Below are 46,134 nucleotides of genomic sequence, written 5' to 3' on the forward strand. Positions count from 1 at the left end.
TAAATGAATTCAGAAAAAATGCTTTAAATCCAAATCATCCTGTAACTAGAGGAACAGCTCAAAATCCAGATATCTACTTCCAAACTAGAGAAGCAGTTAATAAATATTATGAGTCTATTCCAGATGTTGTAGAAGGATATATGTCAGAAATAACTAAATTAACTGGAAGAGAGTATCATTGTTTTGATTATTATGGAGCAAAGGATGCTGATAGAATAGTAATTGCAATGGGATCTGCAACAGATTTATGTGAAGAAACTATTGATTACTTAATGGCTAGAGGCGAAAAAGTTGGTGTAGTTAAAGTAAGATTATTTAGACCATTTGATGCAAATAGATTAAGAGCAGCAGTTCCAGCAACTGTTAAGAAAATTGCTGTTTTAGATAAAACTAAAGAACCAGGATCAATTGGAGAGCCATTATACTTAGATGTTAGAAGTGCATTCTATGGAGAAGAAAATGCTCCAATAATTGTTGGAGGAAGATTTGGTTTAGGATCAAAAGACCCTAATCCAGAAGATCTTGCTGCAGTATACAAAAACTTAGAAAGTGAAAATCCTAAAAATGGATTCACAATCGGTATTGTTGATGATGTAACTAATACTTCATTAGAAGCAATGAAAGAAGTTGATGCAACACCAGAAGGAACTACAGCTTGTAAATTCTGGGGACTTGGATCAGACGGAACAGTAAGTGCTAACAAAAGTGCTATAAAAATCATCGGTGATCATACTGATATGTATGCTCAAGGATATTTTGCATACGATTCAAAAAAATCAGGTGGTATAACAGTATCACACTTAAGATTTGGTAAAAAACCAATAAAATCACCTTATTTAATAGATAAAGCAGATTTTATTGCTTGTCACAATCAAGCTTATGTAGGAATTTATAATGTTTTAGATGGATTAAAGAAAAATGGAACATTCTTATTAAATACTATATGGACACCAGAGCAATTAGAAGAGCATTTACCAGGATCATATAAAAGATATATTGCTGAAAATAACATTAAGTTTTATACTTTAAATGCTATTGGTATAGCTCAAGAAATTGGTTTAGGCGGAAGAATCAACATGATAATGCAATCAGCTTTCTTTAAGCTTGCAAATATTATTCCAGTTGAAGATGCAGTTAAATATTTAAAAGAAGCTGTTGTTACTTCATATGGTAAAAAAGGTCAAAAAGTAGTTGATATGAATAATGCTGCAATTGATAAAGGAATTGGAATGATTCAAGAAATAAATATTCCAGAATCATGGAAAAATGCAGAAGTTGAAGAAGTTAGAAGTGCTAAAAATGCAACAGAATTCGTTAAGAAAATAGTTGAACCAATGAACAGACAAGAAGGATTTGATTTAAAAGTTTCAGATTTAATGGATGTAGTTGATGGTACTTTTGAAGCAGGAACTGCTGCCTATGAAAAAAGAGGAGTTGCGGTTAACTTACCTGAGTGGGATGCTGATAAGTGTATTCAATGTAATCAATGTGCTGTTGTATGTCCACATGCTGCAATTAGACCAGTGCTATTTAATGAATCAGAAAAAGCTAATGCACCAGAAGGAATGACTATAATTCCAGCTAAAGGAATTAAAGCAGATGAAGAGTTAGGATATAGAATTCAAGTTTCTGCTCTTGACTGTACAGGATGTAGCAGTTGTGCTGTAGCTTGTCCAGCACCAGGAAAAGCTTTAGTTATGAAACCAGCTCATACTCAAGATGCTGAAATAGAAAACTGGGATTACGTAGTAGAAAAAGTTTCACCAAAAGCTAATCCAATGAAGAAAACAACATTAAAAGGAAGTCAATTCGAGCAACCATTACTTGAGTTCTCAGGAGCTTGTGCTGGATGTGGAGAAACTCCTTATGCTAAACTTATAACTCAATTATTTGGTGATAGAATGATGATTGCTAATGCAACAGGATGTTCATCAATCTGGGGTGGATCAGCACCAGCAACACCATATACAACTAACCATAAAGGATTCGGACCTGCTTGGGCAAACTCATTATTTGAAGATAATGCTGAGTTTGGATTAGGAATGTTCTTAGGAGCAAAAGCTATAAGAGAAAGATTAGTTCAAAAAGCTAACAAAGGAATCGAAACTTTAACTGGAGAAGCTAAAGAAGCTTTAGAAGCTTGGGTAGCTGAAGTAGAAGTTGGTGAAGGAACTAGAGAAAGAGCTGATAGAGTTATAGCTGCTTTAGAAGGTTCAAATGAAGAAATCGCTAAAGAAATTTTAGCAGAAAAAGATTTCTTAATTAAACCATCACAATGGATATTCGGAGGAGATGGATGGGCTTATGACATCGGATACGGTGGAGTTGACCATGTACTTGCTTCAGGAGACGACGTAAATGTATTTGTATTTGATACAGAAATGTACTCAAATACAGGAGGTCAATCTTCAAAAGCTACTCCAACTGCTGCAATAGCTAAATTTGCTGCATCAGGTAAGAGAACTAAGAAGAAAGATCTTGGTATGATGGCAATGTCATACGGATATGTATATGTTGCACAAGTTTCAATGGGAGCTGATAAGAACCAAGTTCTTAAAGCAATTGCTGAAGCTGAAGCATATCCAGGACCATCATTAATCATAGGTTATGCACCATGTATTAGCCAAGGAATTAAAGTTGGTATGGGTAATAGTTTAGTTGAAGCTAAGAGAGCTGTTGATTGCGGATACTGGCAATTATATAGATTCAATCCTACTTTAAAAGAAGAAGGAAAAAATCCATTTACTCTTGATTCAAAAGAGCCAAATGGAGACTTTAGAGAATTCTTAATGGGAGAAGTTAGATACGCTTCACTTGCTAAGGCATTCCCAGAAGCTGCAGAAGCATTATTTGAAAAAACTCAAAGAGATGCAATGGAAAGATTAGAAAATTACAAAAGATTAGCTGGAAAATAATCTTTTAAATATAGAGGCTTAAGTTTACTTAAGCCTCTTTTTATATAAAAAATAAAACTACATATAAAGGAATTAAAACCTATATTTAGTTAATAGCTATAAATATAATAAAAAAACTTGTAGAAAAGCGGAAAATTTGAATAAATAGCTTTTAATTTTAATTAAATAAGGGTAGAATGATAACATAAAGAAATTTTAGGAGGAATGAAATATGGATAAAGATTTAAATAAATGTGGATGTCACGATGGTGAAAGTGAAGGATGTGGATGTAAATCAGGAGAAGGGTGTGGATGTGGTGAGCACGAACATGAACATGAACATGAAAGCTTTGTAGTTGATCTAGTAGATGATGAAGGGAAAGAAATTTCATGTCCAATTATAGATGCATTTGAATTTGAAGGAAATGAGTATGTTTTAGCTCAAAATCCAGATGATGATTCTGTATTCATGTTTAGAGCAGAAGATGAGGAATTAGTAGTTCCCGAAGAAGAAGAGTTTGATAGAGTTGCTAAATACTATAACGAGAGTTTAGCAGAAGCTTAAAACATATAAGAGAGTAGCTTTGGCTACTCTCTTTTTGTGAAAAAATGTAAGAGAGATAATTTACAACAAAGAGTAATAATGGTATATTCTATATAGAGAAAAGGAAGGTGGTAACTTATGAAGTATGCAGATTTACATATTCATTCTTCCTATTCAGATGGCAAGCTTACACCGGAAGAAATTATAAAAATAGCAATAGATAAAGGTGTTAAATATATATCAATAACAGACCATGATTCCATAGATTCTCAATATATAATTAAAGAAGGTAAAAAGGATATAGAAATCATATCAGGAATTGAACTTAGCACAGAGATTGATGACTTAGAAATTCATATGCTTGGGTATTTTATTGATTATACTAACGAAAATCTTATTAGCAAAATAAATGAGATAAAAGAGGAACGAATAAAACGAGCAAAGAAAATATGTAAAAAATTAGAAAAAATAAATATTAAGTTAGATGTTGAAAAACTTCTGTTGGAAAATCCAACTATAGGAAGAGCACATATTGCAAATGAAATAGTAACTATGGGATATGAAGAAAATTTTAAGGCAGCATTTAATAAATATTTAGTAAAAGGAAAGCAAGCTTATGAACAGGGAAGAAAGCTAACTTATAAGGAAGCTATTAAATTAATAAAATCTAGTGGAGGTATTCCGATTATTGCCCATCCGGGGAAAATATATAGATCTATGGATATTGAAAAAATTATTAAAGAACTAAAGTGCTATGGACTTGAAGGGGTAGAGGTTTATCATCCAAGTCATAGTAAAGAACAGATAAATTTTTTATACAATATATGTAAGAAATATAAGCTTATGATAACTGGTGGAAGTGATTTTCATAATATCATAGAGAATGATATAATAATAGGAAGTCAAGGCATTAATGAAATGCTATTAAATAAACTATTAAATTGGAAGTAGGTAAGGGGGAAAAACTATGAAATTTTCAAAGAAAGCAATGGATATAGCACCATCAATAACTTTAAATATTACAGCTAAAGCAAAAAAACTTAAAGGTGAAGGGAAAAATATAATAAGTTTTGGTGCTGGTGAACCAGATTTTAATACACCACAAAATATAATAGATAAAGCAATAAATGCAATGAATGAAGGTAAGACAAAGTATACTCAAACTTCAGGAATTGAAGAGCTTAGAGAAGCTATATGCAAAAAGCTTAAAGAGGAAAATGATTTAGAATATAAAGCCTCACAAATTATTGTAAGTACAGGCGCAAAGCAATGTCTTGCTAATGTATTTTTAGCAATATTAAATCCAATGGACGAGGTGATAGTTTCAGTTCCTTATTGGGTTAGTTATCCAGAACTTATAAAGATGGCAGATGGTATACCAAGATTTGTGAATAGTGGAGAAGAAAATGATTTTAAAATTACGATAGATATTTTAAAAGAAAATGTAAATGAAAAAACAAAGGCAATAATTATAAATAGTCCGAATAATCCAACAGGTACAATTTATAGTAGAGAAGAATTATTAGAAATTGCAAAATTTGCTGAAGAAAAAGAGTTGATAATTATATCAGATGAAATATATGAGAAACTTATATATGATAATAATGAACATACCAGTATTGCAGCACTTACACAATATGCATATGAGAATACGATAGTTATTAATGGAGTATCAAAATCAAGTGCAATGACAGGATGGAGAGTTGGATATGCAGCTGGAAGTGACGAGTGTATTAAACTTATGGTGTCTATTCAAAGTCACATGACATCAAACACTAATTCTATAGCGCAATATGCAGCATTAGAAGCCTTAGAAGGTCCTAAAGAGGAACTATATCATATGAGAGAAGAATTTGCTAAAAGAAGAAGTTTTATGATTGAAAAATTAGAAAAAATAAAAAATATTAGTTTTATAAAACCAGAAGGTGCATTTTATGTAATGGTAGATGTGAGTAAGTATTATGGGAAGAAGTATAAAAATAGAGAAATAAAAGATTCTTTAATTTTTTCAGAAGTACTATTAGATGAAAAAGAAACGGCAGTAATTCCAGGGATAGGATTTGGATTAGATAATTTTATAAGATTATCTTATGCTATCTCTATGAAAAATATAAGAGAAGGTTTAAATAGAATAGAAGAATTTTTAAATAATATAAAATAATAAAAATAAAAATGCATTAGAGGGTGAAACTTTTAATGCATTTTTATTTAATAAAGAGAATATTACATATATAATATTTAAGAGATTAAAAATAAAAAGGATGGATTTTAAAGATGATAAAATTAGGAATATTTGATGTTGATTTTACAATAACTAGTAAGGAGACATTAATGCAATTTTTTAGATATATGATAAAAAAAGATAAAAAGAATTTGAAGTTTTTACCTAGAGCATTAGGTTCAGGAATACTTTATGGTCTTAAAATATTTGATGAAAGAAGGGTAAAGGAAAGTTTTTTAAAGTTTATTGATGGAATAGAGGAAAAAGATTTAATTGTTTTAGTAAAAGGTTTTTATAAAGATGTATTAGAAAAAATATTATATAAGGATGCTATAGATATGATAAAAAAATTAAAAAGTGAAGGGTATGAAATATATTTAATTTCTGCATCTCCAGAATTTTATTTGAATGAATTTTATAAGATAAAGGAAGTAGATCATATTATAGGTACTAGATTTGAATTTGATAGAGGGAAATTTAAGCGAGTGATGGAAGGAAGGAATTGTAAAGGGGAAGAGAAAGTTAGAAGATTGAAAGCATATTTAAAAGAAAATAATATAGAAGTAGATTTTAAAAACTCATATATGTTTTCAGATTCATTGAGTGATAAACCTTTATTAGATTTAGTAGGAAAGCCTTATTTGATAAATTTTAAAAAGAAAAGTAAAATTGAAATACTTCATTGGCAATAATATTAATTATCAATGAATAAAAGATGAATAAAAAACAACTGAAAAGGTATAAATATGATATAATAAAAGAAATAAATTAGAAATTTAATATAAATTATAGAAAAATATAATAAAAATTATTTTAGATATAGGAAGTGAAAGTTGTTTAATGAGGGGGAGATACAATTGGAAGCATCTCAATATATGATGATGTTTTTAGAAGAAGCTATAGAGAATTTACAACGATTGAATGAAGCTGTATTAGAGTTAGAAAAGAATCCAAAAGATAGTGATATAATGAATAAGATATTTAGATGGGTTCACACTATAAAAGGTATGTCTGCAACTATGGGATTTATTGATATTGCAGAACTTACACATAAGATGGAAGATTTAGTATCTGATTTTAGAGAGGGAAAAACGAAGGTTAATCAAACTGCAATAACAAGTCTTTTTGAATGTTTAGATACCTTAGAAAAAATGCTTGAAAATATTAGAGATAAGTCAAATCTAAATATAGATATAAGTGAAATTATGAAAAAACTTGAGAAAATAAAAAAGTCTAAGTATCTATGTGAAAATATAAAGGTGATTAATAGAAACAACTTAATATTAGAAGAGAATGATTTAAATAAAATAAAAGAGGGATTAGAAAAAGGATATAACTCATTAGAAGTTAAGATAATTTTAAATAAAAATACAGTATTAAAATCAGTAAGAGCATTTTTAATTTATCAAGATTTAGAGGGGAAATGTGAGTTTATAAAGATTAACCCATCAATTGAACAAATTGAAAAAGATGAATTTGATTTTATGTTAGAAGCAATTATTTTAACAAGTAAAAGTATAGAAGAAATTAGAGAAAGTATAGAAAAAAATGTAGATATAGCTAATGTGGATATTATTAAATTTAATTTATATGAAAAAAACATAATTAAAAAAAGTAATCAATCGGTAAAGGTAGATTTAGATAAAGTAGATAATTTTATGAATATGGTATCAGAATTAACGATATATAGAACAAGACTTGAATCCATATCAAGAAAACATAGGATAAATGAATTAAGTGAGGTAGTAGAGCAAATAGGAAAAGCAACATCTGATTTACAAGAATTAGTAATGGATATAAGAATGTTGCCATTAGAAGTTGTATTTAAGCGATTTCCAAGGATGATAAGAGACGTATCAATAGAGCTTGGGAAAAATATTAACTTTATGATTGAAGGAAGTCATATAGAGCTTGACAGAACAGTTATAGATGAAATTGGGGAGCTGCTTATTCATCTTTTAAGAAATGCAATTGATCATGGTATTGAAGAGAAGAGTGAAAGATTAAAAATTAAAAAGAATCCAATAGGAATAATAAAACTTCAAGCATGGCAAGAAGGAACTAAAGTAATAATAAAGGTTACAGATGATGGAGCTGGGATAAATTTAGATAAGATAAAGAAAAAAGCTGAAAATATGGGGATTTCAATTAAAGGTATGAGTATAGAGGAGATAAATAATATAATATTCATTCAAGGTTTTAGTACTAATGATAGGGTGACAGAAATTTCAGGAAGAGGAATTGGAATGGATATAGTTAAGACAAAGGTTACATCCCTTGGGGGGAGTATTGAATTAAGGAGTAAAGAGGGAATAGGCTCTGAATTTACTATAGTATTACCACTAACATTACAAATAATACAAGCATTATTAATAAAAGTAGAAAATGAAAGATTTGCAATTTCACTTGGAGTTATTGAAAGAATTATACCTTATAATAAAAAAAAAGTGATAAGTAGTGATAGAGAAAAGAAAATTATTTATAAAGAGAAAGAAGTTCCAATAATTAAACTGAGTGAAAAGTTAAATATAGAATCAGAGAATGAAAAATTTATAATTATAGTGAATACTAGAGATAAAAGATTTGGAATAGTCGTAAGTTCATTAATAGGTGAGCAAGAAATTGTTATTAAACCTTTAGGAAAAACATTAAAAAGGTTAAATCAGTATAGTGGAGCAACAATTTTAGGGGATGGTTTAGTAACTTTAATTCTAGATGTAGGTGCTTTATATTAGTAAGTGGGGGGAACTTATGAAGCAAGAAAATATGTTTTTTAATTTATTAGAGGTAGACACATTAAGAGAATTATCTAATATAGGGGCTGGAAATGCAGCGACATCTTTATCTGTTTTTTTAGGCTGCAGGATAGATATAAATGTACCATTAATTAATACAATAAAACTTTCAGATATATGCAGTTTAAATAAAGGAAGAGATGTATATGGAATAATAGTTAAAGTTACAGGCGAAATATTAGGAAATATATTAATTGTTTTTGAAAAAAGACTAGCTGAGAGTACTATAGAAAAACTAACAGGAGAAATGGGAGAGGAGTTAACAGAAGTTGGAATATCAGTTTTAAGTGAACTTGGAAATGTTATATCTACTGGATATATGAATTCTATAGCAGAAACTGTAGGAATAAAAATAAATTCATCAGTCCCAGGAGTATTTTATAATAAATTGAATATATTATTAAAGTCTGCAATTTTAGAGATAAGACAAGAAAAAGAATATATCTTACTTATAAAAACTATATTTAAAAGAGATGAGAAAGGTGAAGTTGGAGTAGATTTTTATTATATTCCAATGCTAGAATCCTTAGAAAAAATTTTTAAAAAAATAATTATTAATTAGGGGGAAAAGAATGGCAAAAGTGTTGATTGTTGATGATGCAGCATTTATGAGAATGATGATAAGAAATATTTTAGAAAAAAATGGTTTTGAAGTAGTTGGAGAAGCAGCGAGTGGACAAGCAGCTATAGATATGTATACAGAGAAATTACCAGATATAGTAACCATGGATATAACAATGCCAGAAATGGATGGAATAGAGGCTTTGAAAAAAATAAAAGAAATTTCTCCAGAAGCAAAAGTAATAATGTGTTCCGCATTAGGACAACAATCAAGAGTAATGGATGCAATAAAAGCAGGGGCAAAAGATTTTATTATTAAACCATTTCAAGCAGATAGAGTGTTAGAAGCTGTAAAAAAAGTTCTAGGGTAATAAAAATGCAGGTAGTTGTATTTAAAGCTGGAGAGAAATGGTTTGGAATAGATGCTAAAAATGTTAAGAGTATAAATAAAGTTATAAGTGTAACAAAAATACCTAATGCACCTAAATATATTAAAGGATTAATAAATATAAAGGGAAGTATTAAAACATTAGTAGATATAAATGTGCTATTAGAAATAGATTATGTAGAGTGTAAAGAAAATATAATTATATTAGATATAAAAGATGAAGAAATTGGGATTTTAGTTAGTAAGGTAGAGGAAATAATACCTTTTACGAGTAAAGAATTAAAGACTATAGAAGTTAGAGAATCGTATATAAAAGAATTTATAGGGTATAAAGAAGATAAATTAATATTAATTGAAGTTAAAGAATTGTTAGAATGGTTTAATTTGAGGAAAATTCTTAAATAAAATATTAAATTAGTATATAAGCAAAGATAAGGATATAAAAATGAAGTGGGGCTTATAGATAAAAATAAAATTGAAGAATATATTCCATTAGTAAAGTATATATCAGGAAAATTGAAATAGAAAAAGATGTGGATATAGAGAAGGAAGATTTAATTGGATATGGAATACTGGGTTTAATTGATACAATTAGGAAGTATGACAAAAGTAAAGGGGCAAAATTTTCATCATATGATTCTATTTGAATTAGAGGTACAATTATAGATGAACTATGAAAAAATAGCGCTATTTAAAAGTGCAATGAATAAACTTAGAAAATATAATATGGGAGTAGAAGAATTAAGAAATAAATTATTAAGAGAACCTAAAATTAAGGAGATTATGGAGTATTTAGGATTTAAAATAGATGGATATAGAAATATTATAAGTATTGTAGAAGACAAGAGTATAGATACTCCAGAAAAAATATATATAGATTTTGAAATAAAAAAATTTTAAACGAATCAGTAAATGAATTAAAAGAAGTATATAGAATAATATTGAAATTTTACTATTATGATGAATTGATATTGAAAGGCATAGGAGAAGTTTTGAATGTATCAGAATCAAGGATTTATTAAATAGATAGTAGAGCATTAAAAAATTTAAAAGTAGTTTTAAAAAAAATTAGAAAGAAAATAAGAAAAAGGTGCTAAAATTTAGCACCTTTTTAATTTTTAGCTAATGGCAGTATTTGTTAATGGTGGAACTACTTGTTTCTTTCTTGAAAGAACTCCAGGTAAGAAAGTAGTTGAAGATTCAAGTTTAGTATTAAATGCTTTTTCAACTAGATCAGATCTTTCCCCAGCAACAAGTATTTGTGATCCTTCATTTAAAACATCTGTTAATAATAACATTGTAACATCAAGACCATCTATACCAACTTTTTTATTCATATAAGTTAACATTTCATCTTTTAAAGGCATAAATCCATCAATATCCATTGTGTTAACTTGTGCGATTCCAACTTTAAGATCTCCCATAGTAAATGGTTTATAATCTTGGTTGAAAATTTGTGCTACAGTTTTTCCTTTAAGTGAAGTTCCAGCTTTAAGTAAAGCCTTACCAAACTCTTCAACTTGAACACCAGCTATATCAGCTAATTTTAAGCATAATTGCTTATCTTGAGGTGTGCATGTTGGGCTTTTAAATAAAAGTGTATCTGAAATGATAGCTCCACATAAAAGTCCTGCAACTTCTCTCGATGGTCTAATGCCATTTTCAAAGAAACATTTAGCAACAATTGATGATGTACTTCCAATTGGCTCATTTCTGAAGTAAATAGGATTATTAGTTAATACATCAGCAACTCTGTGGTGATCTATTATTTCAAGAACTTCTGCTTCATCAAGACCATCAACTGATTGTCCTCTTTCATTATGGTCAACTTGAATAACTTTTTTCTTAAAGTTAGAAATTAAGTGGTATCTTGAAATAGTTCCTACAACTCTTCCATCTGGATCAGTTACAGGATAGCTACTATATCTTGTTTCAAGCATAGTTTCTTTAACTTCTTCTACTAAATCATCTGTAGTAAATGAAACTAAATTTTCCTTAGCCATTACAAAACCTACAGGAATACTTTGTATTATAAGTCTTGATGCAGTAAATGAATCATGAGGAGTTGAAATTACGGTAACTCCTTTAGATTTAGCTTTTTCAGTTAAATCTGCAGATAATGTATTTGAACCTGTAATAATCATTAAAGAAACTCCAGTATTTATAAGACTTTCTTGAATGTCAGGTCTATCTCCAACTATAGCAATATCTTCAGCACTTATATGCTCTTTCATAGAATCAGGTTGCATAGCAGCAACACAGATTTTACCTTTGAAGATTTTTACAGCTTCATTTATGTAGACAGGTTTTGCAGAAAGTGTATCTAAGATATTATCTATTGAAGTTTCACTTTTAGCTAGGATTTGATTATCCCAAATATCCATATATGAAGAAGTTAAGTTAGATAAAGATATAACACCTACTAAATGTTCATTGCAATCTGCAACAGGCATAGATTTTATATTTTTATCTCTCATGATATTCCAAGCCATTTTTAATGAAATTTCAGGTGAAACTGGGCTTATATTATCAATTTTTAAATCTTCAACCTTTAATTTCACTGTAGTTAATAATTGAGGTGCATTAACACCAAAATAATCTAATATAAATTGAGTTTCTGGATTCACATTTCCAAGTCTAACAGGAATTGCAGGGATTTCGCCAATTCTATTTTTTAAATCAGCGTATGAGTAAGCTGCACAAATTGAGTCAGAATCTGGATTTTTGTGACCAGTTACATAAATAACGTTTCTCATAATATTGTCCTCCTTAAATATAAAAATTCTATTATAATTGTAAAACCTAAATAGAATTTTGTAAAGAAAACTTCTATAGAAATTCTTCATAACTTTTCTTATTTTAAATATATATAGATAAGAGAGAATTTATGAGGAGGAGAAGACTTGTCAGAAAGTAGAAGTAAAATAATTGGTTTATCAACTAATGAAGCAGAGAAAAGACAAAAAAAATTTGGATTTAATATACTAGAAGAGAAAAGAAAAATTTCATTAATAAGAGTATTTTTAGCTCAATTTAATGATTTTATGGTATGGGTACTTATAGGAGCAACAATTATTTCAGGAGTTATGGGAGATGTAGCAGATGCTATAACAATTTTTATTATTATTTTTGTAAATGCTCTTCTAGGATTTTTTCAAGAGTTTAAAACAGAAAAATCTTTAGAGGCATTGAAGAATTTAGCAGCACCAACATGTAAAGCATATAGGGATGGAAGAATAAAAATTATTAAGTCAAATGAATTAACTATTGGTGATGTAGTGATTTTAGAAGCAGGAGATAGAGTTCCAGCAGATGGCGAGTTTTTAGAGTGTTCTGGAATTGTTGTAGATGAATCTCTTTTAACAGGAGAATCAGTTGGAGTTTCAAAGGAAGAGGGGAGAGGGAGAAACTTAGGATTTATGGGGACTAATATATTAAAAGGAAAGTCCTTGTTTAAAGTTTTGAATATAGGCATGGAAACTGAAATGGGGAAGATTGCTAATTTACTTCAAAATATTGAAGAGGAAAAATCACCATTAAAGATTAAATTAGATTCATTAGGAAAAATATTAGTAGTTATTTGTTTAATAATATGCTCATTAGTAACTATTTTAGGAGTATTTCGTGGAAATGAACTTAAAGATATGTTTATGCTTGGAGTATCTCTTGCAGTAGCAGCTATTCCAGAAGGGCTTGCAGCTATTGTTACAGTTGCACTTGCACTTGGAGTTTCAAGAATGCTTAAAAAAAATGCATTAGTTAGAAAGCTTCCAGCAGTAGAAACATTAGGATGTACATCTGTTATTTGCTCAGATAAAACAGGAACATTAACTCAAAATAAGATGACAGTAAAAGAAATATTTATAAATGGAAAAGTAATAGCACTTGAAAAAGAAAATTTAGAAAATATAAAAGGTATAGAAAAATTAAAGGAGGTATTTGTTAATTGTAACGATTGTACTATTGATGGAAAAGTTAAAAATTTAGAAAAAGCACTGCATGGTGATCCAACAGAGACAGCATTAATAAGAGCTTTTTTTAAAGAATCTAAAGAAGCAATAGATTTCAATAAAGATAAAAAGAGAATTTTTGATTTACCATTTGATTCAATAAGAAAAATGATGTCTGTTATTATAAAGGATGGAGATAAAGAGATTTGCTATGCTAAGGGTGCACCAGAAAAGATTTTGAAAAGGTGTAAGTACATCTATGAAGATGGAAGAGTTAAAGAGTTAACTTTTCAAAAAAAACAAAGTATTGAAAAGGCTTTAGATTTAATGTCATCTAGAGCATTAAGATGTTTAGCAGGGGCATATAGAGAAAATAACCTAAGACATGATGATAAGTTAGAGGAAGAATTGATTTTTGTAGGTTTTTCTGGAAGTATAGATCCACCAAGAAAAGAGGCTCATGAAGCAGTACTGAAATGTAAGCTTGCAGGAATAACTCCAATCATGATTACAGGAGATCATAGAAATACAGCATTTTCAATTGCTAAGTCTCTTAATATATGTAAAAGTGGAGAACAAGTCATTGAGGGAAATGAAATAGAGAGTCTTACAGACTTAGAGCTTAGAAGAAAAATAAAAGTTATAAGAGTTTTTGCAAGAGTATCACCAAGTCATAAGCTTAGAATAGTTAGGGCATTTAAGTCTCTTGGAAATATAGTGGCTATGACTGGAGATGGGGTGAATGATGCACCAGCTATAAAAGAAGCTGATATTGGAATTTCAATGGGGATTTCAGGAACTGATGTTACAAAGGAAGCTTCATCAATGATTTTAATGGATGATAATTTTAGTACTATTGTAGATGCAGTAGAAGAAGGAAGAAATATTTATGATAATATAAGAAAATTTATACGATATCTTTTATCATGTAATTTAGGAGAGGTTTTAACTATGTTTCTAGCATCATTAGTTATGTTACCGAATCCAATGACTCCAATACAAATTTTATTCGTAAATTTAGCAACAGATGGACTTCCAGCAATAGCACTTGGAGTTGATCCAGCAGATAAGGATATAATGAGACAATTACCTAGAGAGAAAAAGGAAGGTATTTTTTCAAGAGGTTTAACAGAAAAAATATTAGTTAGAGGAAGTTTAATTGGAATATGTACACTACTTTCTTTTATGGTATCAAGATACTATAGAATGGATTTAGAAACATGTAGGACTATAGCACTTTCTACCCTTGTTATGTCACAACTTTTTCATGTATTTGAATGTAGATCAGAGAGACACTCAATATTTGAAGTGAAAATATTTTCAAATCCATACTTAGTTTTGGCAGTAGCAATTTCAATAGGTATGTTAATGGCAGTATTATATATACCATTTCTTCAAGGTGTATTTCACACAGTTCCATTATTATTTAAACATTGGACAATTGTTTTAAGCTTTTCAGGAAGTATTGCTTTAATTAATAGTATATATTTATTTATTAAAAAATAATTAAGTAAACTCCTATGAATTAATAAAATTTTATAGGGGTTTTTATTATTCTATAAAAAGTAAAATTAAGCTTAAATTAAATTTCTAATGAGAATTATTTTTATTTAGAAATATTATGATATAATGTGTAATATAATAAGTGAGAGATTAATATTAAGTGATAAATAGAAATGTAACTGTAATTTAAGGAAGGAAAATTAGAATGAATAAAATATTAGATAAAATAATTAATAGTGGATTAAAAAAGGGACTAATTAATTGTAATTATGGGTTAGAAAAAGAAAATATTAGAGTAGATAAAAATGGTGAAATTTCACTAAAAGGTCATCCAAAAATATTTGAAGAAGATAATCCATTTATAAAGAGAGATTTTGCAGAAAGTCAGATGGAAATGGTAACTCCAGTTTGTGAATCAATAGACTTAGCATATAGTTTTATGGAGAATTTAAATAATATAGTAAACTTAGAATTAAAAGATGAATACTTGTGGCCACAAAGTAATCCACCAAAACTTCCATCAGAAGATAAAATAAAGGTAGCTGACTTAAAGGATAAGAAAGCAAAAATTTATAGAGAAAATTTAGTTAAAAAGTATGGGAAGAAGAGGCAGCTTGTTAGTGGAGTACACTACAATTTTTCTTTTAAAGATGAATTTATAGAAGAGCTTTATAATTTAGAAGAAATAGATATTGATTTAAGAGAGTTTAAAAATAAATTATATTTTAAAATAGGAAGAAACTTTTTAAAATACAAATGGTTTTTAAATTATTTAACGGGTGCAAGTCCAGTATTTCATAGTAGTTATGTTAAAAAGTGTACTGAAAAAGGAGAGGCTTTAAATAAGGAAGATTACTATTTTAAAGGGGTAGGCTCATTAAGAAATAGTAGATGTGGATATAGAAATGAAGAAGATTTTTATGTTTCATATAATAGTTTAGGGGAATACATACATGATGTGAAAAATTTAATTAATGATAAATGTATTCAAGAAGCAAAAGAATACTATAGTGCTATAAGATTTAAATCTAAAGAAGAAGGAGATATGCTTGAAAATTTAGAGAAGAATGGTGTTAGATATATTGAAATTAGATTATTAGATTTAGATCCTACAACAAAGTTTGGAATATCTAAAAACTCTCTTTATCTAATTCATTTATATGTATTATTCTGTCTTTTTAAGGAAGATGAGAAATATACAGTTGAGGTTCATAAAGAGTGTATAGAAAATGATAATAGAGCTATAAAAAATAGTAAAGAGAGTACATTGATTATAAATGGAAGAGAAACAACAGTAGAAAAAGCAGGAATAGAGATATTAAAATCTATTGAAGAAATAAAAGAAAAAGTCTTTAAAAATACTTCTTACGAGAAAGAATTTACGAAAATAATTGAAAAATCAAAATTAAGATTCAAGGATAGCAATTTAACTATTGCAAGTAGATTAATAGAAGGAATAAAAGAAACTAGCTATTTAAAATATTATATGGGAATTGCTAAAGAAAATAAAAAAGAAAGTACAAAAAGTGCATTTAAGCTATTAGGATATGAAGATTTAGAATTATCAACACAAATTCTTATAATAGAAGCTTTAAAACATGGTGTGTCTTTTAAAATTTTAGATAGAGAAGAAAATTTTATAGAACTAGAATTTAGAGGACATAAGGAGTATGTGAAGCAAGCTACAAAGACTAGTAAAGATAATTATATAACAGCATTAATAATGGAAAATAAACTTGTATCTAAAGAAATTTTAGGTGAGAATAATATAAAGGTTCCTATGGGAGGACATTATAGTTCAATAGATGAAGCAATAGAAGATTTTAATAAGTATAGGGGAAAGAAAATAGTTATAAAACCTAAAACAACTAACTTTGGAATAGGAATAACAATATTTAAAGAAGATTGGACAAAAGAAGAATATAGTAGAGCTTTAGAAATAGCATTTAAAGAAGATAAGTCTATCTTAATTGAAGAGTTTATAAAGGGAAAAGAATATAGATTCCTTATTATAAATGATGAAGTTGTTGGAATACTTCATAGAGTTCCAGCTAATGTTATTGGAGATGGAATTCACAATATTAGAACATTAATAGAGAAAAAAAATAAAGACCCATTAAGAGGTAGAGGATACAAAACACCATTAGAAAAGATAAGAATTTCAGAAGCAGAAGAAATGTTTTTAAAAAATATAGGATTAGATTTTTCATATATTCCTAAAAGAGAGCAAGTTGTGTATTTACGTGAGAACTCAAATATAAGCACAGGTGGAGATAGCATTGATTTTACAGATGATATTCATAATAGCTATAAAAAGATTGCTATAAGTGCAGCAAAGGCAGTTAATGCTAAAATAATTGGTGTAGATATGATGATAGAAGATATACATGAAGAAAAGAATGAGAATAACTATGGAATAATAGAAATTAATTTTAATCCAGCAATTCATATACATTGCTTCCCATACAAAGGGGAGAATAGAAAAGCTGGTGAAAAAGTATTAAAACTATTGTTTAAAGAGATAAAGTAGGTGTAGAAAGATGAAAATAAGTAACCCTTATGGATATGAAGGAACCTTTTTAAAAGGTAACCTTCATACTCATACAAATAACAGTCCATGTGGACACTATCCACTTGAAGAAGTAATAAAAATGTATACAAGTTATAAAATGGAGTATGATTTTTTAAGTATTACAGATCATTTATTAATTACTAATTTAGAAAAATTTAAAAATAGAGAAGATATAATATTAATAGAGGGTGTAGAATTTAAAAAAGGTAAAAAGCAAAGTTTAGGAATAAATATTTTAGAATATGAAGATGATGGTGAAAATTATAGTAATCATAATAAGCTTTTTAAAAGAGTAAGAGAAAGCGGGGGAATTAATATAATTTGCCATCCTCATTTAGGTGTATTGGATTACTGGGCTTTTGAAGAGGTAATAAATTTAGAAAATTATACTGGTATTGAAATTTTTAATAATAATGTAAGAATGGATTGTAAAGGGATTGCTTTAGCGACAGATTTATGGGATAAGCTTTTATCTAGTGGAAAGAAGGTTTTTGGATTTGCAAATGATGATATGCATATATTTTCAAGAGCAGGTGGAGCTTGTAACTATGTTTTAGCAAAAGAAAAAAATAAAGAAAATATTATAAATGGTTTAAAAAATGGAAATTTTTACGCTTCTTTTGGTGTACAGATTAAAGATATAAAAGTAATGGGGAATACAATATCTTTAAAAAAAGGAGATGATAGAGTTCCATATGTATATTTTAAGTTTATTGGAAAAAATGGACAGGTTTTAAAAGAAGATAAAGGAATAGAATCAAGCTATACTGTAAATGGAAATGAAGAATATGTTAGAATAGAAGTATATAGAGAAGATGGAGCAAAGGCATGGACGCAACCATTTTTTATAGAAAAGTAAATGAGGTGTAGAAAAATGATAAAACATATTGTAAGTTGGAATTTAAAAAAAGAAAATAAGGTTGAAAATGGTCTTGAAATGAAAAGAAAGTTAGAAAGTCTTAAAGAGTTAATTAGAGAGATTAAAGTTATTGAAGTTGGAATTAATATAAATAAAACGGGATTTGCAAAGGATATTGTATTATATTCAGAGTTTGAAAGCTTAGAAGATTTAGAAAAATATCAAATAAATCCATATCATAAAAAGGCAGGAGAATTTGTAAGAAGTGTAACTGAAAAGAGAATTGTTATAGATTATGAAGTTTAAAAAAGAGCCACATGAAAATGTGGCTCTTAGAATTATCTTCTTTGAACTCTAGTTGCTTGTTGACGTGCTTTTTTAATTTCAGAATGATCTATGGGAACCAAGTCTCTCTTAGTTGTTAAGTTTAAAAGGTTTTGAATCTGAATTACAGAAGCATCATCTTTACCTTTAACACCGTTTAATCCCATAATCATAACTTTATTTCCTTTGTTTATAGGAATAAATTCAGGTTTTTTAAACCATTTTCCTTTATTATATCTGCACTTTGCAACACCTTTTCCTGAATCAGGTTTAACAATTATGTCAACAATAATTTTCTTGAAGATAATATAATTTTTCTCTTCTATTTTAAAAGAAATAATAGTACCAGCAGTACTAGTTATTCTATCTCCGTATTTTTTGAAATATGAATCCTTAAAATAATCATTAAATTTATCTTTAAATCCCATAATTAATTCTCCTTTATAAAATAATTGATATAAGTCCGCTAGTTTATTAAATAAAACATAACAAACTTATTATAACATAAAAGGTGTATCAGTAAAATACAAAATTTTTCTTTATATAATGAAACATAAATAGAGTAAAGTTTAATAAAATATTATATATATAAATAGAAATTATAGTATAATTAAAGAGTGGATAAATTTTATGGGAAAAGGAAGATAATTAAAATGAAGATGGGTATAATAGATATTTGTAACAATGTTATTGAAAATTATAAAGAAATACGTGATGAATTAAGATTTGATGGAGAGTATATAAATCACTTTACATCATTAGTTTTTGGTGGAATAAATAGAAAACCAGATATAGAAAAAATAAAGAAAATAAGGAAAGAGATAAAAAAAGAGACAAGCCAATTATCAAGTTTTAGAGGAGATATTTTATATATTTTATCAATACTTATTAGTAAAGAAGGCAACTATAAAGTATTCTCTGAAAATTTAATAAAAATTAACGATGATATGCAAGATATAGGGTTTAAAGAATCAGATTGTCTAGCTTTAGCATCATATGCTATTTGTAAACATGGGCAAAAAGAAAATTATCATAAAATATATAATAATACAAAACTTATATATGATTTATTAAGAAAAGAGTTTAAAGATATAACAGATGAAAATGATTACTTAATTTGTGCACTTTTAGGTATAAAATGTGCAAAAGAAAATGAGGATATAAAAGAAACAGGAGAATTTGTTGAATATATGTTTAACTATCTACTAAATCTTAAAGAGTATTCAAGAAATCATCTTCAACTTTTAGCAACGAGTGCGCTTCTAAATGAAAATATAAATGCACAGGTAAAATTAAAGGAACTTATAAATTCTTTTAAAGAAGAAGATATGATGATAGGTGAAGAATTTTTAGGGATTATAGGAATTGCAAATAAAACTAGTAATATAGGTGAATATATAGAAAAAGTGAAAATTGCAATTGAATATCTTTGTGAGGAAGAAGGTGCATATTCATTTTATATGGATAAAACATTTAGAGTAATGATAGGAATAACTATAATTGAATATTATAATATGAGTAGAAATAAAAGTAATAACGAATATTTAGAAGAACTTCTAGCTTTTTCGATTATAACTTTTTTAAGTAAGAAAAAACAAGGAGTTTTAATTAGAAAAAAAGAAGAAGAGGAAGTTTATATATAGAATAAGGAGTAGTATGGAAAGAATTATTTTACATGTAGATATGGATGCTTTTTTTGCATCAGTTGAGCAAGTAGATAATAAGGAATTAAGAGGAAAGCCAGTAATTGTTGGTGGTGTTAGTGAAAGAGGTGTTGTATCAACTTGCTCCTATGAAGCTAGAAAGTATGGGATTTCATCAGCTATGCCAGCATTTATAGCAAGACAAAAATGTCCAAATGGAATATTTGTACCAGTAAGGCATAATAGATATAAAGAAGTTTCAGAAAAAATTTTTAAGGTTTTTAAAGAAGTAACAAATTTAATAGAGCCTTTATCTATAGATGAGGCATATTTAGATATAACAGATACTTCTTTTAAAGATGGAATGGAAGCAGCACTTTATATAAAGAAAAGAGTGTATAAGGAACTAGGATTAACTTTATCTATTGGAATTTCATATAATAAGTTTTTAGCAAAACTTGCTTCAGATTGGAATAAACCAAATGGAATAAAAGAAATAAATAGAGATATGGTTCCTAAAATATTATTTGATTTACCAATAAAAAGAATTCATGGACTTGGAAAAAAATCCTGTGAGAAGTTAAATAATATGGGAATATTTAAAGTAGAAGATTTATATAAGATGGAAAAAGAATTTTATGTTGAATATTTAGGAAAACAAGGATTAGAAATTTATGATAGAATACGTGGAAATGATAATAGAGAAGTTAAAGTAAGTCGGGATAGAAAATCGATAGGAAAAGAGAAAACTTTAAAAAATAATACAAAAAATATAGATGAACTTAAAATATATCTTGAAAATTTTTCGGAAGATATAAGTGAAAAATTAAAAGAGAAAAATAAAAAAGGAAGAACTATTACACTAAAATATAAAACAGGAGAATTTCAAAATCATACAAAGAGTAAAACACTTACAAAATATATAAATGATGAAAATGAAATATATGATGTAGCATTAGAATTGCTTTTAGAAAAAGAAATTTTAGAAGAGTTAAGATTAATAGGGCTTAGTATATCTTCGTTTAACGAAGAAAAAGAAGTTCAAATGAAACTTTTTTAAACTAGATAAATTTTTATCTAGTTTTTTTCTTTTTCTAAAATAAAATTATCCCTAAAACAAATCATTAGAATACTAATATAATATAGAAAATTTTTAAGGAGGAAAGGCAAAAGAAAGCCTATGAAAAATATGAAAAATAAATTAAATTCTAGTGAAATAATATTTTCTTTAAATTCAAGTGAGAATGAGAGTGATAAGAATATTGATTTAATAAATGTAGAAGAATTTAAAACTCCTTATAATAAAATAAAGCGAATTTTAAAAATAAAAAAAGAAAATTATAATCTTTATCTTGTTGATTCATTTTTAAAGGAAAAAGTAGATAATTTAATATCGATAATAGAAAAAGAATACGAAAATTTAGAACCACCAAGTGATATTTGTTATGCAAGTATTGGTGCAAGGGAAAAGCCATTCCCAATTATATTAAGTAATGGAAGAGGAAATGGATTAAAAGAGGATATAAAAACGTTAAAAGAAAGTTATAAAAATACGATTTTAGACTTTAATAGTGTAGAATATACTGAAGAAAAAGAAGAACTTTTAGAAGATTTAAAAACAAATAGGAGTAAGTATTTAAATAGATTAATTTCTTTATCATCAGATGAAGGATTTGAAATGAAAGCTACAGGAGAAGGATTTGTTTTTATTCCATTATCTGAAGGAGAAGAAATGGATGAGGAGACCTATGATAAATTAGAGGAAAAAATAAAAGAAGAGATTAATGAAAAAGCAGAAAAGCTAAAGGAAGAATCAGAACAGATACTAAATGCATTAAAAGAAATTGAAATAAAAGCATTAGAAAAGCTTAAAGGAGTTTTAATTGAATATTTTGATTTTGCATTAAAAGATTTAAAAGAAGATATTTTACTTGAATATATTTTAGATGATGATGTATATAATTATTTAGAGAAATTATATACAAAAATAGAAGAAGATTTAATTGAAATTTATACTGTGGATATAGAAGAAAATGAAAAGGATGTAGATAAAGTTTTAGAAACTTATGAGATTGAAGTAATAGTAGATAACTCAAATTATAACCATCCAAAAGTAATATTTGAAGAAGATCCAAGTATAGCAAAGCTTTTAGGAACAATAGAGTATGAGAGTCAAAATGGAAATTACACGACAGATCTTTCTCTAATTAGTGCAGGATCATTATTAGAGGCGAATGAAGGATGTATAATCCTTAGAATGAAAGATATTTTAGTAAATAATTCATATCATTATCTAAAGAAAGCACTTTTATCAAGAAAAATATCATTTGATTCAAATAAAAATTATTTAGAGGTTCTATCTATTAATGGATTAAAACTTGAGCCAATACTTATAAATGTTAAAGTTATAATTATTGGAGATTATGAAACTTTTAATATTCTTTATAATAATGATGAAGATTTTAAAATATTATTTCCAGCAAAGGTAGAATTCAAAGAAGAAATAAATTTGAAAAATAGGGAAGAGTTTATACAGGAGTATATAAAGAAAATTGCTGTAAATGAATGTGAAATAAAGGTTGGAAAAAAAGCCATAAAAGCTATAGTAAAATATTTAGTTAGAAAGGCAGAAAAAAGAGAAAAAATAAATTTAAATATAAAGGAAATAAAAGATATATTAATACTTGCAGAACAAGAAGCCTTAGAAGAGGAAAGAGAACTTGTAGAAGAGAGAGATATAAACAGTATTATTTATGAGGAAGACTTAATAGAAGAAGATTATATGAAAATGTATAAAGAAAATAAGATACTTATAAAGCTTAAAGACAGAGTAATAGGTAATATAAATGGTCTTGCAGTTTTAGATACAGGAACTCATACATTTGGAAAACCAATGAGAATTACTTGTAATATATTTAAAGGTGAAGGAAATATAATTGATATTCATAAAGATGCAAAATTAAGTGGAAGAATCCATGAAAAATCTATAAGTATTTTAAAAAGTCTTCTATGGAGTAAGTTAAATAGAAAAGAAAAAATGCCTATTAATATGCATGTAAGCTTTGAGCAAAGCTATGGAATAATAGAAGGAGATAGTGCATCCATAGCAGAGATGATTTGTATATTATCTGCTATAACAGAAAAAGGAGTAAAACAAAATATAGCTGTAACAGGTTCTTTAAATCAATTTGGAGAGGTACAACCTATTGGTGGAGTAAATGAAAAAATTGAAGGGTTTTTTAGAGTTTGTAAGGATTTAAATATGATTAAAGAGGCTGGCGTTATAATTCCATATATAAATGCTCAAGAACTTATACTAAAAGATGAAGTAGAAAAATTTATAGAAAGAGATGAATTTTCTATTTATGGAATAGAGAATTTAGATGATGCAATTGAAATTTTATTGTTAGAAAAAGATGAGAGTTTAGAAGATTTTTATAATCTTTTAAATAAGAAAATTGAAGAATATAGAAAATAATTTAAAAGCAATTTATCTAGAAATTTATTAAAACTAGATAGATTGCTTTAAATTGTAAAAAAACAACAAATAACTTGACCTTAGATAAATTTATATGTTAAAATATGGAAGAAAAGAAAGTTAGGGAGGTGAATGACTCTAAGATTTAGAGTTTACAAATATGTATATTAAATTTAATAGTTACGATAATATATTAGAAGCTTCTTTAATAGGAGAATTAGATCATCATAATGCAAAAGAAGCAAGAGTTAAAATTGATGATAAAATTGAAAAAGAAAGAGTTAAAAAATTAATTCTTAATTTTAATTCAGTAACATTTATGGATAGCTCAGGAATTGGGGTTGTTGTGGGAAGACAAAAAAAAATAAAGAAAAATGGTGGAGAACTTTACATAGTAGGAGTTAATAAAAGTATTAGTAGAGTTTTTGAATTATCAGGATTATTTAAAATAATGAAGAATTATGGAACTATAGAAGAAGCACTAAGGTATATTTAAATTGGAGGGGTTTAGGGTTGTACGATAATAAAATAAGTATAGAGTTTTTAAGCAAATCACAAAATGAAGCTTTTGCAAGAGTTGCAGTTTCAGCTTTTGTAGCACAGCTTGATCCAACTATTGAAGAGATTACTGATATAAAAACGGCAGTTTCAGAAGCAGTAACAAATGCAATAATACATGGATATGAAAATAAGGAAGAGGGAAGAATTAGAATTGATGCAGCACTTATAGACAATGAAATAGAGATAATAATAAGTGATTTTGGAGTAGGGATAGAAAATATTGAAGAGGCTAAAGAGCCTTTATATACTTCAAGACCAGATTTAGAACGCTCGGGAATGGGATTTACAGTTATGGAAAGTTTTATGGATTCATTAGAAGTATATAGCGAAAAAAATAAAGGGACTAGGGTGGTTATAAGAAAAAAAATAGATGTAATAGGTCAGGTATAAAAAATGAGTATTGAGAATTGTAGAGAGGAATATGATTATGATAATAATTCGAAATTATTACCATTAGCTAAAGCAGGAGATGAGAAAGCATTAGAAAAACTAATTGAAATGAATTTACCTTTAGTATCTTCAATTAGTAAGAAGTTTTTAAATCGTGGATATGAGTATGAGGATATTTATCAAATTGGATCTATTGGACTTGTTAAAGCTATAAAAAATTTTGATGATTCATTTAAAGTGAAATTTTCAACATATGCAGTACCTATGATAATAGGTGAAATAAAAAGATTTCTAAGAGATGATGGGATTATTAAAGTAAGTAGAAGTGTGAAAACATTAGGTAGAAAAATTCACTATTATAAAGAAGAACTAGTTAAAGAGCTCCATAGAGAGCCTACTATAGATGAAATAGTAAAGCATTCTAAAATACCAAAAGAAGATATTTTAGTAGCTATGGAAGCATCAACAAGTATGCAATATCTTTATGATACAATACATCAAGATGATGGATCACCAGTACTTCTTATTGATAAATTAAGTGAAAAAGGTGAAGAAGATACAAACTTTATAGATAAACTTGCACTGAAAGAGGCAATTCATTCATTAGATACTAAATCAAGACAAATAATAATGCTTAGGTATTTTAAAGATAAAACACAAGTACAAGTTGCAAAATTACTTGGAATAAGTCAAGTTCAAGTTTCAAGAATAGAAAAAAAAGTCTTAAAGAAAATGAAAGAGAAATTAGAAGAAAAGTAGCTTAAAAATTAGGCTACTTTTTTTATTTTTAATAATAAAATATAGAAAATTTTGAAATAATAAAAATATAAAGGAAGTGTTTAAGATGAAGTTTAATAAGAATGAGAAGAAAATAAGAAGAAAGTTTAAGTCCCTTGCAAAAGAAAGTGAACCAAAAACTAAAATATTAAGAAATTCAATAAGAGCCTTTTTTGTAGGAGGGGCTATTTGTGTGATAGGAGAAATAATAGGAGATATTATAATTTTCCTTGGTGGAAAAGAAGTGGAGAAGGGAACTATAGTATCAATTATTATGATATTTTTAGGAGCTTTTTTAACTGGACTTGGAATTTATGATAAAATAGCAAATTTTGCAGGGGCAGGAACTGTTGTGCCCATAACAGGATTTGCAAATGCAGTAGTAGCACCAGCTATTGAGTATAAAAAAGAAGGATTTATTTTTGGGGTAGCATCAAAAATATTTACTATAGCAGGTCCTGTTCTTGTTTATGGAATTGGAGTATCTGTAATCATAGGAATAATATATTATATAGTAAAGATTATATAAGAGAGGTTATAATGAATAAAAAAATTGGAGATAGAACAATTATATTAGAAAATGAACCTAAAATTATAAGTGCTTTTTCAACAGTAGGTCCAAGAGAAGGAGAGGGGCCTCTCTTTAAATATTTTGATCATATATTAAAAGATGAGATGTATGGAATGAATAGCTATGAAAAAGCAGAAAGTCAAATGTTATGTAAAACAATAAAAGCTGCAATAAAAAGAGCAAATTTAAAGGAAAACGATATAGACTATTTATTTTCAGGAGATTTATTAAATCAAATAATAGCATCATCTTTTGCAGCAAGAGAGCTTCAAATACCTTTCTTTGGATTATATGGTGCTTGTTCTACAATGACAGAAGGGTTAAGCCTTGGGAGTATTTTAGTTGATAGTAATATAGGAAAATATATTGTATGTAGTACTTCATCTCATTTTTGTGCTGCAGAAAGGCAGTTTAGATTTCCTTTAGAATATGGAAGTCAAAGAAGCAGAACATCTCAATGGACTGTAACGGGAGCAGGTGCAGTTATTTTAGGAAGAGAAGGGGATTATCCTAAAATAACTACTATAACAACAGGCATAGTAAAAGATTATGGAATTAAAGATGCAAGCAATATGGGGGCAGCTATGGCACCAGCTGCAGTAGATACATTATATAATCATTTCAAAGATACAGGAAGAAATCCAGAATATTATGATGTAATAGTAACTGGAGATTTAGGTAAGGTAGGAAGAATAATAACAGAAAAATTACTTTTAGAGTATGGATATGATATAAGTAGAAATTATAAAGATTGTGGTGAAATGATTTTTAGTGATGAATATCAAAAAACAGAATCAGGTGGAAGTGGATGTGGATGTTCAGCAGTTGTTTTTGCAGGATATTTTTATAAGAAGTTAAAAAGAAAAGAAATTAAGAAAATGTTGTTAATTTCTACAGGTGCTCTTATGAGCCCAACATCAGCCCTTCAAGGAGAAAGTATTCCAGGAATAGCACATGCAATAAGTATAGAAAGGTAGTGGAATTTATATGGACTATATAAAAACATTTATAGTAGGTGGAGGGATATGCGTAATTGCCCAAATTTTAATGGAAAAAACAAAATTAACACCAGGAAGAATTCTTGTGTTATTTGTAATTATAGGAGCCGTTTTAGGATTTTTAGGAGTGTATGATAAGTTAATTTCTTTTGCAGGTGCAGGTGCAACAATTCCATTACCTGGATTTGGAAATTCTCTTGCAAAATCAGTTATGCTAGAGGTAGATAAAGTTGGATTTTTAGGGGCGTTTACAGGTGGAATAAAGGGAGGAGCTGGAGGGATAACTGCAGCAATTATTTTTGGGTATTTAATGGCAATAATTTTTAATCCTAAGAGTAAATAATTTGGAGAAAGTTTCAATATTTAAGTTTTAATTTTGAAAAAATGGGCAAACCTTAAAAGAGAGAGGTGCTTAAAATGAATATACTTAATTTAGAGAAAGTGAGATATCCAATTATATATATAAGTATTGGATTTATGATAAGCAATATGTTTTATGTATATTATGATTATAATTTAGGGCTAGTACTTCTGTTTACTAGTCTTTTTTTCATAGTTTTAATATTTAGGGAGGGAATAGAGTTTACATTAATTATAGGGTTATTATTTTTAGTTGGATTACTAGTCAATAAAGGGTTTTATGAGTATAAGCCTAATTTAGAAGAAGTTAGAGTTATAAAAAATTATGGGAATTATGGGATTGGAGAAGAAAAAGGACGAGAGTTTGAAATAGTAGGAGACTTAGAGAAAATTGTAGAGGGAAGTAAAATTTCTATAAATGGTGAGTTTAGAAAAAAGATAAATAAAGAAAAGGGTAGAATTGGAAATGTGAATTGTATAAACTATGAAATTCTTAACGGAAGTATTTTTACAAAGCTTGCATTATTAAAAGAGGATTATAAAAATAAATTAAAAGAAAAAATTGGAGAAAAAAATAGCTCTTTAGTATCATCAATTTTATTTGGACGAGATGAGAGTTTAGATAAATATGATGAAAAAGATATGAGAGAGCTTGGAATAATTCATGCAATTAGCGTATCTGGACTTCATATTGGATTAATTTTTATGTTGATACAAAAATTAAGCAATACAAAAATCAGCTTATTGATAACATTTTTGTATGTTATTTTAAGCGGGTTAAGCTTTTCAAGCTTAAGGGCATTTATAGGAATATTCTTTATTTCATTAAGTTTTTTCTTTAGAAGAACAGTACATCCTTTAAGTGGAATTTTTATAAGTATGATAATATTATTTTTTTGGAAACCATATTTTATATTTAGTATAGGGTTTCAACTTTCATATGGAGCAACAATAGGAATTATACTTTTTAATAAAAAAATAGAAAGTATAATATATAAAATTAAAAGTCCATATAGATCAGTAATTAGTGTATCTATTTCAGCACAAATTTTAACACTTCCATTACTAATAATATATTTTAATACTATTTCAATTTCATTTTTAATAGGAAATTTAGTAATAGTTCCAATAATAAATTTAATACTTATATTAGGACTCATAGGATTTGTAATTTATAAAATAGAAGTTATATTTGGATTTGTAATTTTGCTTTTATATAATACGGTAGAATTATTTTTTAATCTTTTAAGGGGAATAGATTCATTAGGTTTAAGAGAAATGTATTTAGGAGAACTTGTTGGATATTTTTATATTTTTATTTTAGGGAGTTTTTATCTTTATAAGAAAGGAGTAAGATATATAAAATATGCTCCAATTGTATATATGATATTCTTATTTGCAATAAATTATAGTGTGTTTCCAACCATAGAATATAGAAAAGAAGGGGCTATTGTAATTTCATATAAAGGAGAAAAAGCTATAATGACTAATAGTAAAAATATAGATTTAAAAGAGGTTAAAAAGAAAACAGATAGTAAGTTTGTAAAAGAGAAAATAAATATAAATAAAAATATAGAAGTAGAGAGTTTTGGAAAAGATTATATACTAAAATTAGATGATAAAAAATATTTATTAAAGATGTCAAAAGGGGAACTAGACTATTTAGATTATGATATAATAAACTTTAAAGAAGGAAGAGAAAAAAAGTTAAAACTTATAAAGGATAAGGTTTTAATTATAGAATAAAAGGTGGTTTGATTTGGTAAATTTAGATTTAGTATTAAAAGAATTAAAATCAGGGAAAGAAAAAAATTCATATATTTTATGTGGACCAGATGAGGAATTAATAAAAGAAGGTATAGATAAAATAAGTAAAAGATATGTAAGTTCAGAAGAAGATTTGAATTTTACAAAATTTGATGGAATTAAGTGTGAGTTTGATGAAGTGAAAAATGCATGTGAAACATTCCCTTTTATGGCAGAGAAAAAAGTAGTAGTAATTTATAGATGCAATTTTTTAAAAGAAAAAGTTGATTCAAATAGAAAAAGTTTTTATAAAGAAATGAAAGAATATTTAAAAGATATTCCAAGTACGACAGTACTTATTATGTATTATGTATTTAATGATAAAAGAGAGAATGCAAAGAAAAATAAAGGTATTATGGGACTTGATAAAGTTACAACTATAGTTCAGGTAGATAAACTTAAAAGAGATGGGTTTTATAAAAGATTACAAGGATTATTTAAAGAATATGGTGGAGAAATAAGTACTATAAATTTAAAGTATTATGCGGAAAAAATTCCAATGAACATGGAAATTGCTAAAAAAGAAGTTTGTAAAATAGTCGATTATACAAATGGTCGTGAAATTAAAAGAGAAGATATTGATAAAATGGTTTTAAATAATGATGATGACGATGTTTTTGATTTAGTTGATTTTATAGGGCAAAAGAAAACAGAAAAAGCTATAAAAATAGTAAATGAACTTTTATTTAAAGCAGATCAGCATATGCTTATATTAATATCTATACAAAATCAAATAAAAAAATTATATGATTATAAGCTTTTATTAAAAGAAGGGAAATCTATAGATAATATACAAAGTATAACTAGGTTGCCTATGTTTGTTGTAGAGAAGATGGTAAATCAAAGTAAAAAGTTTTCTTTTAATCAACTTAAAGAAAGTATGAAACTTTGTATAGAAACAGAGAAAACTTTAAAAAGTACAAGTAGAGATAAGAAAATGGAATTAGAGCTTTTAATATTAAATATGGCTTTAATAAAGAAATAAAAAAACCTTGCAAAATGCAAGGTTTTTATCTCATAGCTAGTTCTATTATTTAGAATTAGCTTTAGATAAATTCAACTAGATATTCAGTGATGCTAAAAGCTTCAATTGAATTAAGTCTCATTTATGTAACAAGAATACTGTTAAAAGTAAATAACCGACCAAAGGTCGGTTTATATACTATGCCATAGCATTTAACTTTGCAGCTAATCTTGACTTCTTTCTAGCAGTCATGTTCTTGTGAAGAATTCCTTTAGAAGCAGCCATATCTAAAGATTTAGCAGTAGCTACGAATAAAGTTTTAGCTTCTTCAGCGTTATTAGCTTCAACAGCAGCTTCAAACTTCTTTATAGCAGTTTTTAAAGCTGATTTAACCATTCTATTTCTTAAAGTTTTAGTTTCAGTAACTTTAATTCTTTTCTTTGCTGATTTTATGTTTGCCATTCATTTCACCCCCTTGAGATTTTATAGGGTATCGACGAAATTACATAGAATTTACGTCGAGGTTATATTCAACAAACCATATTATAGCATTGAAGTATTAGATATTCAAGTATTAAATTTAAAAGAATAGGAAAAATAATATTAGATACGTAAAATGAAAGGTGGTAGAAATATATTGAATGTAAGGACAGACTTAGCTTTAGAGGGAAATGAAAATTATAAAAAAATAAATAAAAAAGAAGTAGATGGTGTAATTTTAGAGGAAAAAGAGATAGAAAATATAAAAATTACAAGAATAAAAATATTAAATGAAGAAGGAAGTATAAAAATAGGAAAACCAATAGGAACATATATAACTTTGGAAATTTCAGAAAATACTATTTATGATGGAAAACTTATAGAAAATGCAAGTGTAATAACAGGTAAAATATTAAGAAAGCTTATAGGGGAGGAGGAAAAAGAAAAAACAGCTTTAGTAGTAGGACTTGGTAATTGGAAAATAACACCGGATTCATTAGGACCAAAAGTAATGGAAAAGATAATGATAACAAGACATTTGAAAAAAATAATGCCAGATGAATTTGATGAAGAAATAAATTCAGTATGTGCAATAGCACCAGGAGTGCTTGGTCTTACAGGGATTGAAAGTGTGGAAATAATAAAAGGGCTTGTACAAAAGATAAAGCCAACAGTAGTAATATGTGTAGATTCTTTAGCATCAAGGAAAATTGAAAGAATAAATAGAACTATTCAAATAAGTGATACAGGAATTTCGCCAGGAGCAGGAGTGAATAATAAAAGAATGAGAATAGATGAAGAAAGTTTAGGCGTTAAAGTTATTTCAATAGGGGTTCCTACAGTTGTAGATGCGGCAACAATTGTAAATGATAGTATGGATTTAATAATAGAAGAGCTTTCTAATATATCAGAGCGAGATGGAGAATTTTTTAATATGCTGAATTCTATAGATAAAGAAGAGAAGAGTAAATTAATAAAATCTTTATTAAATCCATATATAGGTGATCTTATAGTAACACCAAAGGAAGTAGATTTAGTCATAGATGGATTTTCAAAAATAATATCTAGTGCTATTAATATAGGAGTTCAACCAAATCTAGATTTAGAAGAAATAAGAAGATTTATAAATTAAATAAAAAAGTATAATAATTATGTCAATCCTCTCATATATTTATAAAGAGAACTAGGAGGGGATTAGAGTGAGTACAGAAACTATTGGAATAAAAAGAGATAGAAAGAATAATAAAAATATAAATATTGATTTTAGTCTTTTAGGTCTACTAATCATAAGTGTAGTATTTTTTGGGAGATGTTTTGGTGTTATGTCTAATAATTTTGAAAGAGGAGCACATCCATATGTACAAATGCTTAACTTTGGATTACCTTTAGTAGAAGAAATGATATATGATGTAGAAGATTTTGCTGAAAGCTCAATGTCTTTAGGGAAAGTAGCACTAGAAGCAGTTGGTATAACTGATGTAGGACCAAATACAGTATTAGACGCAGAACTTCCGTATATAAAGATGAATATGATAGTTGATGCTGAAACAGAGGGCTATGAAGATTTTAAATTAGGAGATGATGCAGTAGCTAAATATACTGAGAAAGAACTTAAAGAGTATGATAAAGAGCTTAAAGAAGCTTTAAAGGGGAAAGAGCCAAAGATTCTTATGGTAAATACTCATGGAACAGAAAATTATTCAGAAACAAAAACTTTTACTACAAATAAAAATTATAGTGTAAAAGGTGTAGCAGAAGTTATAGAGAAAGATCTGAAAGAAAAATATGGAATAGATATTATTTATGATAAAACAGTTCATGATATATCTTATGACGATGCGTACTTAAGAACTCAAGAAACATATAAAAAGTATATTGATAAATATGGTAATAATTTTGATTTAATAATAGATATTCATAGAGATGGTGTAAAAGGAAATAATAAAAAGCCATTTTATACTAAGGTAAATGGGGAAGGTGCAGCTAAAATAATGTTTGTAAATAGCGCAAGCTCGCCTTACTTTAAAGAAAATGATAAAGTAGCTAGAGAATTTATAAAAATTACAAATGAATTATATCCAACGTTAAATAGAAAAACTGAACCACTAACATATAGTAGAGGAAAGCATGGTTTAGCACAGCAAATAGGAAAAAATTCTATTTTAATTGAAGTTGGTGCGAATACTAATACATCAAAAGAAGCAAAGAAGACTGGAGAATATATAGCAAGAGTAATAGCTGAATATATAAAGAATAAAAAATAAATGAATAAAAAATAAAAATATGTCAATTCTTTTAAATAAGATAATTTAGGAGGGTTGACATATGAAAAAATATAAAAGTTTAATAATATATATGTATATGATTATAATGAGTTTAATTGTAGTAGGAGCTTTAATAAATATAAATATAAAAAACACAAAGACTTTATCGCCAATTGGAGTTTCAGCAGAGGAAAATTTTGAAATGGTAAGTGAAGAATTTGGGAAAGAATTTGAAAAATTTATTCAAGATAAGGCAGTAGTAAAAATATATGAGGAAGAAGATGGCACATTACTAAAATTTAATGAGGTAAACTTTAAAATAAAAAATGAATCAGAAGTATTAAATAAGATAATGAAAAAAGCCTTAGAAATAATTAATGAAATACGTGAATTTTTTTAAAGAAAAAGTAAAAAATATAAAGAGCAGTTTAAGTTTAATATAAAATACTCACACTTTTTTAAAAAATTATGTTATAATTTAGCTTGATTTTAGAAAAAAACGGGGGTGGAAAGAACTGTTTAGTACATAAGAAGGGCAGTTTTAATATATATGAAAAATGATAGACAAAAATTCATAAGAAATTTTTCGATTGTAGCGCATATAGATCATGGTAAATCAACCCTAGCTGATAGGCTATTAGAGATAACAGGAACTCTTACAAAAAGAGAAATGGAAGAACAAGTTTTAGATAACATGGAAATAGAGAGAGAAAGAGGAATAACAATAAAGTCACAAGCGGCTAGACTTATATATAGACGTGAAAATGGTGAAGAGTATACCCTAAATCTTATAGATACTCCAGGGCATGTAGACTTTACATATGAAGTTTCAAGAAGCTTAGCAGCCTGTGAAGGAGCTGTTTTAGTAGTTGATGCAACTCAAGGAATACAAGCACAAACTTTAGCAAATTGTTATTTAGCTTTAGATAATAATCTAGAAATAACACCAGTTATAAACAAAGTAGATTTACCATCATCAAGAGCTGAAGAGGTAAAAGAAGAAATTGAAGATGTAATAGGAATATTAGCAGAGGATGCACCTATGATATCAGCTAAAACAGGCTTAAATGTAGAGCAGGTTTTAGAAGCAGTAATTCGTGATATACCAGCACCAAGTGGAGATGAAGAAGCCCCACTTAAAGCGTTAGTATTTGACTCATATTATGATACGTACAAAGGTGTTGTTTCATACGTAAGAGTTAAAGATGGTATAGTAAAACCAGGAACTAAAATAAAGTTTATGTCAAATGGAAAAGTTTATGATGTAACAGAAGTAGGTGTATTTACACCAGGATTATTCCCTACAACAGAATTAAGAGCAGGTGATGTTGGATATATAACGGCATCTATAAAAAATGTAAAAGATGCAAGAGTTGGGGATACTATAACAGAAAAAGGAAGAGAGACAGAGGAAGCACTTCCAGGATATAAACCTGCAATACCTATGGTTTATTCAGGAATATATCCAGTTGATGGAGCAAAATATGAAGAACTTAAAGAAGCATTAGAAAAACTTCAAATAAATGATGCTGCATTAAATTTTGAGCCAGAAACATCTGTAGCTTTAGGTTTTGGATTTAGATGTGGATTCTTAGGACTTCTTCATATGGAAATTATTCAAGAAAGAGTTGAAAGAGAGTTCAATCTTGATATAATCACAACAGCACCATCAGTTATATATAAAATTAAAAAGACTAATGGAGAAGAACTTGATATTACGAATCCAACAAATCTTCCACCTATGACAGAGATTGAATATATGGAAGAGCCAATAGTAAAAGCATCTATAATAACACCAACTGAATATGTTGGATCTGTTATGGAGTTCTGTCAAGAAAGAAGAGGAACTTATATAGATATGACATATATGGAGGAAACAAGAGCTGTAATAAACTATGATATTCCATTAAATGAAATAGTTTATGATTTCTTTGATACCTTAAAATCAAAAACTAGAGGATATGCATCTTTAGATTATGAATTTAAAGGATACGTAAGAGCTAAACTTGTGAAACTTGATATATTGTTAAATGGAGATGTAGTAGATGCTCTTTCAATGATAGTTCCAGAAGAAAGAAGTTATCATAAAGGACGTGGAATTGCTGAAAAGCTTAAGGAAATAATTCCAAGACAAATGTTCGAAGTGCCAATACAGGCAGCAGTAGGTTCAAAGATTATTGCAAGAGAAACAGTAAAAGCAATGAGAAAAGACGTACTTGCAAAATGTTATGGTGGGGATATTTCAAGAAAAAGAAAACTTTTAGAGAAGCAAAAAGAAGGAAAGAAGAGAATGAGACAGGTAGGTACAGTAGAAGTACCACAAGAAGCATTCATGTCAATACTAAAAGTAGATTAATATATTTAAGGAAAGTCTTATATAAGACTTTCTTTTTTTATGCGATGCATAAAACGATTACATAGAGGCATATAATTTTTATATAACTTCAGGGAGGGATTTTTATATGATAGAAATACAAGAAAGAGATGTAAAAATAAAATGTAAAAAATTCAGAAAAATAGGACAAAGTACAGGAACATTATTAAAAAAGAATGGGGAAAAGCTTTTAATAATATTAAATAAAAATAAAATAAATAGCTTTGTAAGAAAATTTGGAGTAAATAATAATATAGAACTTAACTTTAATGAGGAGACTCTAAATGTAAAAATAATAGGAACTTTTAGAAATGTATATACAAGGGAAATAGATAATATAGATTTTAAAGAAATATAAGAGAAAAAAACAAAATTGTCACAAATCTTATAAAAAAGTATGATAGAATAAAAATGTAGTATATGCACGAAAGAGAGGAAAGATTATGTTTTTAAAAGAATTTAATAATGATGAAAAGAGGGCTTTTGCAAATTTAATTTATAGCTTAGCAGAAATTGATAGAGTTATTGCAAAAAATGAAAAAAAGTTAATTAGAGAATATTTAAAAGAGTTAAATGTAAAAGAAGAGAATGTAAGCAAAATGTCATATACAGAAATGATGTTTGTTCTTAAAAAATCAAGTGATAGAATAAAAAAGATTACTTATTTTGAACTTTTAGGTTTAGCACTTGTAGATGGAAACTATGAGGAAAAAGAAATAGATTATTTAGATAAAATTGCTGCAGAGTTAAATATAACTAGAGATAAAAAAATAGCATTTGCGAATTTCTTCTATAAATTTAAAAATAAACATAATGTTCCAATCATAAAAACTGAAGGTAAAGAAATAAATTTAGAACAAGAAGCAGAAAAATTATTTTAATATATAGTAGGCAAATAGAGATTCTATTTGCCTTTTTAGCATAAAAAAGTATAAAAAATCAAATTAAGGATAAAATTATGAAAAGAAAGAGAGAAGATTATGAGTAAAGAGAAATTATTATATATACATATACCATTTTGCAAACAAAAATGTTTCTATTGTGACTTTCCATCTTTTTCAAATATAGATTATTTGAGAAAAGAATATTTGGAAATGTTAAAAAAAGAAAGTGAAATAAGATGTAATGATGTATATGAGTCATTATTTATAGGTGGGGGAACACCGAGCCATTTAAATATTACGGAACTAGATTATTTAGGTGTAATTTTAAAAAAGATAAAATTTACTGAAAATGCAGAAAAAACTATGGAATGTAACCCAGGAACAATAAATGAAGAAAAACTTGAGAAAATTAAAGAGATAGGCATAAATAGAATTAGTTTAGGGCTTCAGACTACAAATAATAGTTTATTAAAAGAGATAGGGAGAATACATACAATAGAGCAGTTTAAAGAAAATTTCAAGTTAGCTAGAAAAGTGGGGTTCACTAATATAAATATTGATTTGATGTTTGGGCTACCAAATCAAAGTATTGAAGATGTAGAGAAGACGTTAAAAGAAATTATAAACTTAAATCCAGAACATATCTCATTTTATAGCTTGATAATTGAAGAAGGAACACCATTTTATAAGATGTATGAAAAAGATATATTAAACCTTCCAAGTGAAGAGGAAGAAAGAGAAATGTATGCAATAGGAAAAAGTTTATTAGAGAAAAATGGATATAAGCAGTATGAGATTTCTAACTATAGTAAAAAAGGTTTTGAATGTCTACATAATGAAGGCTATTGGAAATTAAAAGAATATTTAGGTATAGGATCATCATCAAGTTCTTTTTTAAATAATAAAAGAATAAAAAACAAATCCAATGTAAAAGAATATATAAAAGAAATGAAAGAAAAAGGAAATGCAATTGAAGAAATAATAGAAAATGAAAAGAAGGAAAATATAGAGGAGTATGTATTTTTAGGGCTTCGAATGATTGATGGAATAGATAAAGAAGATTTTAAAAAGAAATTTAATGAGGATATAAAAGAAATTTATAAAGAAGAGATAATTATTAGCATAAAAAAAGGTTTATTGAGAGAAACTAAGGACAAGATACTTTTAACACAAGAAGGAATTGAAGTATCTAATTATGTGTTAAGTGATTTTATAAAATAAAGAAAAAGTTAGAAAAAAAGAGAAAAGTGAAGATAATTTCGAAAAATAATAATAAAACAGGAATAAAGAGATTAAAAAGTATTGACAAAAATCCTAAATAGGAATATATTTTAAATATAGTCATTAGCACTCTAAGACAATGAGTGCTAACAAAAGAGGTGATGTTATGATTATTGATGATAGAAAAATAAGAATATTAGAAGCTATTATCAATGATTACATTAATACAGGAGAACCTGTTGGCTCAAGAACAATCGCTAAAAAGTACGACTTAGGAGTTGGAGCTGCTACAATCAGAAATGAAATGTCTGATTTAGAAGAAATGGGATTGTTAGAACAGCCACATACTTCAGCAGGAAGGATACCTTCAAGTAAAGGATACAGAATGTATGTAGATAGCTTGATGGGAAATTCTATTTTAAGTAAAGAAGAAGAACTTAAAATAAAGGAGTATGTAATTGATTCTGCAATGCTAGAGGTTAGTAAAGTAGTTAAAAATGCAAGTACATTACTTTCAGAATTAACGAATTTAACCTGTGTTGTAAAGACTCCATCAATGAATATGAGTAGAGTTAAATCTATAAAATTAATGAGTGTTGATGAAGAAAATTTACTTTTTGTAGTCATTACTAACAGTGAAATAATAAAAAATCATTTAATTAAGGTTAAAAAAATGCCTTCAAATGATAATATAGAAGTTTTTACAAAGCTTTTGAATGAAAGACTTAGGGGACTTACTATAGAAGAAATTAATTTAGAGGTAATAAATAACTTGAGAAATGACTTAAAAGAGCATGAAGAGTTATTTAATGCAATATTACAAGCTTTATATACTTGTTTAAAAGAAGAGTCAAAGGAAGTATTTATGGAAGGAACAACTAATTTATTTAATTATCCAGAGTACAATGATATTAAAAAGGTTAAAGAAATAATATCACTTCTTCATGACGAAGAATGCGTTCTTGAACTTATTGAACCAGAAAAAGATATAACAATAAAAATTGGTGAAGAAAATTTTATTCCAGAAGCTAAAGGATGTAGTATTATATCTGCTGAATATTTATTAGGAGATGGAATGAAAGGAACTATAGGTCTTATAGGCCCCAGAAGGATTAACTATTCAAAAGTTGTGGCAATTATGGCTCAGGTTATGAAAGAGTTAAATAAAACTTTAAGAGGGCATTTAGATAAATGAGATTTGATTCAGGTGAACGTTAGTTCTAACTGAATATCTAATTGAATGTATCTAGGAGCGTGTGAGTATTCTCTAGAATAGGGGCATTACGAGCACTCGCTATCAGATAAATAGAAAAAGAGGTGTTAGTAAGTAAATGAGTAAGAAAAAAGATAAATTAGAGAAAGATTCAGTAGAAGAAATTAAAGATAAAACTTCTAATGAAGAAGAGGTTAAAGCTGAATCTTCAGATAATGACACAGAGAAAAATGAAGAGTTTTCTTTAGTAAAAAAATATAAAGAAGAAAATGAAAAATTATCTAATGAAGTAGACACATTAAAAGAACGTCTTCTAAGATTGACTGCTGAATATGAAAATTACAGAAAAAGAACAGCTAAAGAAAAGGAAGGAATATATGCAGATGCATATATTGATGTTTTAAAGGAGATAGTGCCAAGTATAGACAACATTGAAAGAGCACTAGCATCTGAAGGTGATTTAGAAGCTTTAAAACAAGGTGTAGAAATGACATTAAAAGGATTTACTACATCTTTAGAAAAATTAGGAGTAACTGAAATAGATACAACTAATGGATTTGATCCAAACTTTCATAATGCGATAATGCATGTAGAAGATCCAGAACTTGGACCTAATGTAGTTGCAGAAGTATTTATGAAGGGGTACCAGAAAGGTGACAAAATTATAAGACACTCAATGGTGAAAACAGCAAATTAAAATAAAAAAGAATTATACAAAACAAAAAAATGTTTTTTAGGAGGAATATATTATGGCTAAAATAATAGGAATTGATTTAGGAACAACAAACTCATGTGTTGCAGTTATGGAAGGTGGGGAACCAGTTGTTATAACAAATGCAGAAGGAGCTAGAACTACTCCATCAGTGGTATCTTTCCAAGCAAATGGTGAAAGATTAGTTGGGCAAGTTGCTAAAAGACAAGCAATAACAAACCCAGATAAAACAATAATCTCAATTAAAAGACATATGGGAACTGATTATAAAGTTAAAATTGATGATAAAGAATATACACCACAAGAAATATCAGCAATGATACTTCAAAAATTAAAAGCAGATGCTGAAAGCTATTTAGGAGAAAAAGTAACTCAAGCAGTTATAACAGTTCCAGCATACTTCAATGATGCTGAAAGACAAGCAACTAAAGATGCGGGTAAAATAGCTGGATTAGAAGTTTTAAGAATAATCAATGAACCAACAGCAGCAGCACTTGCTTATGGATTAGACAAAACTGATAAAGATGAAAAAGTTTTAGTTTATGATTTAGGTGGAGGAACATTTGATGTATCTATCTTAGAACTTGGAGATGGAGTATTTGAAGTATTATCTACAAATGGAGACACTAAATTAGGTGGAGATGACTTTGATAATAAAGTTATGGATTATATAGCAGATACATTTAAAGCTGAAAATGGAATAGATTTAAGAAATGATAAAATGGCTCTTCAAAGATTAAAAGAAGCAGCAGAAAAAGCTAAAATTGAGTTATCATCATCAACTCAAACAAACATTAACTTACCATTTATTACAGCTGATGCTACAGGACCAAAGCACATTGATTTAAACTTAACAAGAGCAAAATTCAATGAGTTAACTCATGATTTAGTTCAAAGATCAATAGAACCAATGAAGAAAGCTTTAAGCGATGCTAGTCTTTCGATAAAAGATATAGATAAAGTAATCTTAGTAGGTGGATCAACAAGAATACCAGCAGTACAAGAGGCGGTTAAAAACTTTACAGGACAAGAACCTTCTAAAGGAGTTAACCCAGATGAATGTGTTGCAATTGGAGCAGCAATTCAAGCAGGTGTTTTAACAGGAGAAGTTAAAGATGTATTATTATTAGATGTTACTCCATTAACACTTGGAATTGAAACATTAGGTGGAGTTGCTACAGCTTTAATAGAAAGAAATACAACTATTCCAGCTAAAAAGAGTCAAACATTCTCAACAGCAGCAGATGGTCAAACTTCAGTTGAAATTCATATAGTACAAGGTGAAAGACAAATGGCAGCTGATAATAAAACATTAGGAAGATTCACACTTTCAGGAATAGCACCAGCTCCAAGAGGAATTCCTCAAATTGAAGTAACATTTGATATAGATGCTAACGGAATTGTAAAAGTATCTGCAATGGATAAAGGAACAGGAAAAGAAGCTAATGTAACTATTACAGCATCAACTAATTTAAGTGATGATGAAATAGAGAATGCTGTAAAAGAAGCAGAAAAATTTGCTGAAGAAGATAAGAAAAGAAAAGAATCAATAGAAATAAAAAATAATGCAGAACAAACTGTTTACCAAACAGAAAAAACATTAACTGAACTTGGAGATAAAGTATCAGCTGATGATAAGGCAAAAATAGAAGCAAAAGTAAATGATTTAAAAACTGTTAAAGATGGCGAAGATTTAGAAGCAATTAAAAAAGCAACAGAAGACTTAACTCAAGAGTTCTATGCAATATCTTCTAAATTATATGGTCAAAATGGAGCACCAGGTACTGAAGGATTTGATCCAAGTAATATGGGTGGAGCAGGTCAAGCAGGAGCTGAGCAAAGTGCACCACATGACGATAATGTTGTAGATGCAGACTTTAAAGTAGAAGACGATAAATAATTCTTGTAACAAAGAGAAGAATTCTTATATAATACTAAAAGGGAAGATAAAAAATCGTCTTCCCTTTTTATAAGCTTAAATAAAAATTGGTGGTGAAATAAATAAATGGCAAATAGAGATTATTATGAAGTGTTAGGTCTTGAAAAAGGAGCATCTGATGCTGAGATAAAAAAAGCATTTAGAAAATTAGCTATAAAATACCATCCTGACAAAAATAAAGACAACAAAGAGGCACAAGAAAAATTCCAAGAAATTAATGAAGCATATCAAGTACTTTCAGATCCAGAAAAGAAAGCTAGATATGACCAATATGGAACTGCTGATTTTGATGGAGCAGGTGGATTTGGTGGCGGAGCTGGCGGATTCAGTGGCGGATTTGGTGGCTTTGATATGGGTGATATTTTTGATAGTTTCTTTGGTGGAGGATTTGGTGGAGGATCATCAAGTGCTAAGAGAAATGGACCAAGAAGAGGTTCAGATCTTGAATATACTATAAAACTAACATTTGAAGAAGCAATAAGAGGTGTTGAAAAAGAAATTTCTGTGACAAGAACAGAGAATTGTGAAACATGTAATGGAACAGGAGCTAAAGCTGGAACAACACCAAAGACTTGTCCTAATTGTGGAGGTACAGGTCAAATAAGAGTACAAAGACAAACTCCACTTGGAAGTTTTGTTACTAATTCAGAGTGTGATAGATGTCATGGAACTGGAAAAATAATAGAAGAACCTTGTACTGATTGTAAAGGTAAAGGAAGAGTAAGAAAAAATAGAAAAATAAAAGTTAATATTCCAGCTGGTGTTGATACTGGAAATGTAATGCCGCTTAGAGGCCAAGGTGAACAAGGAGTAAATGGCGGACCAGCAGGTGACTTATATGTAAAAATAATGGTTACTCCATCAAAAATCTTTACAAGAAAAGGTTCGGATGTTCATTTGGAAACACATATAAGTATGGCAAAAGCTGCACTAGGAATAGAAATAACAGTTCAGACAATAGATGGAAATGTTAAATATACTATTCCGGAGGGAACACAGTCAGGAACTGTATTTAGATTAAAAGGAAAAGGAATTCCAAAAGTTCAAGGAAGTGGTCGTGGAGATCAGTATGTAAAAGTTATAGTTGATATTCCTAAAAATTTAAATGCTAAAGCAAAAGCTGCGTTAGCAGAATTTATGGATGCAATTGGTGAAGAACATGACGGTGAACATCATAAGAAAAAAGGATTCTTTAAGTAGGCAAATTAAAGGTAGCATTTTTATGCTGCCTTTTTTTACTTGTATATAGATATAAACTAGACAGAAGGTTTACATAAGTGTAAAATAAAGTATTAGTAAATTATAAAATGAAAGGAATGAAGATACATGGAAGGAACATGGACTGAAATAAAAATAAAGACAACTAGCGAAGCTATAGAACCTATTTCAGGTATATTTTATGGATTAGACTGTAAAGGGGTATCTGTAGAAGACCCTAATGACATACTAGGAAGAGAGCAAGGGCCACTAACTTGGGATTTTGCAGATATAAATGTATTAGAACATAAAGGTGAATTTGCTGTTGTAAAAGGATATTTTGCAGAAGAAGATAATATAGAAGATATATTAAGTTTTGTAAAAGAGAAGGTAGCAGAGTTAAAAGAGTTTGGTATTGATGTAGGTCTTGGTGAAGTTGTTATGGAAAAAACACATGAAGAGGACTGGGCAAATAATTGGAAGAAGTATTATAAGCCATCTAAAATAACAGAAAAATTAGTGGTAAAGCCTATTTGGGAAGAATATGAGCCAAAAAATGATGAATTAGTTATTGAATTAGATCCAGGAATGGCATTTGGTACAGGAGATCATGAAACAACTAGTATGTGTTTAAAAGCATTAGATAAATATGTAGAGAAAGATAGTGTTGTATTTGATGTAGGATGTGGTTCAGGAATTTTAGCTATAGGAGCAGCAAAATTAGGTGCTAAAAAAGCAATAGGAGTAGATCTAGACCCTGTAGCAGTAGAATCAGCAAAAGAAAATGTTGGGTATAATAATTTAGAAAATGTAGAAGTTATTTATGGAAATTTAGTTGAAGTTATAGAAGGAAAAGCGGATATAGTTGTAGCAAATATTTTAGCAGAAATTATTTGTGTCTTAATAGATGATGTAAAGAGAGTTTTAAAAGAGAATGGATTGTTTATAACTTCAGGAATTATTCATGAAAGAGTTAAGATGGTAACTGATAAATTAGAAGCAGATGGATTTGAAATTATTGAAGTGAATACAGATGGTGAATGGAATTGTATAGTAGCTAAATTAAAATAAGGAGGAAAATTAAGTTATGCATAAATTTTTTACGGCACCAAATTTAATAATTGATGATTATGCAAAAATAATTGGTGAGGATGTAAAGCATATTTATAAAGTCCTTAGATTAGATGAAGGCGAAACGGTAAGATTAAATGATTCAAATGGTAATGAATATTTGGCAAATATAAAAAAGATATCTAAAACAGAAGTAGAGCTTACTATTTTAGAAAAATTAGAAATAAATAATGAAAGTTCAGTAGAAATAACGCTTTTTCAAGGGCTTCCAAAAGCTCAAAAAATGGATTTAATAGTACAAAAAGGGACAGAACTTGGATTAAAAGCTTTTGTTCCAGTATTAACAAAAAGAGTTGATGTGAAGTTAAAAGGTGATTTTAAAAAATTAGATAGATTAAATAGAATAGCATTAGAGGCAGCAAAACAGAGCAAGAGAAGTATTGTACCAAAAGTATTAAAACCAATAGAATTTAAAAGTCTTTTAGAAGAATTAAAAGGGTATGACTTAGTAATAGTTCCATATGAAAATAAAGAAGAGTTTGGATTAAAAAAATTAGTAAGTGAAACAGATAAAGAAAAGATAAAAACCATTGCGATAATGGTGGGTCCAGAAGGTGGATTTGAAGAAGAAGAAATAAAAGAATTAGAAAATGTAAATGGAAGAATAATCACTTTAGGAAATAGAATACTTAGAACAGAAACAGCAGGTTTTACAGCAACTTCGCTAATTCAGTATGAGTTTGGTGATTTAGGAGGAAAATAAATGAAAGTAGCATTTCAAACATTAGGATGTAGAGTTAACGTATATGAATCAGAAGCAATGACAGAGAAATTTATAAGAGAAGGATATGAAGTAGTAGACTTTTCAGAAAAAGCAGATGTTTATGTTATAAATACATGCTCTGTAACAAATATGGGAGATAAAAAATCAAGGCAAGTAATAGGAAGAGCAAGAAGACAAAATGAGGATGCAATAGTTGCAGCAGTAGGATGTTATTCGCAAATCGCTCCAAAAGAAGTAGCGGGAATAGAAGGAGTAGACGTAGTACTTGGAACAAGAAATAAAGGCGATATTGTATACTATGTAAACAAAGCTAGAGATGAAAAAAAACCGCAAATAGAAGTTGGGGGAGTATTAAAAAATAAAAAATTTGAAAATTTAAAAATAGAAGATTATAGAGATAAAACAAGAGCTTTTTTAAAAATTCAAGATGGATGTAATAGATTTTGTACATATTGCTTAATACCGTATACAAGAGGAGCAGTTTGTTCAAAAGATTTTAATGTAGTACTAGATGAAGTTAAGAATCTTGCGAAACATGGGTTTAAAGAAATAATTCTTTCAGGTATACATACAGCATCTTACGGATTAGATTTAGAAGAGAAAGTAGATTTAGTCTCGTTATTAGAAGAGATAGAGAATATTGATGGGATAGAGAGAGTGAGAATAGGTTCTATAGAACCTGCATTCTTTACATCTGACGTTGTAGAAAAAATAAAAAATATGAAAAAGCTTTGTCCACAATTCCACTTATCACTTCAAAGTGGGTGTACAGAAACACTGAAAAGAATGAATAGAAGATATACAGCAAAAGAGTATGAAGAAATAGTGAGGGTTTTAAGAGAAAATTTAAAGGATGTCTCAATAACAACGGATGTAATTGTAGGATTCCCAGGAGAGACAGAAGAAGAATTTAATGAAACATATGAATTTTTAAAGAGAAATAAGCTTACAAAGACACATGTATTTAAATTTAGTCCTAGAACTGGAACTAAAGCTTATGATATGGAAAATCAAATAGATGGAAACATAAAAGAAGAGAGAAGTAAAAAATTAATTAAATTAAATGAATTGAATGAAGAAAGTTTTTCTAAATCTTTAGTAGGAAGAAAAATGGATGTTCTAATTGAAAGAAAAGTAAAGAATGCGGATGATTTATATGAAGGATATACAAAAAATTATGTTAAAGTTCATGTAAATGGAACTGATAAAAATGCAGTAGGAAAAATAATTGATGTAGAAATTTTAGAAGCTAATGGTGACTATTGCATAGGAAATATGTTAAAATAAAAATAATGCTAGTATTAAGGAGGTGAAATGGAATGGATTGTATATTTTGTAAAATAATAAATGGTGAAATACCATCTAATAAAATATATGAAGATGAATTAGTCTATGCTTTTCATGATATAAATAAAGAAGCGCCAGTTCACTTTCTAGTAATACCTAAAAAACACATACAAAGTGCTAATTTTATAAACGAAGAAAACTCTAAATATATAGCACGTATATTTGAAGTTATAAATAAAATAACTAGTGAATTTAATATATCGGATGATGGGTATAGGATTGTGAATAATTGCGGTGAACAAGGTGGGCAAACAGTAAATCATTTACATTTTCATGTTTTAGGTGGTAGAAATTTAACTTGGCCACCAGGTTAAAAAATAAGTTTAATCTTATTGTTGACATACGGTATATAACTGTTGTATAATTTAGCGTGTGTTATTAAGCCCGTAGCTGAGTTGAATTTATTAATTTAAGCTAGCGGAGGGAGGGATAATGAATGTCAGAAATAAAAGTTGGAGAAAACGAAACTCTTGAGAGTGCATTAAGAAG

At 28.0% G+C, this 46,134-nt stretch carries 45 protein-coding genes; 42 read left to right on the forward strand and 3 right to left on the reverse strand.

What is annotated here, in order from left to right; all coding sequences use genetic code 11:
- The 12 genes from nifJ to ACRDDY_RS12590 form a co-directional block, all read left to right on the forward strand.
- Window positions 1-2,915, forward strand: a 2,915-nt coding sequence (gene nifJ, locus ACRDDY_RS12535; RefSeq protein ID WP_438565284.1) for a pyruvate:ferredoxin (flavodoxin) oxidoreductase, incomplete at its 5' end; no start/stop codon positions are given.
- A 211-nt stretch (window positions 2,916-3,126) separates the two neighbouring features.
- On the forward strand, window positions 3,127-3,459 hold the full coding sequence (locus ACRDDY_RS12540) for a DUF1292 domain-containing protein (RefSeq protein ID WP_438565285.1): 333 nt from the start codon (window positions 3,127-3,129) through the stop codon (window positions 3,457-3,459).
- A 117-nt stretch (window positions 3,460-3,576) separates the two neighbouring features.
- On the forward strand, window positions 3,577-4,389 hold the full coding sequence (locus tag ACRDDY_RS12545) for a PHP domain-containing protein (RefSeq protein WP_438565286.1): 813 nt from the start codon (window positions 3,577-3,579) through the stop codon (window positions 4,387-4,389).
- A 16-nt stretch (window positions 4,390-4,405) separates the two neighbouring features.
- Window positions 4,406-5,599 (forward strand): pyridoxal phosphate-dependent aminotransferase, encoded by a 1,194-nt coding sequence (locus ACRDDY_RS12550; RefSeq protein WP_438565287.1) that lies wholly within the window; start codon window positions 4,406-4,408, stop codon window positions 5,597-5,599.
- A 113-nt stretch (window positions 5,600-5,712) separates the two neighbouring features.
- The gene (locus ACRDDY_RS12555) at window positions 5,713-6,351 is read left to right on the forward strand and encodes an HAD-IB family hydrolase (RefSeq protein WP_438565288.1); all 639 of its coding nucleotides are present in this window, start codon (window positions 5,713-5,715) and stop codon (window positions 6,349-6,351) included.
- A gap of 165 nt (window positions 6,352-6,516) precedes the next feature.
- Window positions 6,517-8,394 (forward strand): chemotaxis protein CheA, encoded by a 1,878-nt coding sequence (locus tag ACRDDY_RS12560; RefSeq protein WP_438565289.1) that lies wholly within the window; start codon window positions 6,517-6,519, stop codon window positions 8,392-8,394.
- Window positions 8,395-8,410: 16 nt separating this feature from the next.
- Window positions 8,411-9,016 (forward strand): chemotaxis protein CheC, encoded by a 606-nt coding sequence (locus ACRDDY_RS12565; RefSeq protein ID WP_438565290.1) that lies wholly within the window; start codon window positions 8,411-8,413, stop codon window positions 9,014-9,016.
- 10 nt (window positions 9,017-9,026) lie between these two features.
- Window positions 9,027-9,386, forward strand: coding sequence for a response regulator (locus ACRDDY_RS12570; RefSeq protein ID WP_438565291.1), 360 nt, complete (start codon window positions 9,027-9,029; stop codon window positions 9,384-9,386).
- A gap of 5 nt (window positions 9,387-9,391) precedes the next feature.
- The gene (locus tag ACRDDY_RS12575) at window positions 9,392-9,808 is read left to right on the forward strand and encodes a chemotaxis protein CheW (protein ID WP_438565292.1); all 417 of its coding nucleotides are present in this window, start codon (window positions 9,392-9,394) and stop codon (window positions 9,806-9,808) included.
- A 128-nt stretch (window positions 9,809-9,936) separates the two neighbouring features.
- Window positions 9,937-10,050 (forward strand): sigma factor, encoded by a 114-nt coding sequence (locus ACRDDY_RS12580; protein ID WP_438565293.1) that lies wholly within the window; start codon window positions 9,937-9,939, stop codon window positions 10,048-10,050.
- A gap of 19 nt (window positions 10,051-10,069) precedes the next feature.
- The gene (locus ACRDDY_RS12585; RefSeq protein WP_438565294.1) at window positions 10,070-10,303 is read left to right on the forward strand and encodes a hypothetical protein; all 234 of its coding nucleotides are present in this window, start codon (window positions 10,070-10,072) and stop codon (window positions 10,301-10,303) included.
- A 41-nt stretch (window positions 10,304-10,344) separates the two neighbouring features.
- The gene (locus ACRDDY_RS12590; RefSeq protein ID WP_438565327.1) at window positions 10,345-10,425 is read left to right on the forward strand and encodes a hypothetical protein; all 81 of its coding nucleotides are present in this window, start codon (window positions 10,345-10,347) and stop codon (window positions 10,423-10,425) included.
- Between the two features lie 96 nt (window positions 10,426-10,521).
- On the opposite strand, the gene ACRDDY_RS12595 is transcribed toward ACRDDY_RS12590, so the two are convergent.
- Entirely contained in the window at window positions 10,522-12,159 is a 1,638-nt protein-coding gene (locus ACRDDY_RS12595) for a putative manganese-dependent inorganic diphosphatase (protein ID WP_438565295.1), read from the reverse strand.
- Between the two features lie 147 nt (window positions 12,160-12,306).
- Here ACRDDY_RS12595 and ACRDDY_RS12600 point away from each other — a divergent pair, with 147 nt between their 5' ends.
- From ACRDDY_RS12600 to ACRDDY_RS12615, 4 genes are all read left to right on the forward strand, one after another.
- Window positions 12,307-14,859, forward strand: coding sequence for a calcium-translocating P-type ATPase, PMCA-type (locus ACRDDY_RS12600; RefSeq protein WP_438565296.1), 2,553 nt, complete (start codon window positions 12,307-12,309; stop codon window positions 14,857-14,859).
- Between the two features lie 202 nt (window positions 14,860-15,061).
- Window positions 15,062-17,386 carry a bifunctional glutamate--cysteine ligase GshA/glutathione synthetase GshB gene (gene gshAB / locus ACRDDY_RS12605; RefSeq protein WP_438565297.1) on the forward strand — a complete coding sequence of 775 codons (2,325 nt, stop codon included), beginning with the start codon at window positions 15,062-15,064 and terminating at the stop codon, window positions 17,384-17,386.
- Between the two features lie 10 nt (window positions 17,387-17,396).
- A complete protein-coding gene (locus tag ACRDDY_RS12610) occupies window positions 17,397-18,287 on the forward strand; it encodes a hypothetical protein (protein ID WP_438565298.1) in 891 nt (296 codons plus the stop codon).
- 15 nt (window positions 18,288-18,302) lie between these two features.
- Complete coding sequence (locus ACRDDY_RS12615) at window positions 18,303-18,593, forward strand: Dabb family protein (RefSeq protein ID WP_438565299.1); 291 nt, start codon at window positions 18,303-18,305, stop codon at window positions 18,591-18,593.
- 32 nt (window positions 18,594-18,625) lie between these two features.
- On the opposite strand, the gene ACRDDY_RS12620 is transcribed toward ACRDDY_RS12615, so the two are convergent.
- Window positions 18,626-19,039, reverse strand: a complete 414-nt coding sequence (locus ACRDDY_RS12620; RefSeq protein ID WP_438565300.1) for a hypothetical protein — start codon at window positions 19,037-19,039, stop codon at window positions 18,626-18,628.
- 225 nt (window positions 19,040-19,264) lie between these two features.
- Between ACRDDY_RS12620 and ACRDDY_RS12625 the strand changes: the two genes are divergently transcribed.
- The 11 genes from ACRDDY_RS12625 (at window position 19,265) to holA (ending at window position 30,180) form a co-directional block, all read left to right on the forward strand.
- A complete protein-coding gene (locus ACRDDY_RS12625; RefSeq protein ID WP_438565301.1) occupies window positions 19,265-20,254 on the forward strand; it encodes a DUF4003 family protein in 990 nt (329 codons plus the stop codon).
- 13 nt (window positions 20,255-20,267) lie between these two features.
- Window positions 20,268-21,314 carry a DNA polymerase IV gene (locus ACRDDY_RS12630; RefSeq protein WP_438565302.1) on the forward strand — a complete coding sequence of 349 codons (1,047 nt, stop codon included), beginning with the start codon at window positions 20,268-20,270 and terminating at the stop codon, window positions 21,312-21,314.
- Window positions 21,315-21,434: 120 nt separating this feature from the next.
- Complete coding sequence (locus ACRDDY_RS12635; protein ID WP_438565303.1) at window positions 21,435-23,732, forward strand: AAA family ATPase; 2,298 nt, start codon at window positions 21,435-21,437, stop codon at window positions 23,730-23,732.
- A gap of 160 nt (window positions 23,733-23,892) precedes the next feature.
- The gene (gene spoIIAA / locus ACRDDY_RS12640) at window positions 23,893-24,228 is read left to right on the forward strand and encodes an anti-sigma F factor antagonist (RefSeq protein WP_438565304.1); all 336 of its coding nucleotides are present in this window, start codon (window positions 23,893-23,895) and stop codon (window positions 24,226-24,228) included.
- 17 nt (window positions 24,229-24,245) lie between these two features.
- Window positions 24,246-24,683, forward strand: coding sequence for an anti-sigma F factor (gene spoIIAB / locus ACRDDY_RS12645; RefSeq protein ID WP_438565305.1), 438 nt, complete (start codon window positions 24,246-24,248; stop codon window positions 24,681-24,683).
- Window positions 24,684-24,686: 3 nt separating this feature from the next.
- The gene (gene sigF / locus ACRDDY_RS12650) at window positions 24,687-25,442 is read left to right on the forward strand and encodes an RNA polymerase sporulation sigma factor SigF (protein WP_438565306.1); all 756 of its coding nucleotides are present in this window, start codon (window positions 24,687-24,689) and stop codon (window positions 25,440-25,442) included.
- Window positions 25,443-25,527: 85 nt separating this feature from the next.
- Window positions 25,528-25,989 carry a stage V sporulation protein AC gene (spoVAC, locus tag ACRDDY_RS12655; protein ID WP_438565307.1) on the forward strand — a complete coding sequence of 154 codons (462 nt, stop codon included), beginning with the start codon at window positions 25,528-25,530 and terminating at the stop codon, window positions 25,987-25,989.
- A gap of 11 nt (window positions 25,990-26,000) precedes the next feature.
- On the forward strand, window positions 26,001-27,008 hold the full coding sequence (gene spoVAD / locus ACRDDY_RS12660; protein ID WP_438565308.1) for a stage V sporulation protein AD: 1,008 nt from the start codon (window positions 26,001-26,003) through the stop codon (window positions 27,006-27,008).
- A 10-nt stretch (window positions 27,009-27,018) separates the two neighbouring features.
- Window positions 27,019-27,372 carry a stage V sporulation protein AE gene (gene spoVAE / locus ACRDDY_RS12665; protein WP_438565309.1) on the forward strand — a complete coding sequence of 118 codons (354 nt, stop codon included), beginning with the start codon at window positions 27,019-27,021 and terminating at the stop codon, window positions 27,370-27,372.
- Window positions 27,373-27,446: 74 nt separating this feature from the next.
- Window positions 27,447-29,135 (forward strand): ComEC/Rec2 family competence protein, encoded by a 1,689-nt coding sequence (locus tag ACRDDY_RS12670; RefSeq protein ID WP_438565310.1) that lies wholly within the window; start codon window positions 27,447-27,449, stop codon window positions 29,133-29,135.
- Window positions 29,136-29,148: 13 nt separating this feature from the next.
- Window positions 29,149-30,180: a DNA polymerase III subunit delta gene (gene holA, locus ACRDDY_RS12675; protein WP_438565311.1), complete on the forward strand. Its 1,032-nt coding sequence runs from the start codon at window positions 29,149-29,151 to the stop codon at window positions 30,178-30,180.
- A gap of 177 nt (window positions 30,181-30,357) precedes the next feature.
- On the opposite strand, the gene rpsT is transcribed toward holA, so the two are convergent.
- On the reverse strand, window positions 30,358-30,621 hold the full coding sequence (rpsT, locus tag ACRDDY_RS12680) for a 30S ribosomal protein S20 (protein ID WP_438565312.1): 264 nt from the start codon (window positions 30,619-30,621) through the stop codon (window positions 30,358-30,360).
- A gap of 172 nt (window positions 30,622-30,793) precedes the next feature.
- Here rpsT and gpr point away from each other — a divergent pair, with 172 nt between their 5' ends.
- The 15 genes from gpr to ACRDDY_RS12755 all read left to right on the forward strand — a co-directional run bounded on the left by gpr (window position 30,794) and on the right by ACRDDY_RS12755 (window position 45,959).
- Complete coding sequence (gpr, locus tag ACRDDY_RS12685; RefSeq protein WP_438565328.1) at window positions 30,794-31,771, forward strand: GPR endopeptidase; 978 nt, start codon at window positions 30,794-30,796, stop codon at window positions 31,769-31,771.
- Between the two features lie 67 nt (window positions 31,772-31,838).
- Entirely contained in the window at window positions 31,839-32,903 is a 1,065-nt protein-coding gene (spoIIP, locus tag ACRDDY_RS12690; protein WP_438565313.1) for a stage II sporulation protein P, read from the forward strand.
- Between the two features lie 61 nt (window positions 32,904-32,964).
- Window positions 32,965-33,303 (forward strand): hypothetical protein, encoded by a 339-nt coding sequence (locus ACRDDY_RS12695; protein WP_438565314.1) that lies wholly within the window; start codon window positions 32,965-32,967, stop codon window positions 33,301-33,303.
- Between the two features lie 150 nt (window positions 33,304-33,453).
- On the forward strand, window positions 33,454-35,259 hold the full coding sequence (gene lepA, locus ACRDDY_RS12700; RefSeq protein ID WP_438565315.1) for a translation elongation factor 4: 1,806 nt from the start codon (window positions 33,454-33,456) through the stop codon (window positions 35,257-35,259).
- Window positions 35,260-35,365: 106 nt separating this feature from the next.
- Window positions 35,366-35,635: a hypothetical protein gene (locus tag ACRDDY_RS12705; RefSeq protein WP_438565316.1), complete on the forward strand. Its 270-nt coding sequence runs from the start codon at window positions 35,366-35,368 to the stop codon at window positions 35,633-35,635.
- 85 nt (window positions 35,636-35,720) lie between these two features.
- Entirely contained in the window at window positions 35,721-36,158 is a 438-nt protein-coding gene (locus ACRDDY_RS12710; RefSeq protein WP_438565317.1) for a hypothetical protein, read from the forward strand.
- A gap of 99 nt (window positions 36,159-36,257) precedes the next feature.
- The gene (gene hemW, locus ACRDDY_RS12715) at window positions 36,258-37,382 is read left to right on the forward strand and encodes a radical SAM family heme chaperone HemW (protein ID WP_438565318.1); all 1,125 of its coding nucleotides are present in this window, start codon (window positions 36,258-36,260) and stop codon (window positions 37,380-37,382) included.
- Between the two features lie 166 nt (window positions 37,383-37,548).
- Window positions 37,549-38,577, forward strand: coding sequence for a heat-inducible transcriptional repressor HrcA (hrcA, locus tag ACRDDY_RS12720; protein WP_438565319.1), 1,029 nt, complete (start codon window positions 37,549-37,551; stop codon window positions 38,575-38,577).
- Window positions 38,578-38,713: 136 nt separating this feature from the next.
- Window positions 38,714-39,292: a nucleotide exchange factor GrpE gene (gene grpE, locus ACRDDY_RS12725; RefSeq protein ID WP_438565320.1), complete on the forward strand. Its 579-nt coding sequence runs from the start codon at window positions 38,714-38,716 to the stop codon at window positions 39,290-39,292.
- Between the two features lie 52 nt (window positions 39,293-39,344).
- On the forward strand, window positions 39,345-41,207 hold the full coding sequence (gene dnaK / locus ACRDDY_RS12730) for a molecular chaperone DnaK (RefSeq protein ID WP_438565321.1): 1,863 nt from the start codon (window positions 39,345-39,347) through the stop codon (window positions 41,205-41,207).
- Between the two features lie 105 nt (window positions 41,208-41,312).
- On the forward strand, window positions 41,313-42,446 hold the full coding sequence (gene dnaJ / locus ACRDDY_RS12735; protein ID WP_438565322.1) for a molecular chaperone DnaJ: 1,134 nt from the start codon (window positions 41,313-41,315) through the stop codon (window positions 42,444-42,446).
- Between the two features lie 126 nt (window positions 42,447-42,572).
- On the forward strand, window positions 42,573-43,514 hold the full coding sequence (gene prmA / locus ACRDDY_RS12740; protein WP_438565323.1) for a 50S ribosomal protein L11 methyltransferase: 942 nt from the start codon (window positions 42,573-42,575) through the stop codon (window positions 43,512-43,514).
- Between the two features lie 16 nt (window positions 43,515-43,530).
- Window positions 43,531-44,277, forward strand: coding sequence for a 16S rRNA (uracil(1498)-N(3))-methyltransferase (locus tag ACRDDY_RS12745; RefSeq protein WP_438565324.1), 747 nt, complete (start codon window positions 43,531-43,533; stop codon window positions 44,275-44,277).
- The gene (gene mtaB / locus ACRDDY_RS12750; protein WP_438565325.1) at window positions 44,278-45,585 is read left to right on the forward strand and encodes a tRNA (N(6)-L-threonylcarbamoyladenosine(37)-C(2))-methylthiotransferase MtaB; all 1,308 of its coding nucleotides are present in this window, start codon (window positions 44,278-44,280) and stop codon (window positions 45,583-45,585) included.
- Between the two features lie 32 nt (window positions 45,586-45,617).
- Window positions 45,618-45,959 (forward strand): histidine triad nucleotide-binding protein, encoded by a 342-nt coding sequence (locus tag ACRDDY_RS12755; RefSeq protein ID WP_438565326.1) that lies wholly within the window; start codon window positions 45,618-45,620, stop codon window positions 45,957-45,959.
- Window positions 45,960-46,134: the final 175 nt, after the last annotated feature.

The organism is Clostridium sp. (assembly GCF_051656525.1).
Taxonomy (GTDB): Bacteria; Bacillota; Clostridia; order Clostridiales; family Clostridiaceae; genus Clostridium.

Coding starts and splice junctions, on each gene's coding strand:
- ACRDDY_RS12540 (WP_438565285.1), top strand. CDS start 3,127: ATGGATAAAGATTTAAATAAATGTGGATGTCACGATGGTGAAAGTGAA.
- ACRDDY_RS12545 (WP_438565286.1), top strand. CDS start 3,577: ATGAAGTATGCAGATTTACATATTCATTCTTCCTATTCAGATGGCAAG.
- ACRDDY_RS12550 (WP_438565287.1), top strand. CDS start 4,406: ATGAAATTTTCAAAGAAAGCAATGGATATAGCACCATCAATAACTTTA.
- ACRDDY_RS12555 (WP_438565288.1), top strand. CDS start 5,713: ATGATAAAATTAGGAATATTTGATGTTGATTTTACAATAACTAGTAAG.
- ACRDDY_RS12565 (WP_438565290.1), top strand. CDS start 8,411: ATGAAGCAAGAAAATATGTTTTTTAATTTATTAGAGGTAGACACATTA.
- ACRDDY_RS12570 (WP_438565291.1), top strand. CDS start 9,027: ATGGCAAAAGTGTTGATTGTTGATGATGCAGCATTTATGAGAATGATG.
- ACRDDY_RS12575 (WP_438565292.1), top strand. CDS start 9,392: ATGCAGGTAGTTGTATTTAAAGCTGGAGAGAAATGGTTTGGAATAGAT.
- ACRDDY_RS12585 (WP_438565294.1), top strand. CDS start 10,070: ATGAACTATGAAAAAATAGCGCTATTTAAAAGTGCAATGAATAAACTT.
- ACRDDY_RS12595 (WP_438565295.1), bottom strand. CDS start 12,159: ATGAGAAACGTTATTTATGTAACTGGTCACAAAAATCCAGATTCTGAC.
- gshAB (WP_438565297.1), top strand. CDS start 15,062: ATGAATAAAATATTAGATAAAATAATTAATAGTGGATTAAAAAAGGGA.
- ACRDDY_RS12610 (WP_438565298.1), top strand. CDS start 17,397: ATGAAAATAAGTAACCCTTATGGATATGAAGGAACCTTTTTAAAAGGT.
- ACRDDY_RS12615 (WP_438565299.1), top strand. CDS start 18,303: ATGATAAAACATATTGTAAGTTGGAATTTAAAAAAAGAAAATAAGGTT.
- ACRDDY_RS12620 (WP_438565300.1), bottom strand. CDS start 19,039: ATGGGATTTAAAGATAAATTTAATGATTATTTTAAGGATTCATATTTC.
- ACRDDY_RS12625 (WP_438565301.1), top strand. CDS start 19,265: ATGAAGATGGGTATAATAGATATTTGTAACAATGTTATTGAAAATTAT.
- ACRDDY_RS12630 (WP_438565302.1), top strand. CDS start 20,268: ATGGAAAGAATTATTTTACATGTAGATATGGATGCTTTTTTTGCATCA.
- ACRDDY_RS12635 (WP_438565303.1), top strand. CDS start 21,435: ATGAAAAATATGAAAAATAAATTAAATTCTAGTGAAATAATATTTTCT.
- spoIIAA (WP_438565304.1), top strand. CDS start 23,893: ATGTATATTAAATTTAATAGTTACGATAATATATTAGAAGCTTCTTTA.
- sigF (WP_438565306.1), top strand. CDS start 24,687: ATGAGTATTGAGAATTGTAGAGAGGAATATGATTATGATAATAATTCG.
- spoVAC (WP_438565307.1), top strand. CDS start 25,528: ATGAAGTTTAATAAGAATGAGAAGAAAATAAGAAGAAAGTTTAAGTCC.
- spoVAD (WP_438565308.1), top strand. CDS start 26,001: ATGAATAAAAAAATTGGAGATAGAACAATTATATTAGAAAATGAACCT.
- spoVAE (WP_438565309.1), top strand. CDS start 27,019: ATGGACTATATAAAAACATTTATAGTAGGTGGAGGGATATGCGTAATT.
- ACRDDY_RS12670 (WP_438565310.1), top strand. CDS start 27,447: ATGAATATACTTAATTTAGAGAAAGTGAGATATCCAATTATATATATA.
- rpsT (WP_438565312.1), bottom strand. CDS start 30,621: ATGGCAAACATAAAATCAGCAAAGAAAAGAATTAAAGTTACTGAAACT.
- ACRDDY_RS12695 (WP_438565314.1), top strand. CDS start 32,965: ATGAAAAAATATAAAAGTTTAATAATATATATGTATATGATTATAATG.
- lepA (WP_438565315.1), top strand. CDS start 33,454: ATGAAAAATGATAGACAAAAATTCATAAGAAATTTTTCGATTGTAGCG.
- ACRDDY_RS12705 (WP_438565316.1), top strand. CDS start 35,366: ATGATAGAAATACAAGAAAGAGATGTAAAAATAAAATGTAAAAAATTC.
- ACRDDY_RS12710 (WP_438565317.1), top strand. CDS start 35,721: ATGTTTTTAAAAGAATTTAATAATGATGAAAAGAGGGCTTTTGCAAAT.
- hemW (WP_438565318.1), top strand. CDS start 36,258: ATGAGTAAAGAGAAATTATTATATATACATATACCATTTTGCAAACAA.
- hrcA (WP_438565319.1), top strand. CDS start 37,549: ATGATTATTGATGATAGAAAAATAAGAATATTAGAAGCTATTATCAAT.
- grpE (WP_438565320.1), top strand. CDS start 38,714: ATGAGTAAGAAAAAAGATAAATTAGAGAAAGATTCAGTAGAAGAAATT.
- dnaK (WP_438565321.1), top strand. CDS start 39,345: ATGGCTAAAATAATAGGAATTGATTTAGGAACAACAAACTCATGTGTT.
- dnaJ (WP_438565322.1), top strand. CDS start 41,313: ATGGCAAATAGAGATTATTATGAAGTGTTAGGTCTTGAAAAAGGAGCA.
- prmA (WP_438565323.1), top strand. CDS start 42,573: ATGGAAGGAACATGGACTGAAATAAAAATAAAGACAACTAGCGAAGCT.
- ACRDDY_RS12745 (WP_438565324.1), top strand. CDS start 43,531: ATGCATAAATTTTTTACGGCACCAAATTTAATAATTGATGATTATGCA.
- mtaB (WP_438565325.1), top strand. CDS start 44,278: ATGAAAGTAGCATTTCAAACATTAGGATGTAGAGTTAACGTATATGAA.
- ACRDDY_RS12755 (WP_438565326.1), top strand. CDS start 45,618: ATGGATTGTATATTTTGTAAAATAATAAATGGTGAAATACCATCTAAT.